The organism is Mucilaginibacter sp. R-33, from assembly GCF_049949235.1.
Classification (GTDB): Bacteria; Bacteroidota; Bacteroidia; order Sphingobacteriales; family Sphingobacteriaceae; genus Mucilaginibacter.
On sequence record NZ_CP188089.1, the window covers coordinates 1 to 57671 of the forward strand.

At 41.3% G+C, this 57671-nt stretch carries 51 protein-coding genes and 5 tRNA genes (1 of these 56 running past the window's edge); 36 read left to right on the top strand and 20 right to left on the bottom strand.

The genetic code is table 11. The features are described from left to right. A complete protein-coding gene (gene dnaA / locus ACP26M_RS00005; protein ID WP_090528828.1) occupies positions 1 to 1425 on the top strand; it encodes a chromosomal replication initiator protein DnaA in 1425 nt (474 codons plus the stop codon). 92 nt (positions 1426 to 1517) lie between these two features. Here dnaA and ACP26M_RS00010 read toward each other — a convergent pair whose 3' ends face one another. Continuing rightward, positions 1518 to 2402, bottom strand: coding sequence for a PhzF family phenazine biosynthesis protein (locus tag ACP26M_RS00010; RefSeq protein ID WP_426585033.1), 885 nt, complete (start codon positions 2400 to 2402; stop codon positions 1518 to 1520). A gap of 155 nt (positions 2403 to 2557) precedes the next feature. On the opposite strand from ACP26M_RS00010, the gene ACP26M_RS00015 reads away from it, so the two are divergent. Further along, positions 2558 to 3013 carry a nuclear transport factor 2 family protein gene (locus ACP26M_RS00015; protein ID WP_426585035.1) on the top strand — a complete coding sequence of 152 codons (456 nt, stop codon included), beginning with the start codon at positions 2558 to 2560 and terminating at the stop codon, positions 3011 to 3013. A 5-nt stretch (positions 3014 to 3018) separates the two neighbouring features. Here ACP26M_RS00015 and ACP26M_RS00020 read toward each other — a convergent pair whose 3' ends face one another. From ACP26M_RS00020 to ACP26M_RS00045, 6 genes are all read right to left on the bottom strand, one after another. Further along, the gene (locus tag ACP26M_RS00020; RefSeq protein WP_426585037.1) at positions 3019 to 3570 is read right to left on the bottom strand and encodes an NUDIX hydrolase; all 552 of its coding nucleotides are present in this window, start codon (positions 3568 to 3570) and stop codon (positions 3019 to 3021) included. Then, positions 3563 to 3967: a hypothetical protein gene (locus ACP26M_RS00025; RefSeq protein WP_426585039.1), complete on the bottom strand. Its 405-nt coding sequence runs from the start codon at positions 3965 to 3967 to the stop codon at positions 3563 to 3565. Before ACP26M_RS00025 ends, ACP26M_RS00020 begins: the two co-directional genes overlap by 8 nt. A gap of 25 nt (positions 3968 to 3992) precedes the next feature. After that, positions 3993 to 4781, bottom strand: a complete 789-nt coding sequence (locus ACP26M_RS00030) for a TPM domain-containing protein (RefSeq protein ID WP_426585041.1) — start codon at positions 4779 to 4781, stop codon at positions 3993 to 3995. A gap of 11 nt (positions 4782 to 4792) precedes the next feature. Then, positions 4793 to 5227 (bottom strand): TPM domain-containing protein, encoded by a 435-nt coding sequence (locus ACP26M_RS00035; protein WP_426585043.1) that lies wholly within the window; start codon positions 5225 to 5227, stop codon positions 4793 to 4795. A gap of 127 nt (positions 5228 to 5354) precedes the next feature. After that, positions 5355 to 5936, bottom strand: coding sequence for a LemA family protein (locus ACP26M_RS00040; RefSeq protein WP_090528807.1), 582 nt, complete (start codon positions 5934 to 5936; stop codon positions 5355 to 5357). A gap of 290 nt (positions 5937 to 6226) precedes the next feature. Next, positions 6227 to 6802, bottom strand: a complete 576-nt coding sequence (locus ACP26M_RS00045; protein WP_426585045.1) for an RNA polymerase sigma factor — start codon at positions 6800 to 6802, stop codon at positions 6227 to 6229. 508 nt (positions 6803 to 7310) lie between these two features. Here ACP26M_RS00045 and ACP26M_RS00050 point away from each other — a divergent pair. From ACP26M_RS00050 to ACP26M_RS00060, 3 genes are read left to right on the top strand one after another with little or no spacing between them, the layout of a single operon-like run. Next, on the top strand, positions 7311 to 8861 hold the full coding sequence (locus ACP26M_RS00050) for an NAD(P)/FAD-dependent oxidoreductase (protein WP_426585047.1): 1551 nt from the start codon (positions 7311 to 7313) through the stop codon (positions 8859 to 8861). Then, positions 8858 to 9340, top strand: coding sequence for a DinB family protein (locus ACP26M_RS00055; protein ID WP_426585049.1), 483 nt, complete (start codon positions 8858 to 8860; stop codon positions 9338 to 9340). The genes ACP26M_RS00050 and ACP26M_RS00055 overlap by 4 nt, the downstream gene beginning before the upstream one ends. Next, positions 9333 to 9698 (top strand): CoA-binding protein, encoded by a 366-nt coding sequence (locus ACP26M_RS00060; RefSeq protein ID WP_426585051.1) that lies wholly within the window; start codon positions 9333 to 9335, stop codon positions 9696 to 9698. The genes ACP26M_RS00055 and ACP26M_RS00060 overlap by 8 nt, the downstream gene beginning before the upstream one ends. Before the next feature lie 105 nt (positions 9699 to 9803). Here the strand turns inward: ACP26M_RS00060 and ACP26M_RS00065 are convergent, their stop codons facing one another. After that, positions 9804 to 11684 carry an ABC transporter ATP-binding protein gene (locus tag ACP26M_RS00065; RefSeq protein WP_426585053.1) on the bottom strand — a complete coding sequence of 627 codons (1881 nt, stop codon included), beginning with the start codon at positions 11682 to 11684 and terminating at the stop codon, positions 9804 to 9806. Positions 11685 to 11732: 48 nt separating this feature from the next. Between ACP26M_RS00065 and ACP26M_RS00070 the strand changes: the two genes are divergently transcribed. The 3 genes from ACP26M_RS00070 to ACP26M_RS00080 are packed head-to-tail and all read left to right on the top strand — an operon-like array spanning position 11733 to position 14989. After that, positions 11733 to 13049 carry a glycosyltransferase family 2 protein gene (locus ACP26M_RS00070; protein WP_426585055.1) on the top strand — a complete coding sequence of 439 codons (1317 nt, stop codon included), beginning with the start codon at positions 11733 to 11735 and terminating at the stop codon, positions 13047 to 13049. Beyond that, on the top strand, positions 13049 to 13702 hold the full coding sequence (locus tag ACP26M_RS00075) for a glycosyltransferase family A protein (RefSeq protein ID WP_426585057.1): 654 nt from the start codon (positions 13049 to 13051) through the stop codon (positions 13700 to 13702). The genes ACP26M_RS00070 and ACP26M_RS00075 overlap by 1 nt, the downstream gene beginning before the upstream one ends. A gap of 18 nt (positions 13703 to 13720) precedes the next feature. Continuing rightward, positions 13721 to 14989, top strand: coding sequence for a glycosyltransferase family 4 protein (locus ACP26M_RS00080; RefSeq protein WP_426585059.1), 1269 nt, complete (start codon positions 13721 to 13723; stop codon positions 14987 to 14989). Here ACP26M_RS00080 and ACP26M_RS00085 read toward each other — a convergent pair. Next, positions 14962 to 16023: a glycosyltransferase family 4 protein gene (locus ACP26M_RS00085; RefSeq protein WP_426585061.1), complete on the bottom strand. Its 1062-nt coding sequence runs from the start codon at positions 16021 to 16023 to the stop codon at positions 14962 to 14964. The two genes, ACP26M_RS00080 and ACP26M_RS00085, sit on opposite strands and share 28 nt — an antisense overlap. Further along, positions 16020 to 17012 carry a glycosyltransferase family 9 protein gene (locus ACP26M_RS00090; protein ID WP_426585063.1) on the bottom strand — a complete coding sequence of 331 codons (993 nt, stop codon included), beginning with the start codon at positions 17010 to 17012 and terminating at the stop codon, positions 16020 to 16022. Before ACP26M_RS00090 ends, ACP26M_RS00085 begins: the two co-directional genes overlap by 4 nt. 332 nt (positions 17013 to 17344) lie before the next feature. Between ACP26M_RS00090 and meaB the strand changes: the two genes are divergently transcribed. Beyond that, positions 17345 to 18229 (top strand): methylmalonyl Co-A mutase-associated GTPase MeaB, encoded by an 885-nt coding sequence (gene meaB, locus ACP26M_RS00095; RefSeq protein ID WP_426585065.1) that lies wholly within the window; start codon positions 17345 to 17347, stop codon positions 18227 to 18229. A 68-nt stretch (positions 18230 to 18297) separates the two neighbouring features. On the opposite strand, the gene ACP26M_RS00100 is transcribed toward meaB, so the two are convergent. Further along, positions 18298 to 19587 (bottom strand): aminopeptidase P N-terminal domain-containing protein, encoded by a 1290-nt coding sequence (locus ACP26M_RS00100; protein ID WP_426585067.1) that lies wholly within the window; start codon positions 19585 to 19587, stop codon positions 18298 to 18300. Between the two features lie 149 nt (positions 19588 to 19736). Between ACP26M_RS00100 and ACP26M_RS00105 the strand changes: the two genes are divergently transcribed. The 7 genes from ACP26M_RS00105 to ACP26M_RS00135 all read left to right on the top strand — a co-directional run bounded on the left by ACP26M_RS00105 (position 19737) and on the right by ACP26M_RS00135 (position 28452). After that, positions 19737 to 21101 (top strand): OmpA family protein, encoded by a 1365-nt coding sequence (locus tag ACP26M_RS00105; protein WP_426585069.1) that lies wholly within the window; start codon positions 19737 to 19739, stop codon positions 21099 to 21101. Between the two features lie 137 nt (positions 21102 to 21238). Then, positions 21239 to 21382: a DUF6728 family protein gene (locus ACP26M_RS00110; protein ID WP_162997005.1), complete on the top strand. Its 144-nt coding sequence runs from the start codon at positions 21239 to 21241 to the stop codon at positions 21380 to 21382. Next, a complete protein-coding gene (locus tag ACP26M_RS00115; protein ID WP_426585072.1) occupies positions 21379 to 21756 on the top strand; it encodes a RidA family protein in 378 nt (125 codons plus the stop codon). Before ACP26M_RS00110 ends, ACP26M_RS00115 begins: the two co-directional genes overlap by 4 nt. A gap of 418 nt (positions 21757 to 22174) precedes the next feature. Further along, positions 22175 to 24274 (top strand): ATP-dependent DNA helicase RecG, encoded by a 2100-nt coding sequence (gene recG / locus ACP26M_RS00120; RefSeq protein ID WP_426585074.1) that lies wholly within the window; start codon positions 22175 to 22177, stop codon positions 24272 to 24274. Between the two features lie 209 nt (positions 24275 to 24483). Then, positions 24484 to 25866: a M20/M25/M40 family metallo-hydrolase gene (locus ACP26M_RS00125; protein WP_426585076.1), complete on the top strand. Its 1383-nt coding sequence runs from the start codon at positions 24484 to 24486 to the stop codon at positions 25864 to 25866. A gap of 193 nt (positions 25867 to 26059) precedes the next feature. Beyond that, complete coding sequence (locus tag ACP26M_RS00130) at positions 26060 to 27382, top strand: MFS transporter (protein ID WP_426585078.1); 1323 nt, start codon at positions 26060 to 26062, stop codon at positions 27380 to 27382. A 260-nt stretch (positions 27383 to 27642) separates the two neighbouring features. Beyond that, complete coding sequence (locus ACP26M_RS00135) at positions 27643 to 28452, top strand: SDR family oxidoreductase (RefSeq protein ID WP_426585080.1); 810 nt, start codon at positions 27643 to 27645, stop codon at positions 28450 to 28452. A gap of 117 nt (positions 28453 to 28569) precedes the next feature. Here the strand turns inward: ACP26M_RS00135 and ACP26M_RS00140 are convergent, their stop codons facing one another. Then, positions 28570 to 29115 carry a hypothetical protein gene (locus ACP26M_RS00140; protein ID WP_426585082.1) on the bottom strand — a complete coding sequence of 182 codons (546 nt, stop codon included), beginning with the start codon at positions 29113 to 29115 and terminating at the stop codon, positions 28570 to 28572. An 88-nt stretch (positions 29116 to 29203) separates the two neighbouring features. Then, complete coding sequence (ettA, locus tag ACP26M_RS00145) at positions 29204 to 30886, bottom strand: energy-dependent translational throttle protein EttA (RefSeq protein ID WP_426585084.1); 1683 nt, start codon at positions 30884 to 30886, stop codon at positions 29204 to 29206. A 526-nt stretch (positions 30887 to 31412) separates the two neighbouring features. Here ettA and ACP26M_RS00150 point away from each other — a divergent pair. Beyond that, positions 31413 to 33947, top strand: coding sequence for an ATP-dependent Clp protease ATP-binding subunit (locus ACP26M_RS00150; RefSeq protein WP_129569047.1), 2535 nt, complete (start codon positions 31413 to 31415; stop codon positions 33945 to 33947). A gap of 210 nt (positions 33948 to 34157) precedes the next feature. On the opposite strand, the gene ACP26M_RS00155 is transcribed toward ACP26M_RS00150, so the two are convergent. Beyond that, on the bottom strand, positions 34158 to 35267 hold the full coding sequence (locus ACP26M_RS00155; protein ID WP_426585086.1) for a carboxypeptidase-like regulatory domain-containing protein: 1110 nt from the start codon (positions 35265 to 35267) through the stop codon (positions 34158 to 34160). Positions 35268 to 35411: 144 nt separating this feature from the next. Between ACP26M_RS00155 and ACP26M_RS00160 the strand changes: the two genes are divergently transcribed. Beyond that, positions 35412 to 35798 (top strand): hypothetical protein, encoded by a 387-nt coding sequence (locus ACP26M_RS00160; protein WP_426585088.1) that lies wholly within the window; start codon positions 35412 to 35414, stop codon positions 35796 to 35798. Positions 35799 to 35868: 70 nt separating this feature from the next. On the opposite strand, the gene ACP26M_RS00165 is transcribed toward ACP26M_RS00160, so the two are convergent. The 4 genes from ACP26M_RS00165 to ACP26M_RS00180 all read right to left on the bottom strand — a co-directional run bounded on the left by ACP26M_RS00165 (position 35869) and on the right by ACP26M_RS00180 (position 40940). Next, positions 35869 to 36681, bottom strand: coding sequence for an enoyl-ACP reductase FabI (locus ACP26M_RS00165; protein ID WP_129569045.1), 813 nt, complete (start codon positions 36679 to 36681; stop codon positions 35869 to 35871). 102 nt (positions 36682 to 36783) lie between these two features. Beyond that, on the bottom strand, positions 36784 to 38472 hold the full coding sequence (gene recN, locus ACP26M_RS00170) for a DNA repair protein RecN (RefSeq protein WP_426585091.1): 1689 nt from the start codon (positions 38470 to 38472) through the stop codon (positions 36784 to 36786). 87 nt (positions 38473 to 38559) lie between these two features. Further along, a complete protein-coding gene (locus ACP26M_RS00175; RefSeq protein ID WP_426585093.1) occupies positions 38560 to 40557 on the bottom strand; it encodes a M56 family metallopeptidase in 1998 nt (665 codons plus the stop codon). A gap of 5 nt (positions 40558 to 40562) precedes the next feature. Next, complete coding sequence (locus ACP26M_RS00180) at positions 40563 to 40940, bottom strand: BlaI/MecI/CopY family transcriptional regulator (protein ID WP_091165901.1); 378 nt, start codon at positions 40938 to 40940, stop codon at positions 40563 to 40565. Between the two features lie 331 nt (positions 40941 to 41271). Here ACP26M_RS00180 and murB point away from each other — a divergent pair, with 331 nt between their 5' ends. Beyond that, positions 41272 to 42318, top strand: a complete 1047-nt coding sequence (murB, locus tag ACP26M_RS00185) for a UDP-N-acetylmuramate dehydrogenase (RefSeq protein WP_426589783.1) — start codon at positions 41272 to 41274, stop codon at positions 42316 to 42318. Positions 42319 to 42581: 263 nt separating this feature from the next. Continuing rightward, positions 42582 to 43118: an RNA polymerase sigma factor gene (locus ACP26M_RS00190; protein ID WP_090528721.1), complete on the top strand. Its 537-nt coding sequence runs from the start codon at positions 42582 to 42584 to the stop codon at positions 43116 to 43118. 85 nt (positions 43119 to 43203) lie between these two features. Here the strand turns inward: ACP26M_RS00190 and ACP26M_RS00195 are convergent, their stop codons facing one another. Together ACP26M_RS00195 and ACP26M_RS00200 are read right to left on the bottom strand one after the other, a co-directional pair. Next, a complete protein-coding gene (locus ACP26M_RS00195) occupies positions 43204 to 43818 on the bottom strand; it encodes a helix-turn-helix domain-containing protein (protein ID WP_426585096.1) in 615 nt (204 codons plus the stop codon). A 90-nt stretch (positions 43819 to 43908) separates the two neighbouring features. Then, complete coding sequence (locus ACP26M_RS00200; protein WP_426585098.1) at positions 43909 to 45387, bottom strand: phytoene desaturase family protein; 1479 nt, start codon at positions 45385 to 45387, stop codon at positions 43909 to 43911. Positions 45388 to 45468: 81 nt separating this feature from the next. On the opposite strand from ACP26M_RS00200, the gene ACP26M_RS00205 reads away from it, so the two are divergent. The 16 genes from ACP26M_RS00205 to secE form a co-directional block, all read left to right on the top strand. Beyond that, on the top strand, positions 45469 to 46320 hold the full coding sequence (locus ACP26M_RS00205; protein ID WP_426585100.1) for a phytoene/squalene synthase family protein: 852 nt from the start codon (positions 45469 to 45471) through the stop codon (positions 46318 to 46320). Continuing rightward, positions 46320 to 46865 carry a hypothetical protein gene (locus ACP26M_RS00210; RefSeq protein ID WP_373612709.1) on the top strand — a complete coding sequence of 182 codons (546 nt, stop codon included), beginning with the start codon at positions 46320 to 46322 and terminating at the stop codon, positions 46863 to 46865. Before ACP26M_RS00205 ends, ACP26M_RS00210 begins: the two co-directional genes overlap by 1 nt. Beyond that, positions 46862 to 47542, top strand: coding sequence for a lycopene cyclase domain-containing protein (locus tag ACP26M_RS00215; RefSeq protein WP_426585103.1), 681 nt, complete (start codon positions 46862 to 46864; stop codon positions 47540 to 47542). The genes ACP26M_RS00210 and ACP26M_RS00215 overlap by 4 nt, the downstream gene beginning before the upstream one ends. Further along, on the top strand, positions 47539 to 47811 hold the full coding sequence (locus ACP26M_RS00220; protein ID WP_426585105.1) for a cytochrome b5 domain-containing protein: 273 nt from the start codon (positions 47539 to 47541) through the stop codon (positions 47809 to 47811). Before ACP26M_RS00215 ends, ACP26M_RS00220 begins: the two co-directional genes overlap by 4 nt. 580 nt (positions 47812 to 48391) lie before the next feature. Beyond that, positions 48392 to 51595, top strand: coding sequence for a SusC/RagA family TonB-linked outer membrane protein (locus ACP26M_RS00225; protein WP_426585107.1), 3204 nt, complete (start codon positions 48392 to 48394; stop codon positions 51593 to 51595). A gap of 14 nt (positions 51596 to 51609) precedes the next feature. After that, a complete protein-coding gene (locus ACP26M_RS00230) occupies positions 51610 to 53109 on the top strand; it encodes a SusD/RagB family nutrient-binding outer membrane lipoprotein (protein WP_426585109.1) in 1500 nt (499 codons plus the stop codon). Positions 53110 to 53725: 616 nt separating this feature from the next. Continuing rightward, a complete protein-coding gene (gene rpsU, locus ACP26M_RS00235) occupies positions 53726 to 53917 on the top strand; it encodes a 30S ribosomal protein S21 (protein ID WP_090528691.1) in 192 nt (63 codons plus the stop codon). Between the two features lie 91 nt (positions 53918 to 54008). Beyond that, positions 54009 to 54920 (top strand): tyrosine-type recombinase/integrase, encoded by a 912-nt coding sequence (locus tag ACP26M_RS00240; protein WP_426585112.1) that lies wholly within the window; start codon positions 54009 to 54011, stop codon positions 54918 to 54920. Positions 54921 to 54932: 12 nt separating this feature from the next. Further along, the gene (gene hpf / locus ACP26M_RS00245; RefSeq protein ID WP_426585114.1) at positions 54933 to 55280 is read left to right on the top strand and encodes a ribosome hibernation-promoting factor, HPF/YfiA family; all 348 of its coding nucleotides are present in this window, start codon (positions 54933 to 54935) and stop codon (positions 55278 to 55280) included. 239 nt (positions 55281 to 55519) lie between these two features. Next, a tRNA-Thr gene (locus ACP26M_RS00250) sits at positions 55520 to 55592 on the top strand. Between the two features lie 65 nt (positions 55593 to 55657). Beyond that, positions 55658 to 55738, top strand: a tRNA-Tyr gene (locus ACP26M_RS00255). Positions 55739 to 55882: 144 nt separating this feature from the next. Next, positions 55883 to 55955, top strand: a tRNA-Gly gene (locus ACP26M_RS00260). A gap of 96 nt (positions 55956 to 56051) precedes the next feature. Beyond that, positions 56052 to 56123, top strand: a tRNA-Thr gene (locus ACP26M_RS00265). Positions 56124 to 56181: 58 nt separating this feature from the next. Next, on the top strand, positions 56182 to 57369 hold the full coding sequence (gene tuf, locus ACP26M_RS00270; protein ID WP_090528682.1) for an elongation factor Tu: 1188 nt from the start codon (positions 56182 to 56184) through the stop codon (positions 57367 to 57369). Between the two features lie 83 nt (positions 57370 to 57452). Then, positions 57453 to 57523: transfer RNA gene (locus tag ACP26M_RS00275), tRNA-Trp, on the top strand. 18 nt (positions 57524 to 57541) lie between these two features. After that, positions 57542 to 57671, top strand: partial view of a preprotein translocase subunit SecE gene (secE, locus tag ACP26M_RS00280; RefSeq protein WP_090529653.1) — the 5' portion only. Its footprint extends 65 nt past the window's final position; 130 of the gene's 195 nt are visible here — the first part of the coding sequence; the start codon lies at positions 57542 to 57544; its stop codon lies beyond the right edge, outside the window.

Consider the following 57671-nt stretch of genomic DNA (forward strand, 5'->3'; position numbering starts at 1 on the left):
ATGGAAAAAACTTGTACGAACGTTTGGAATAGCTGCCTTCAGATCATCAAAGACAACATACCGGCCCAGAGTTTTAAAACCTGGTTTGAGCCGATAAAAGCTTTGAGAATGGAGGGAAGCGTATTAACCATACAAGTACCAAGTTTATTCTTTTACGAGTGGCTTGAAGAGCACTATGTAGGGTTACTGCGCAAGACAATAAAAAAACAATTGGGCGACGAAGGACGTTTAGAGTATAATATAGTTGTTGAGCAATCATCAAGTAAACCATACACAACTAATATGCCTTCAAACGGAAATGGCGCTGATTCAAAACATCAGAGTATGCCGATACCTATTTCAATTAACAAGGATATTAAAAACCCCTTTGTTATACCCGGGCTCAAAAAGTTGAACGTAGACCCTCAGCTTAACCGTAACTATACCTTCGAAAACTTTGTTGAAGGTGACTGCAACCGTTTGGCCCGCTCTGCCGGTTATGCCGTTGCCGCTAAACCCGGAGGTACTTCATTTAACCCTTTAATGATTTACGGCGGTGTAGGTTTGGGTAAAACCCACCTGGCACAAGCTATTGGTAACGAAATTAAGCGCACCCTGCCCGATAAACTGGTACTGTATGTATCATGCGAAAAATTTACGCAGCAATTTGTTGATGCCTTAAAGCACAACAACATTAACGACTTTGTGAACTTTTACCAGGCTATTGACGTGCTGATCATGGACGATGTGCACAACTTTGCCGGCAAAGAAAAAACACAGGATTTCTTCTTCCATATATTTAACCATCTGCACCAATCGGGCAAACAACTGATCATTACATCAGATAAAGCGCCTAAGGATCTGGCTGGTTTGGAAGAACGTCTGCTTTCGAGGTTTAAATGGGGCTTATCTGCCGATTTGCAGATCCCTGACCTGGAAACCCGTATGGCTATCCTGAAGAACAAAATTTACCAGGATGGTATCGATCTGTCAAACGATGTGATCGAATACGTTGCCCATAATATTGATAATAACGTACGTGAGCTGGAAGGCGCCATGGTGTCATTACTGGCACAATCAACCCTTAACCGCAAGGAGATTGACCTGAACTTGGCTAAACAAATGTTGAAAAACTTTGTGAAGAACTCATCTAAAGAAATTTCGATGGAGTATATCCAAAGTTTAGTGTGCGAGTACTTTGAAGTGCCTATTGAAATGGTAAAATCACAAACCCGTAAACGCGAAATTGTACAGGCCCGTCAAATATCGATGTACCTGGCCAAAGCACATACCAAAAGCTCATTGAAATCAATAGGTCATTTCTTTGGCGGTCGCGACCACTCAACCGTGATCTATGCCTGCCAAACTGTAGAAGATTTGATCGATACCGATAAGAAATTTAAAGGGTATGTTGCCGATATTCAGAAGAAATTGAAAATGTCGTAATAAACACGACATTTAACATACGAAGGCCTTGCATCTCATGCAGGGCTTTTTTTGTTTAACTATGCTATCCCTGAAAATTCATTGACGCGGTGTTATAAAAACAACGTGCCTTCCATTACAATTACTGACGAGCCACTTACCAGCACATTTTCGGCTGTTACCTTGATATGGATGGTAGATGGATGATTTACCAATACTCCCTGCAAAATTGTATAATCCTGGTTGGTGTTTATGTAACTGACCTGCTGCAAAAATCCGGCAAGGGGACCGGCAGCTGTTCCAGTGGCAGGATCTTCATCAATGCCATATGCGGGGTTAAAAAAGCGGGTTTCGGTTAGATAGTCACCCTCTGAAACATCGGTTGTGAATAAGTAAAACCCTTCAAAGCCGTAATTTTTTGAAATTTCTTTGAGCTTATCAGGGTTGGGTATAGCCTGATTAAGCAGCGCTCTGTTTTTTACAGGAACCATGGTGTGGGCTACTTCTGTTTTCATGATGGTAGGCTTCCAGTTATTTAATTCCAGATCGCTTGTTTCTAAGCCGAGTGCTGGCGCCACAATTTCCGGGCTAATAGTACCAAGGTTCTTCGCAGCCTGCTGTTTTACTGCTACCAGTATCAGGCCGTTTTCTTCACTGATCACAACGGGCAATTTTTCATTCTTCATAGTTACCCAATGCTCATCACCCTGACCGTTAAAAATATCCCATCCCTTAAGCAAAGCCAGGGATACAGCGCCCAGCAAATTATGACCGCCGCCACCAACCTCATAATTACCCGGAGTAAATGAACGTACCTTCAATAATTTTTCAGCATCAGAGTACCGTACAAAGGATGTTTCGGAATAGCCGAATTCGCGGGCTATGTTGTAGTATTGAGATAATTCCAGCTCGTCGTCACACCACACTACCGACAGCGGGTTGCCTTTATATGGTTGGTGGGTGAATACATCAAGTATGTAGTAAGGTAATTTTTTCATTTGATAGATTTTTGCTTGTGCAAAGTAGTGAAGGCTTTCAGGGTAAATGTCAGCCCAGTTTAAAAATGAAGAAGGACTGGATTAGTTTTTTTTCTCTTATCAGCAAATGATTAAATCAGCATATCAACTTGATTACAAATGAGGTATATTTAGTTATGAAAAAACTTATCCTCGCAGTATTTATTTTATTGTCGTTCCAATCCTTCGCCCAGCAAACGGAGCAGGATGCTATTAAGCAAACCATCAATACCATGTTTAATGCCATGCGTAAGGGCGATAGCACGATGCTTAGATCCACCTTTGCTAAAGGAATCGCTTTTCATAGCGTAGCCAATAAAAAAGATGGCTCAACAGCTTTGGAAATTGAAAACCCTGATGACTTTGTTAAAATGGTTGGCACGCCGCACAAAGGTATTTATGATGAACGAGTAACCTTTGCCGATATCAAAATTGATGGCCCGCTGGCCAGCGTTTGGGCGCCATATAAGTTTTATTTAGATGACAAATACAGCCATTGCGGGGTGGACGTTTTTCAGCTAATGAAAACCACAGATGGCTGGAAGATCATTTACATAGTTGATACAAGGCGCAAGGATAATTGCCCGGAGTGATTTTATTACGTCACCCCCAACTTCATCATTCCATAAAATAACCCGGCACAATGCATAGCCTGTTTTATTTCGTTGTTGAGCAATAATTGTTTTACCTCTTCAATAGTGTATTCTTCAACAATCAGGTCTTCCAGTTCGTCAAGGTGCTGGCCTTGTACTTTTTTGCCGCCTTTGGTTAAATAGGTAAATGTTTTATTGTTAGCTGTTGACGGGTTGCCGTATACGGTGCAGATCAATTCAAATTCGTCAAACTGGTAGCCGGTTTCTTCCAGCAATTCCCGACGTATGGCATGTACAGGTTCTTCGCCGGCATCAATCACACCGCCCGGAATTTCGAGCGAGATAACATCTGCGGCATGACGGTATTGTTTCACCATCAATACTTTATTGTCTTCGGTTATGGCTACCGCGTTAACCCAGTTTGAATACTCGAGTACATAATAATCTTCAACAATTTTACCGTTTGGCATTTCGCATCTGTCGATGCGGAGGGTAGCCCATGGGCCTTTATGGATGTATGATGATGAAAGTAGTTTCCAGGTGAGGTCTTTACTCATAGTTGTTTTGCAGAAATTGATAGATAGCGTTACGCTTGTTTATGTTTTCGAATGATGTACGATTGTGATTCTTCTCCAGCCGGTTAAATATAGAAATGACCTTTTGTAGACCGGCTAAGGTTTCGTCATTAGCTGCAAAAGGTTCATAATACATATATAACAATTGAGCTAAAGCATCCAGTTTTTCCGCCGAATAGTTTCTCTCGTTGAGTAAAATGTCAAAATCTTCGATGGTTAGTTTAAGTAGATCGTTCAATTTTAGATCATACTCATCCCGAAGCATTTGATCAGCATGTTGATCAAATGCTTCGGGGTTTACGGCGTTTTTGAAACCTGCCAGCCTTGATATCGAATATATGATCTTTTCGATCTCGCGTAAGATGTAGTCTTTTTGCATGGTTAGGATGTTGTACAGTGAGTGACTACCAGCTGCCGCTTGAACCGCCGCCGCCGCCGCTTCCGCCGCCAAAACCACCGAAGCCCCCTCCGCCAGAACCGCCGCCACCGGAAAAGCCTCCCCAGTCGCCACCGCCGCTCCGGCCTCCGCCGCCAAGCATATTACCAGCAAGGAACCACCAGAACGGGCTTGCACCCCCCCGGCGGCCGATGATCTGCCTGCCGCCGCCGCCCCCACGGTTGCGGAACACCAGGATCAGGATAACTACGATTATGACAATAACTATAAAACCCGCCGGACCGCCATTGCTTTGCTTTTGTTTTTTTGCCGCCTTATACTCGCCCTTCATAGCTTTGATGATGCTGTTGGTTCCTGCATCAAGTCCGCCATAGTAGTCGCCTTGTTTAAAGTGTGGTTTAAGGTCGTTTTGAATAATGTCCTGCGTAACAATATCTGGTAAGGCGCCTTCGGCGCCGTAGCCGGTTTGAATGCTCATTTTACGGTCGCCGATAGCTACAAGCACCAATACACCGTTGTTTTTATCTTTTTGTCCGATGCCCCATTTACGCAGGAGTTGAACTCCATAGTCGTTAATATCATAGTTGCCAACAGATTTTAAGATCACTACTGCAATTTGCGTTGAGGTAGAATCGTTAAAGGCAACTAATTTAGCCTCCAACTGCTGTTTATCAGCCTGACTTAAGGTATTGGTATAATCTGTAACAAGGGTATTTGAGCGCTGCGGGAAATCCTGAGCCGTTGCGGCAATCACGCAAAGTATAAACCCGAAGAACAGTATAAATTTTTTGAACATGTTTTTAGTTTTTAATCGCCATCCATAAAGGCAATGTCATCGGGAAGTTCGTTTTGATCGCCGTCCAGGTGAGGGAAGTACTTTTGCAGTTGCTCGCCGGCAATTTTCAGGCCTGTTACAATCCCCTCAACTATATCGCCATATTTAAAATGCTGTAGCATATCATCGCGGGTTGTGTCCCAAAAATTGGGTGGGACTACCTGATTAATGCCCGCATCGCCTATGATGGCAAATTTACGGTCGACAGTAGCTACGTATACGAGCACTCCATGCCTGAGCTTGGTTTTATGCATATTGAGCTGCTGGAAATATTTTGCAGCACGGTCGAGAACATCTTCGCTGCACCGCTTTTCGATGCAAACCCTGATCTCGCCCGACGAGCGGTGCTCAGCATCTTCAATAGCTTTGCGGATGCGCTGCTGTTCCTCTTCGTTAAATACAGCCATATATTTTTATGATTATTTTTGGGATTTCACCGATTGATTTTTGATTTCACCAATTACCAGGTATTTCGTTAACCTTCAAAAAATCGGTAAAATCAAAAAACAAAACAATCGGTGTAATTCCATCAAATTAATTAAACTCTACTTTAGGGGCTTTATCGGCGCCTGGTTCGGCAGTGAAATAACCCTTTTCGGAGAAACCGAACATTTTGGCAGTTATATTGGCCGGGAACGAACGGATCTTGCTGTTGTATTCCTGCACGGCGTCATTAAAATCTTTGCGCGATACATTGATCCTGTTTTCGGTGCCTTCCAATTGAATTTGCAGGTCGTGGAAGTTGGAGTTCGATTTCAGATCGGGATAGTTTTCGGTAATGGAAAGCAATTTGCCCAGGGCCGCGCTTAACTCACCCTGTGAAGCCTGGAATGCTTTTATTGATTCGGGTGTAAGCTTGTTGGGGTCAACTTGCACCGATGTTGCCTTTGAACGTGCCTCAACCACAGCTGTAAGGGTGCTTTTTTCAAAATTAGCTGCGCCTTTTACGGTATTAACTAAGTTAGGGATCAAGTCGCTTCGGCGCTGATAGTCGCTTTGTACTGCACCCCATTTGGCTTTAACAGTTTCATCCAATTTAACCATGCTGTTATAGCTGCATGAACTTAAGGACATAGCTGCAGCTATGATTAATATAACCGAGAATAACTTTTTCATTTGTTTTTCGTGTGTTTTTGTGACGTTTGGGGTTAGAGTGCAAATTACGTACCGTTGTTACAAAGGGCATGAGTTGCTGACAAGGTGTCAAGTTACGGCTTTTTGGTAAATTATAGAAGGATGTGAGGCCTAAGATGTGCGATATGAGAAATAATTAGATGGATTTGAGATATGAGGCGTGAGATATGGGAAATGATAATGTTCTGTTCTTTTGCCCCATAAAAGCAGAAAGCCCCATCAGGGGCTGCGTCTTTGTAAATGATTTGTATAAGGTTAATGGCGAGACCGGTTTATCCTGCCAGGCAATGTTCTTCGCGCATGGTTAGTTTGGCTACCATGTCTTTTAACAATGTACGGGCGCGGTGTAAGGTGGTACGCGATAATAGCTCGCTCATACCCAGGGATGAGCCTATTTCCTGGTGCGAGTAACCTTCAATGGCGTACATGTTAAAAACAGACCGATACGTTTTTGGTAGTTTTTGTACCAGTTTCATCAGGTCTTTAGCTTCAAGTCCATTATCATTATAGGAGCTGCTGATAGGTATAACGGCAGCTTCTTCCGCTGCAAAATCATCAACCAAAACTATTGGCTTTAATTTGCGATAACGTGATATGGCACAATGTACCATGATACGGCGGATCCATCCTTCCAAACTGCCTTCGCCCCGGTAGTTTTTCATGTTGCGGAACATTTTTATAAAACCTTCCTGTAATATATCCTGGGCTTCGTCTTTATCGGTTGCATAACGCATGCAAACTGCGAGCATACGTGGTGCTAATAACCTGTATAATTGTTCCTGGCTCTTCCTGTCGTTAGTCATGCAGCCATTCCATATAATGTGTAAGCGTTCGTCGGCGGTAGTCATTGTTTTATTATTTAAATACATGAGCTGCATGCCAATCTAAGTGCCATTTTGTAATTAATTGATTTTCAGTAAATTATTTTTTATAGGATTTTAAAACTGTTCGATAGCGTACGGTCATTGTGCAAAGCCGAACGGTTTTGAGCGTATTGAGCACTAACGGAATGGGGGTAATAATTGAAATTTAGCCGATAATATTTGTACAAAATGGGGGTTAACTTTTTTTTGGACAAAAAACGCCCAATTGTTTGATTGTTATATATATATGCAAATGTTAGCCCTGAATTCTGTTAACCCTGTTAACCCCCATTTGTTAGCAGCGTCAATCCAACCCAAAACTATATACCGCCTAAAGCTTAATAAGAAAAAGAGGCTAATCTTGATTATGATACAGCTTCCGGGTGAAAATGAGCTCAGGTAAAAATTGCTGATCAAAGTCTCCCCCTTTGGGGGAGATTTAGAGGGGGATTCTTAACTTTGCACCATCCGGGATAAAAACCCGGCATCAGTCATGACAAGAGAAACAGAGATAGTTTGCCCTCCCGGGCAACAGGAAGACGAAGTAGTTTTAAAGCAACTGGCGTCAGCAGCGCTGAAAATTCCCCTGAAAAATATTACGGCGTTAAAAATCTTAAAGCGTTCCATTGATGCGCGCGGCCGCCGGGTGGTTTACCGCATGCAGGTAAGGGTGTTTATGCAGGAGGCCTACCAACCCGAAATTTTTAATGTTAATTACCCCAACGTACAATTTGGTCGACCAGTAATCATCGTTGGTGCAGGCCCGGCCGGATTATTTGCCGCGCTGCAATGCATCGAACTTGGATTAAAACCAATTGTTATTGAACGGGGCAAGGATGTAAAACAACGCCGCCGCGATTTGGCTAATATCAACAAACAAGGCCTCGTTAACCCCGAATCAAATTATTGTTTTGGGGAAGGCGGCGCAGGTACTTATTCGGATGGTAAGCTGTATACCCGATCAACCAAGCGGGGAGACGTGAACCAGGTGCTTAAAATGTTTGTGGCCCATGGGGCGGCCGAAGATATCTTGATTGATGCCCGCCCCCACATCGGCACCAATAAACTGCCGCAAATCATTACTGCTATGCGCGAAACAGTGCTGAACGCTGGTGGAGAAATTATGTTTGATACTAAAGTAACCCAGTTGTTGGTTGATTTTGGGAAAATTAAAGGTGTGAAAACATCAGCGGGCGAAAAGATCATGGCTGACGCTGTGATCCTGGCTACGGGCCATTCAGCAAGGGATGTGTTTGAAATGCTGCACAGCCAGAATATCCTGATCGAGGCCAAACCTTTTGCTTTGGGGGTACGGATAGAACATCCGCAGGAAATAATTGACCGTGCACAATACCATTGTGAACATCGTGGCCCTGATCTGCCGCCATCATACTATAGCCTTGTCGAACAGGTTGATGACCGCGGTGTGTTTTCTTTTTGCATGTGCCCCGGCGGTATCATTGCGCCCTGCTCAACAGAAGCCGGCGAGATCGTAGTAAATGGCTGGAGTCCGTCAAAACGGAACAACCCTTTCGCCAATTCGGGTACGGTTGTACAGATTGACCTGGAAGATGTTGCGGGCAACGATAACAACCCCTTCAAGATGCTTAATTTTCAGAAGCAGGTTGAACAGGCTGCTTTTGTAGCCGGTGGCGGTAATCTTGTAGCACCCGGCCAGCGCATGGTTGATTTCGTACAGAACCGTTTATCAAACGATTTGCCTGTTAATTCATACCTGCCCGGTACTAAAAGCGTTGAACTGAAAGAAATTTTACCGGGGTGGATCAATGAGCGCTTACGTAAAGCGCTGCCGGTATTCGGTAAAAAAATGAAAGGCTATTATACCAATGAGGCCATTTTGGTTGGCGTTGAATCGCGTACATCATCTCCTGTGAAAATTCCGCGGGATAGGGAAACCTTGCAACATCCGCAGATCACAGGTTTATTTCCCTGCGGAGAGGGGGCGGGCTATGCGGGTGGTATAATTTCTGCTGCTATTGATGGGATTAATTGCGCAACTGCTGCTTTAAAAATATTATCATGACAACATCTCAAAAATTATTTAACCAGCTTGAAAGTGTTTTATCCGGCGAACCATGGTATGGCCCATCGGTTTATTACATTGTTGATAATATCAGTTTTGAAGCTGCCTATGAAAAGCCGGCCGGCTCAATACATAATATTGCCGCTATTATTTTGCACATGACCGGATGGACGGAAGAAGTAATAGACCGCATGAATGGCATGGACGCACAGTTGCCGGTTCGTGGTGACTGGCCTGAACCCGGCCTGCCCGACGAACAAAAGTGGAAATGGATTGTTGAAGATATAAAGCTGGTGAATGTAAACCTGGCAGGTTTTATCCAAAACTTTCCGGAAGAAAGATGGGGCGAAATTGTCGCCGGTAAACCGGGAGCTGATGAGAATGGCGAAACTTACGAGTATCAGGTAGCGGGTTTGATACAGCACCATATTTATCATTCCGCGCAAATTGCTTTACTAAACAGGATGATCAATGGCTAATAAAAAAACATTAATATTAGGGGCAACGCCCGATACCAGCAGGTATGCCAATTTTGCGGCTACCCGTTTGGTTGAAAGTGGACATACCATTGTTAATGTTGGCATAAAAACAGGAGAGGTTGCCGGTGTGCCTATCGAAAAGCCCGAAACCATACACCGCGATATTGATACTATAACGCTGTACATTGGCCCGCAGAATCAGCCTCCGCTGTATGATTATATATTGAACACAAAGCCTAAAAGGATCATATTTAACCCTGGTACTGAAAACAGCGAACTGAGACGCAAGGCCAATGAAAAAGGTATTGAAACAGCATATGCCTGTACGTTGGTAATGTTATCGATAGGACAGTATTAAGCTCGAAGTCTAAGTCGATAGTTCAAAGTCGGATGTCTGTCAGACATGATCAGATTAATACTTTGAACTTGTAGGGCTTAGGACTTATGACTTTGGACTCTCAACTCACTCTCCGCTGTTAAAGGCCTGCATATCTATCAGTTTCCTGTACAAACCATTGTTTTGCAATAATTCCAAATGCGAGCCACGTTCAACAATGCAGCCATTTTCAAGAACGAGAATGATATCTGCATTTTGTATGGTGCTTAAACGGTGGGCTATTATAAGCGAGGTCCGGTTCTGCATTAGGTTGTTCAATGCTTCCTGTACCAGTTTTTCGGATTCGGTATCCAATGCAGAGGTAGCTTCGTCTAATAGCATGATTGGCGGGTTGTTGAGCACCGCGCGCGCAATACAGATCCGCTGGCGCTGGCCGCCGGACAATTTTGTGCCGCGGTCGCCGGTATTGGTTTGATAGCCATTTGGCGTTTCCATAATAAAATTATGAGCGTTGGCTATTCGCGCAGCCGCTTCAACCTCTGCCTGCGTTACACCTGTTTTACCAAAAGCGATATTGTTAAAAATGGTATCATTAAATAAAATGGACTCCTGGTTAACTATACCCATTAAAGCTCTTAATGATTCCATGGTAACGGTTTGGATATTTTTACCATCGATAGAGATCGTACCAGATTGAGGCTCACTGAACCGGGGCAGCAGATCCATCAAAGTTGATTTTCCTCCGCCGGATGGCCCGACCAGGGCTACTGTTTTTCCTTTCGGAATTTCGAAGTTAATGTTTTTAAGTACATATTTTTCAGTTTCAATCAATGGCTTTCCGGTATCAGCGGATTGCTTAACATCGGGTTTAACTGCATAAGCAAATGATACATTTTCAAATGTAACCTTGTCTTCAAAGCCGGTAAGTTCTGTGGCATCAGGAGCGTTAACAATTAGTGGTTTCTCATCTATCAGCGCCAGTACGCGTTCGCCTGCTGCTATGCCGGAGTGAATGTTACTAAAAGAATCTGAAATTGCTTTAGCCGGACGCATAACCTGCGAAAAAAGGGCAATATAAACGATAAAATCCGAGGCGGCTAAAGTGCCGGTACCGCTTATAATTAGCGAGCCACCATATAACACGATGCCGGCAACCATTAAAACGCCTAAGAATTCGGATACAGGCGAGGCCATTTGCTGCCTCTTGGCCATTGATCGGGTAATTCTTGAATATTCCTTGTTTTCGTGATCGAAACGGTTTTTTATAAATGAAACAGCATTAAATGCTTTTATGATCTTAATACCCGATAATGCTTCATCAAGATTACTGATCATGTTGCTATAGGTTTGTTGTGATTCGGCGGCCTGTTCTTTAAGCCGTTTAACTATCCTCGATATTATAAACGCCGAAACAGGAATTATCAGCATGGAAAACAAGGTTAGTTTAACGGATATTACAAACAGCATTATCAGGTAGGCTATCAATTGAAAAGGTTCTTTGAAAGCAACCTGTAAAGTACCGGTAACCGAAAACTGCACCACCTGTACATCTGCCGAAATTTTTGAAAGGATATCGCCCTTGCGTTCATTACTAAAATAACCAAGGTGCAGGTTCATTACATTGTTAAATACAGTACGGCGAAGGTTAAGCAATGTATAAATACGCAGGTTTTCCATTATGCGCTGCGATAAATACCTGAATAAATTACTCAGTAAAACTGATGTAACGATTGCTATGCAAACAAACTTTAAAGCGCCAAGCGGGCCATAATGTTGATTAGCTGTATGAGCGAAAAATTCAAAGTCCTTAATAGGGTCCCACCAGTTTTTGGGTTTAACAATTACGGCATTTGCAGCGTGTTTATCAAAAATTGTAGTAAGTAAGGGTGCAAGCAACGCTATATTGAGCGTATTAAATATTACCGAAAACAACGTGCATATAAAATAAGGGAACGCGAATTTCCCTATAGGACGGGCAAAGGACAGAAGCCTGAAATAAATCTTCATTAAATAATTTTAAAAGTGCAAAGCTAATAGTAATTAAGTAATTAAAAGGTGCGAAAATATAGAACAGATCCGGTATCCCGGGTAAGCCTTAACGAGGGTATAGAAAATGTGCCATTTAAGAAACTACCTAATTTTATTATACCTTTATCAAAGATCATGCTTAACTATATCAGGCATATCAACGTTAAAAAAATGAATAATAATATAGCATTACTGGTAGGACTTAAGAATAATTTAGACTACAGTAAAAACTTCTATGCTACTACCCGCGCGCTTTACCCTGATGTTGAAATTGTTTTTACAAGTTACAATAGTACCGACGGAACCCATTTATGGTTAGATAGTTTGAATGACAGCAATGTTAGATATTATTATTCGACTGAAGAAAAAACATTTTCGGATACCTATAACAAGTGTATCGAAATAGCTACAAAAAAATACGTTGCGTTATTACATAACGATATTATAATTGCCCCCAATTTTATTGAAGCCCTGGAGAAAAGTATATCAGAACAAAATATTACCAAATTTACCACTGTTGAACCTCCCATTTTTGCTGATGATGAGAGGCCTGGCAAACTTGTAAAAGATTTTGGAGTTGATATGAATACCTTTGATATTGCCGGGTTTTACAAGTACGCTACTGATATTCAAAACAAAAATCAGCCCGATATTAAAAACGATGCTACAACTTTTTTTTTCTGTATGCTGAGGGACACACTGTTGGATATCGGTGGATTTGATCCTTTATACAATCCGATGTTTTGTGAGGATGATGATATGATTATAAGGCTTGGTTTGCTCGGCCTTACAGGGTATGTAACAGTTAATGCATTGTGTTATCACTTTGTTAGTAAAACATCCAGATTTTCGGAGGAGTATCAAAATCGTACCATGCAGATTGAACGCAACTCCAACCGTAATTTTTTCAGGAAGTGGGGTTTCAAAAATTCATCGGCAGTAAAAATAAAATACGACGTCGGGTTTGTAGTAAAGAATGGAAGCACAGAGTTGCTTGAAAAAATAGAACCACTTTGTGCTACTGTTTATGTAGATGGTGATTTCGACGAATATATTGATCGGGAGCAACGGAATACCCTGTTTAATTTAAATAATAAGATAAAATCATACCATCAAAAAAAAGAAAATGATATCCTTGTTTTTTTTGATGGTAAGAAATTTAGTGCGCGCTCGCTGGAGATCCTGGCAAATCTGAGCGGTATAATTACACGCAAACGACAAAAACGAACGGCGATAGTTTACAAGATATTAGGATTAGGTAATATGATATTTAAAAAGAATATTTTCCGGATCAGGATATCTAACTTTGCGACTTATGAACACCTGCTCATTAAAAGAAAATAATGTTTTTCAGTTTTTACAAAAATAAAATAAGCATATCGTACGGCATAACCGTTTGTAACGAATATGAGCAATTAAACGAGTTGCTGGCTCATTTGCTTAAAAACATTGATAAAAATGATGAGGTAATAATATTGCAGGACATTACTACGGAGGATGAAAAAACTACTGCGGTAATTGAACAATATAAGCATCGTGTATTACATTTAAAGGCGAAGCTTAACAGCAATTTTGCATCGTTTAAAAATAACCTGGTGCGAAATGCATCCAGCGACTACCTGTTTCAGATAGATGCCGATGAAATCCCTAAGAAGACGCTTATCAAACGTATAAAAAAACGTTTGTATCAGAAGCCAGATTGCGATTGCTTCCTGGTACCGAGGGTTAATATTGTTGAAGGGCTTACAGAGGCGCATATACAAAAATGGAACTGGACGGTTGATGATTTAAACCGCGTTAATTTTCCGGACTACCAGTTTAGGATCCTTAAACTAAACGGGCATATCAAATGGAAAAATAAGGTACATGAAGAGCTGTATGGTTTTGAAAAAAGCTGCTATTTGCCGCGAAAAAATGAGAAATATTGCCTGATGCACATTAAAAACCTTGACCGACAGGAAGCTCAGAACAATTTTTATGATACCTTGCAATCCTGACCAAACACAATTATTTTAGTGAAACGTATAGCTTTTATTGTTCAACGGTATGGCATCGAGGTTAATGGCGGTGCCGAGTATCATTGCCGTTTAGTTGCTGAAAAACTTAATGACCGTTTTAATGTTGAGGTGCTTACTACCTGTGCTAAAGATTATATGTCATGGGCAAACGAGTATGCTGCCGGAACCGAATTTATAAATGGTGTTAAAGTGATGCGTTTTAGCGTTCAACACCCAAGAGATTTAGAAAGATTTAAACTTGCAGGACGCAGGTTACGGAAAAGAAAGCAACGAAGATATCAAAAGTTGCTCAGCTACTTCGGGCAACTGAAAAACTTTGAAAAACTAACCAAAGTTAAATCCCGGGCCGAAAACGAATTAGCGTGGATAAAGGAACAGGGACCTTATGTGCCTGACCTCATTACGTTTCTGAAAACAAATCAGGAAAATTATGATGCCTTTATCTTTTTTACCTATTTGTATTATCCTACTGCTATAGGTATTTCAGTGGCCCCTCATAAATCTATACTGATACCTACCGCTCACGACGAGCCACCGATATATCTTGAATTTTTCAGAAGCTTTTTTAAACGGCCTAAGGCTATTCTTTACAATACTGAAAGTGAAAAGCGCTTTGTTAACAAACTTTTTGATAATGAGGATATCTATTCAGACATAGTTGGGGTTGGAATTGATGTGCCGGCACTTCAACCCAGTCCAGGTGCCGATGCCCTGATACAACAGGCCGGCAATTATATTATTTATATCGGACGTATAGAGGTTGCTAAGGCTTGTGATGAACTTATCAGCAACTTTATAAAGTTTAAGGCCGGCACTGATAATGATATAAAGCTTGTATTTGTAGGCAGGGCATTTATGCCGGTTACAGAGCATCCCTCAATAATTTATACCGGTTTTGTTGATGAAGACACTAAATTTAACCTGCTCAAAAATGCCAGGGCGTTGATAATCCCCTCAATATTTGAAAGCTTATCATTAGTAACGCTCGAAAGCATGGCGCATGGTATCCCCGTTATAGCCAATGAAAAATGTGAGGTTATTAAAGATCATATTAATAAAAGCGGGGCCGGCTTTCTTTATATTAACCAGGAAACTTTTACAGCGGCAATTCAAACAGCTTTCAGTAATAATACAAATGTTGCAAACCTGAGCGAAAAAGCCAAAACGTACGTAACCGAAAATTACACCTGGGTAAAGGTATTGGAGAAATTTGATGCAGCTTTTGATTATGTAACCGGCTATTCTTCGTCAAGCATTTCACAGTAAAGCTGCAGATATTGCCTTGCTGTTTCATTCCAGTTAAATTTCTGCGCATGCGCTTTGACTTTCTCTGATGGGTTATGTTGCCGGAAATGCTGCATACCCTCATTAAACGCTTTTTGCATTTCCCCGCCATCAAAGCTGGAAAAATAATAAGCACAATCGCCTGCAATTTCAGGCAACGAAGTATGGGTTGAAACAAAAACAGGCTTACCGTGGTGCATAGCCTCTATCACCGGTAAGCCAAATCCTTCGGCTATTGACGGGAAAACGAAAGCTTCGCAATTTTTATAATACCATGCTTTATCATTATCTGATATTGTTCCTATTATTTTTACCCTACTTTCCACACCATATTTTTTTGCTTCTGCCATAACTTCGTTTTCGTATGGGGTTTTTATCCCGGCAATAACGAGTTCAAAGTTATTATTGGCTAACAAAGCTGGTAAAACATGAAAATTCTTCTTTGCAGATACAATGCCTATAGTAAACAGGAAGTTGCGTTTAGGGTGATATACCGGTAAGTGGCCGTGAAGCGGTTCAAGTTTGTCGGCACCGTTGTAAATCACCGTCAATCTATTAGCTACCTCCGGAAAATAAGTGATAACATCCCTGGCTGCGAATTTGGAGATGGTTACTATACGATGGCATTTATTAATACGTTCACCTAACTTTTTCAGGTAATGATTTAGTTTTTTTTCGCCAATATTTTCGTGAACCTGGTTGATATCATGTATAGTCATGATTTTCTTGTACTTACTACGTACTTTTTTAGGTTTCAGCCTTGAAAACTGGTCGGTAAAATGAAATAACTTAATATTGTCATTATTTACGAAAAAGAACTTATGATATTTTTGACGATAAACCCGCTTTACGTCGTCGTTGTCAAAATCAGTTGTAGCATCGTATAAAAAGTAACTCAATTCAAAATCTTTGTTTTCTTTTATCAGTGCTTTCCCGAGGCTTCTTCCAAAATAAAATAAGCCCGTGTTAGGATACTGCATTGAGTCAAACGTTATCAGTACACGTGGTTTATTCATATCCATGTTTTAACTTTCTCTGACACCATAAACGGGGTTATTGTGTCTAAATTGTTTGTGCCGCTTTCCATATAGCTGGCTTTTTTGCCAACGGGAGCCCACCGGCCCGGATGTATGGGTCTTAATGAAGGGAATAACCCAAGGGTATTAATCCCTGTTAAAGCAGCAATATGCAGCGGACCGGTACCTGAAGCAATAAGGCCGTCGGCTTTACTTATAAAAGCTATCAATTGCCCCAGCGACATTTTTCCGGTCATATCCTTTACTGTTGAGGGGAGTGTTTTTAACCAGGTGGCAAGCAAAGCTTTTTCGTTTTCAGACCCTGTTATAATAATGTTGAATTTGTCGGCGGGCAACGTATGTATAAGTTCCGTAAAATTATCCAATCCCCATTCCATGCCGCTGCCGTGCGATTTAGGATGGATAATCAAGTTAAACTTATCACTTACAAGCATAGCACTTAATGCAGGCGTAAGCTCAACTTTATTATGAAAGCTATTATGGGATATGATTTCTGATAAGGGTGGGACATGCTCAAGTCCCAGCGGCTTAAGCAAAACCAGGTTAAGCTGCGCCTCGTGCAGATCAGATTTTTTGCGGCTTAATTTTACCAGCTTGTTACAAGTATACCAATGAAATACCCTGTTTGTTGTTCCTATCCGGAGCTTAATACCTGCCTGCTTTGCTATCTTAGCAATATGTTTATTAGGCAGTACATGTATTACAGCATCAATATTTTGCTTTTGCAGATATTCAATTTGATGAGGTTTGGAGAGCTTTTTTAACTCGTCGTAATTAATAAATGAATTTATTGAACTCATTGTGTTGATTACGGGCTGTGTATAGGTACGACCTAAAAAAGACACTATAGTACCAGGGAACAATTGCTTAATGTATGCTGCTACGGGTAATGTAAGTACAACATCGCCAATGGCATCAACCCTGCTTATTAAGATGTGCGGTGTTTTTATATGATTGATATCGGCCATTGCTTTGAAGAATTATACGGGCAGATTAATAAAATGCTACACATTAATTTGCAATGATAAGATTAAATCTGTTACAGGGTTAATGTAATTTTATTTCAATGTCATATTTAATCTGTATCTTTTATGGAAGGTGGCTTATAGATATTTTATTTATTTGGCCAATAGTTTATAGTTTTAAATTATTGACTTTTGCGTAAATATTAGTTATGTATGTTAATTATATAATGCGTATGATAGGCAGTAAATACGCCAATTGCCGCACAGCACGGTTTAAATATTCTTATAAGTCTTTGTTACATAATGAATAGATTTGAGCTTTATTATCACTTGCTTTGAACTTGCATCAAAATATCATTGGTCAATTAAACTTTCGTGTAATTGCACGTGCTTTAACTGTTGTCGAAAATGATCTTGACGGCAGCAGTGAACTGCTTAAAACCCTTAAATTTGATAAAAAATGCCCGGTTATTGGCATCACCGGGCCACCCGGAGCCGGCAAAAGCACGCTTGTGAACGGTATTATTGATATACTTCTAAAAGGTGCAAAAAAAATAGCTGTACTTGCTATTGATCCGACTTCTCCGTTTAATTTTGGCTCCCTGCTTGGCGATAGGATCAGAATGGCCTCCCATTTTAATCATCCCGATGTTTTTATCCGATCATTAGCCACACGGGGTTCTTTAGGCGGCTTGTCAGCAAAAATTATTGAGATGACTGATGTGTTAAGGGCCTCAGGGTTCGATTATGTGCTGATTGAAACAGTAGGCGTAGGTCAGTCTGAAATTGAAATTACCGGCCTTGCCGATATTACGCTGGTTGTATTGGTGCCAGAGGCAGGCGACGAGATTCAGCATATTAAATCGGGCTTGATGGAAATTGCTGATGCTTTTATTATCAATAAAGCTGATCGGGAAGGGGCCGATGTTTTTGCCAATAACTTAAAAAAGATTATTGGACACAGCGTTGACGAGCAGCCGCCTATTTTTAAAACTATAGCCTCTAAAAACCAGGGGCTCGGGGATATAGCCGCCTTTATACAACACACCAATTTAAAACAAAATAACAGGCGTAAATTACTGCTGACCGAAAAAGTATACAAACTTATTCAGCAAAAAATGATGACTGGAATCGATAAAAAAAAGCTTCAGCTTGATATAACTGAAGCTTTGGAATCCGGAAATTTTAACCTGTATAGTTTTGTGGATACTTATGTATAGTTATTTGATAGCTTAATGTAAAGAAAATACAGATTGAGCTTTTTTGTTTATATAAATTAATGTGAATTTTAGCTGTTCATAATTTCTTCAATGTGTTCTGCTTCAACCGGGATGCTGCCCATTAAATCTATATTACCGGTGCCGGTGATGAGGATATTGTTTTCGAGGCGGATACCCAACCCCTCCGCGGCAATGTAAATGCCTGGTTCGCACGTTAGTATATTCCCTGCTTCAAAAGGTTTATACCTGCTGGCATAGTCATGAACATCCAAGCCCAGGTGATGCGAGGTGCCATGCATGAAGTATTTTTTATACAGAGGTGTGTTTTTATCCTGTTTTTCAACATCATGCCTGTCAAGCAAGCCCAGATCGATCAGCTCTCCCGTCATGATTTTACCAACTTCCTCCTGGTATTCATTCCATACTGTGCCTGCCACAATGAGTTTGGTAGCCTCCCGCATCACTTTTAAAACGGCATTATAAACCTGGCGCTGCCGCTCAGTGAAACGGCCGCTAACAGGTATTGACCGGGTCATATCAGCGTTATAATTGCCATATTCGGCACCGAAATCAAGTAGTATTACATCGCCTTTGTTACATACCTGGTTATTATCGTTGTAATGCAGCACAATAGCGTTGGCACCTGAAGCAATAATGGGATTGTAAGCATGGCCCGTAGCACGCTGCCTGATGAATTCATGAATGATCTCAGCTTCAATTTCATACTCGGTTACACCGGGTTTGGTATATTTTAAAACACGTACAAAAGCATCTCGCGTAATATCACAGGCTTTTTGCGTGAGCTCTATTTCAATATCTGACTTTATTACCCTGAGATCGCGTAAAATTGGCGCCGAACGGGTATAAGTATGAAGTGGGTACTTTAATTTAAGAGCTTCATACATGCGGTAATCCCGATATGGAACGGTATGAGCGTACCTGTCATTTTCATTAGTATTGATGTAGATATTTTCGCTATAGTTAATAATGCTATGAAGTATGGTATCATATTCATTCAGCCAAAAAATACTTTCAATGCCCGATGCTTCGCGTGCTTCCTCTTTAGTGTATTTGTGGCCCTCCCAAATAGCTATATGTTCGTTGGTTTGTCTTAAAAAAAGTACTTCTCTGTATGCTTTATTAGGACAATCGGGGTACAAAACCAGGATGCTTTGTTCCTGATCGATGCCCGTTAGGTAAAAAAAATCCGGGTTTTGCTTAAACATAAATGCCTGATCACCACTGCGCGGGAATTCGTCACTGGCGTGAAAAATAGCGATCGAATTGGGTTTTGTTCTTGAAACGAAATTTTTTCTATTATTTGTAAATAAGCTATTTTTTATCGGCAGATATTTCATATTTATCGGTTGAATATTTTATTAAATCATTTTTTTTTAGTTATTTGTGTAACTATTACAATTTTTGGAACAATGTTTGGTCATGGATTCAAACATAATTACTAAATTTGAAAAAAAATCACAATTAAAATCGTTTAATCTTAAAAACTATGAATTATTCTACATTAAAGAAAACAGTCGCATTGTCATTTGCTTCTTTGATGGTTGCAGGTTTGGCGAACGCGCAAACCGACTCAACCAAAACAACGGCAACTACAACGTCATCTGAAACCTCAACCGCTAAGGTATTTGGTGGTTTGGGCCAGTACAGGAAATTTAGCATTGGTGTAAATGGTGGTGTTACTTCACAATCATTAGCAACCGGTGGTTCAAGCGATTTCCAAAAGAAAAAACTTAGCCTTGGTTATGGTATTTCATTGAAAGAGCAATTAGCACATTCTTTTGCTTTACAATTAGACCTGAACGGCGGTAAAATTAAAGGCGAAAATGATGGTACCGGCGGTACTTACCGTAATGGTTATGTTAACTACGATACCAAATTCTGGCAGGGAAGCTTAAGCGCGGTTGTTAACGTTGCTACTATCGATTTCATCCGTCGTAAAAATGCTGTTAACTTCTACTTTAAAGCCGGTTTTGGTTTAGCAGCGTATGACCCAACTATTACAAGGATTAATAATGGAACTCAAGTAACCAGTCACTTCAAAAATGACGGTACCAGTGGTACTCATTACGTAAAAGAATTGGTTATCCCTGTTGGTGCGGGTGTTAAATTCAGGTTAAGCGATGCTGTTGCCCTGGATTTAGGTTATACTCAAAACTATGTTGATGGTGATAATTTAGATGGTTTCAAAAGATACTATCCAACTAAAGACCACTACTCATACGGTTACGCTGGTTTAGAATTTACTTTAGGTTCAAAATCGAAACCAGTATTAGAGTGGGTTAACCCGGTTGCTATGATGTATGACGAGCTGTATGATGCAGCTTTACGTCAGGAAGTTGAAGCTTTAAAAGGCCGTGTTGCTAACGTTGAAACTGCTGTTAACGACCTGAAAAAAGATTCTGACGGTGACGGTGTTGCTGATCAGTTTGACAAATGCCCAGGTACTGCTGCAGGTAGCGTAGTTGATGGCTCTGGTTGCGTTATTGTATTCCCTAAAGATACCACCGCTGCTGCTCCAGCTGCTACTGCTTACTCAAACATCCAGTTTGAATTTGACAGCTCAGTATTACGTACTTCATCTTACCCAGTGTTAGATGCTACTTCAGCTGATTTACGTTCATCTGGTTCAGCTGTTGAAGTTGACGGTTTCGCTTCATCTGAAGGTACTGCTGCTCACAACTTATCATTATCTAAAGACCGTGCTAACTCAGTAAAAACTTACTTAGTTAACTCTGGTGTTGATGCTAAGAAAGTGAAAGTAAAAGGTTACGGTGAAACTAACCCAATTGCTGACAACTCAACTGAAGAAGGCCGCGTACTTAACCGTCGTGTTCAATTCAAAAAGAAATAATATCTGATTAAATATTATTTGCGAAGGCTCCGGATAACCCGGAGCCTTCTTTTTTTTATAAGGTTTTGTGCTTAATAGTTATACCTTATATAATAGGTATGGGTTTACAGCGGCAAAATTTTACGTAAGTTTGTGTAATGTATTTCTTCAGGAAAAAAGATCCGAACCGCCCCGATAATTTTAATTTAAGGGTGATGCATTTTATAAATGCGCTGGCTATTATTATGTTCCTGGCCGGGATTATCTGGAAACTGGTACAGGTATTTATACTTAAAAAATGAAAACAATCATCAATACCAACAATGCACCTGCCCCTATTGGGCCATATAGCCAAGCTACCTTAGCCGGCGGTTTTTTATTTGTTTCGGGTCAGATCCCTATTGATCCGCTAAGTGGCGAACTCATCAGCAGTGACATCAAGGCAGAGGCTACACAGGTAATGGAAAACATCAAAGCTATTTTAACCGAAGCTGGCTTAGGTTTCAATAACATAGTAAAAACCAGTATCTTCTTAACCGATCTGCAAAATTTTGTACAGGTTAATGAAGTTTACGGAACCTATTTTACTGCCGATTTTCCGGCCCGCGAAACTATCCAGGTATCCGCTTTACCAAAAGGGGTAAACGTTGAGATCTCGGTTATTGCGGTTAAGTAGATTTTTCGATTTCGGATTTTGTCTGAACCGGGATTATACGGATTTAGGGGTTCACTGAATTTTTTGAATTCTGCTAATTCCTAAATTCTGTAATTTCTGATTCAGACCAATGCGTTAGGGATAGGAGTGGATACCGGCTTGAGCCTAAGGTCTGCAGGCGTATGAGCGGATAGTCCGGCCGCAGGAACGCCCAAAATTAAAGATTGGCGGTTAGAGGTTAGAGATTAGGTTTGCATATGAAACTCGATAAGCAGATTTTAAGAACGCTCCATTTACCTTGCATCCTGGCCCAACCAACGATTGTCTCGTTATATTATAGATTAGTCGATAGGTTATTTATAGCCATCTGTTAATTTAAGGAAACCACATAAACTACATTTACTCTACCGCTATAAAGAAAGGTTAAAACAGTTAATCAATGAATCCTTTTCAAACGCCACTTGTATACTTAAAAGGTGTAGGCCAGTCGAGGGCCGAGGTTTTGAAAAAGGAACTTGAACTGCACACCTTTGAGGATCTGCTGCGCCATTTCCCGTTCAGGTATATTGACCGTACCCGCTTTTATAAGGTAAGGGAGATACGTGAAGAACTGCCTTATGTGCAGGTGCTGGCGCGTATTATCAACAAAGAAATTGTTGGTGAAAAACAAAGCCGCCGCCTGGTGGTAAAGGCTAAGGACGATACTGGTATTATTGAGCTGGTATGGTTTAAAGGCATTAACTGGATAGAGAAAACCATTATTCCCGGTAAGGTTTATATATTGTTCGGGAAGCCCGGCTTTTTTAACATGATGCCACAGATGGCGCATCCCGAAATAGAGTTATATATGCCGGGTGCTCAAAAACAGGGCAACCTATCCTTACAACCTGTTTACAACTCAACAGAAAAGCTCAAACAATTTTCGCTGGATAGCAAAGGCATTCAAAAGCTTACAGCGGTTCTGCTTGATTTGCATGCTAAAGATATCCGTGAAAATATTCCTTTATATATCATCAACCAGTTTAAGCTGCTCAACCGGGCTGACGCTTACCGTAATATCCATTTCCCGGGAGATGCAACCTCGCTTAATGAGGCAGTATATCGGTTAAAGTTTGAGGAGTTGTTTTTTCTTCAGCTTAAGTTGCTTAAGAATAAGCTCCTGCATACGCAAAAATTTAAAGGCAATGTGTTTGATAAAGTTGGTCATTATTTTAATGAGTTTTATCATAACAAGCTGCCTTTTACGCTAACCGATCCGCAAAAGCGGGTGTTGAAGGAAATACGGCAGGATACCCAGCGTGGCATACAAATGAACCGCTTGCTGCAGGGCGATGTTGGTAGTGGCAAAACCGTAGTGGCGCTGATGAGTATACTGATTGCTATTGACAACGGTTTCCAAACCTGCATTATGGCACCTACCGAAATATTGGCTACGCAGCATTACCAGACCATTAAAGGCCTGGTGGGTGATGATTTTATTGAAGTAGCCTTGTTAACCGGTTCAACCAAACAGAAGGAGCGGAAAATTTTGCATCAAAAGCTTGAGGATGGTGACCTGAAAATATTGGTAGGCACCCATGCGCTTATTGAGGATAAGGTGCAGTTTAAGAACCTGGGTTTTGTAGTGATTGACGAACAGCACCGATTTGGGGTTGAGCAACGCTCGAAACTATGGCGTAAAAATATTGTCCCGCCGCATATATTGGTGATGACGGCGACCCCAATACCCCGCACGCTGGCCATGACACTATATGGCGATTTGGATGTTTCTGTGATTGACCAACTCCCGGCAGGGCGTAAACCTATTAAAACGGTTCATTTTTATGAAAACCAACGCCTGAGGATGTTCGGTTTTATGAAGCAGGAGATAGCATTAGGCAGACAGGTTTATGTAGTATATCCGCTGATACAGGAAAGCGAAAAGCTCGACCTGAAAAACCTGGAAGATGGTATTGAAGCCATGTCGCGGGAGTTTCCGAAACCTGAATATCAGCTAAGTATTGTACACGGTAAAATGAAACCTGCCGATAAGGATTTTGAAATGCAGCGGTTTATCAAACATGAAACGCAGATCATGGTAGCTACCACGGTGATCGAAGTAGGTGTGAACGTGCCCAATGCCTCGGTTATGGTCATTGAAAATGCTGAGCGCTTTGGTTTGTCGCAATTGCACCAATTGCGGGGAAGGGTGGGACGCGGGGCCGAGCAATCCTATTGCATTTTGATGAGCAGCCATAAATTGAGCCATGACGGCAAAATCCGCCTGGATACCATGGTGAAAACCAACAACGGCTTTGAAATTTCCGAGATTGACCTGCAGTTGCGCGGGCCGGGTAATATTGAAGGGACACAACAAAGTGGTGTGCTCGACTTGAAGCTGGCCAACCTGGCAACCGACCAGGAGTTACTTTTCAAAGTACGTAAATGCGTGGAAACCATTTTTGAAAAAGACCCTCAACTGGCCCATCCCGAAAACGAGATCTTGCACCATGCTTTTGAAGAAAAAAATGCTGGGCTGAGCTGGGATAAGATATCGTAAGCCAGGAATACTACAGAATAATCCCGCGTCATTGCGAGGAACGAAGCAATCCCCGATGTGCAGAGTAGATATGCAGGTTTGCCCTGTAAAGTTTGGGATTGCTTCGTACCTCGCAATGAGGTCTTTTTTAATTTAGTATAATGCCCGTAGCCCTTCCTCCTTTAGCTGTCAAATAGTACATTTGTTAAAACTGATCTTACTATTTATATATGAAGAAATTTTCCTTATTATTTTCTGCTGCCGCGTTGCTTTGTACGCAGGTAAAAGCGCAAGATTCCTTAGTTATTCGCAAAATGTATGATGAAGCTCTGGTTAACGGTCAGTGTTATGAAAACCTGCATTACCTGTGTAAAAATATAGGTCAGCGCCTCAGCGGTTCTGGCAATGCTCAAAAGGCTGTCGACTGGAGTAAAAAACTGATGGACGGCTACGGCTTTGACAAAGTTTACCTGCAGGAAGTAATGGTGCCACATTGGGTTCGCGGAGCGAAAGAAGAAGCGGCTATTATTGATGGTAAAAGCCGCATTCCGGTGCCAATTGTTGCCCTGGGCATGAGCATAGCTACGCCCAAAACCGGCATCACTGCTGATGTTATAGAAGTTAAAAGTATCAAAGAACTTGAAGGTCTTGGCGAAAGTATAGTGAAAGGAAAGATCGTGTTCTTTAACCGTGCGTTTGATCCTCGTTTTATTGAAACGGGTATGGCCTATGGCACTGCCGGCGATCAGCGTTTTATGGGTCCGGCGGTTGCAGCTAAACTTGGCGCTGCTGGTGTAATTGTACGTTCACTTACCGAGATCATTGATGATTATCCACACACCGGCGCTACGCTTGCTGCCCCCGGCAGTAAAATGATTCCGGCCGCGGCTATCTCTACAAAAGCCGCGAATAAGCTGAGTGCCATGCTTAAAATGAGGAAATTTCCTGCCGCTAAATTTTACTTTAAACAAAACTGTGAGTTATTGGCCGATGTAAAATCATATAACGTTATAGGCGAAATTACCGGCTCTGAAAATCCTAATAAATTCATTACCGTTGGTGGCCATCTTGATTCATGGGACCTGGCCGACGGTGCTCATGACGATGGTACAGGTGTAATGCAGTCGGTTGAAGTATTGCGTATTTTTAAAGCAGTAGGATACAAACCCAAAAACTCGGTACGCGCGGTACTTTTCATGAACGAAGAGAACGGCCATAAAGGCGGCACTAAATATGCCGAGCTGGCTGCTCAAAATAAAGAGCAACACATTGCCGCTATTGAAACAGACGAAGGCGGTTTTACTCCACGTGGATTTAGCTTTGCCGACGTATCAAAAGACTTTATTAAAAAAGTGAATGATAACTTCAAATCAATCCTGGAGCCATACGATGTCGACAAGTTAACCATCGGAGGGGCAGGTACGGATATTGAGCCGTTGAAAGAAACGATACCGGGAGTAGTATTGATTGGCTTCCGCCCGGATTCACAACGATATTTCGATTTACACCATACCGCGAAAGACGTTTTTGAAAACGTAAACAAACGTGAGCTCGAGCTTGGTGCGGCAGGTATGGCTGCATTTATTTATTTGATAGATCAGCATGGGTTGTAAGCCCTTGCTCTACTTCTCGTCATTGCGAGGCACGAAGCAATCCCCTATAAGCAGGTTAGCTCTGTATAGCTTGAGATTGCTTCGTGCCTCGCAATGACGTTATAAAAAAACTGTTATGAGAAAAATGATTTTTAATCTCTAAAAATCCTTAAATCGTATCTACCTTTGCGGCGCATCTAAAAATTAATAAATAGTGACCGAAGAAGGCGATAGTAAACCCCGGAAAATAGACTCCTTTGCAGCATTGCGTTATAAAGATTTCAGATCTTACATAGGCATGCGTTTTTGTTTCACCTTTGCATATTCTATGCAGGCCGTGGTACTCGGCTTTTATATCTACAGCATTACCCATAGTAAAATAGCCCTTGGCCTCATTGGCTTATGCGAGGCTATTCCGGCTATTGGCATCGCACTTTATGGCGGTTATATAGCTGATAAATCTGAAAAGCGTAAAATGCTTTTGCTGATCTTTAGCGGCGTATTGCTTACATCACTGGTAATGTTTACTGCTACCCTTAAAAGCATGAGTGGCATTATTCATACAGGTTGGATTGTGCCCATTATGTATGCTATGATATTTTGCAATGGCGTAGCCCGTGCCTTTTATGGCCCGGCAACATTCACCATTTATGCCAACAGTATTCCGAAAGAGTTGTATCCAAACGGCAGTACCTGGAGTAGCAGTAGCTGGCAGGTGGCATCTATTTTGGGTCCGGCGGCTGGTGGCTTGATATATGGTTACGCGGACAAAGTGATACCGGGCTTAACAGGTATTACCGCCACTTTTAGCTGTATCTTGTTTTTGCTATTGGTATCGCTGGTGTTGGTATACATGCTCAGGCAATATCCGGCGCAATATGTTCCTAAAGAAAGTATCTGGAAAAGCCTTTCTGAAGGGATCCATTTTGTATTTGGAAATAAGATGATGATCGGCGCCATGAGCCTTGACCTGTTCTCAGTGTTTTTTGGTGGTGCTGTGGCTTTACTGCCGGTTTTTGCCAACGAAATATTAAAAGTAGGCGCCGAAGGATTGGGTATCATGAGGGCCATGTCATCATTAGGTGCAGTATTGACCATGCTGGTGATGACGCGTTTTTCGCCAATGGGAAAGCCATGGCGTAACCTGCTTATTGCAGTGACCGGTTTCGGCTTGTCTATCATATGCTTCGGTTTATCTACTAATTTTTATTTGTCGCTGTTGTTTATATTTACCGAAGGTGCTTTTGACAGTATCAGTGTGATCATCCGTGGTACCCTGATGCAGCTTTTAACGCCCGATCATATGCGTGGCCGGGTATCGGCAGTGAACCAGATGTTCATTGGTTCATCTAACGAGATAGGCGCTTTTGAATCGGGTACTGCCGCGCAGTTGCTGGGTACTGTTCCGTCGGTATTATTTGGCGGTAGCATGACTATGATTATTGTAGGTATTACTTATCTGAAAACTAAGAAACTGATCCCGCTATCCCTGCAACAGATCCACGCGCCGGGTGAGGAGGGAATAAAGGAAGGATAGATCCCCCAACCGTCATGCTGAACTTGTTTCAGCATCCCATAAGCAAGGTCGGCGATTGCTTAGCAAGGCGGGTGCTGAAACAAGTTTAGCATGACGATATGTGTTTTAATCTCCTTCTCCCATCATGAATTTTTCATGTAGTTAACATTATTTTTAACCTATCCCCTTGTTTTGCTGCATGATAAATTCACATCTTTACGTTGCCAAAAAACGGCGCAATCAAACCAATAAACAATAAAACAAACTCACCCTTACAAACAATGAAAAAGGTAATATTAGTAACAGGAGCATCTTCTGGTATTGGCTTAGCCTGTGCTAACGCCCTGCATGCCGCCGGACATACAGTTTACGGCTCATCGCGTGATTTAAGCCGCATGACATCAGTTGCATTTAAACCTGTTCAACTTGATGTTACCGACGATGCTTCGGTAAAGGTTGCTATCGACACTATTATTAAAGCCGAAGGAAAAATTGATGTGTTGGTGAACAACGCGGGTAACGGCGTAACCGGTCCGGCTTATGCCATGCCGGTTGAGAGTGCTAAACAGCAGTTTGAAGTGAATTTTTTCGGTGTGATCCGTGTTAGTTCGGCAGTATTACCGGGTATGATCGAAAAAGGGCAGGGGCTTATTGTAAACATCAGCTCATTGGCTGGCTTGTTCGGGTTGCCATATCAAGGTATGTATAGCGCTTCAAAATATGCTATCGAAGGCTACTCACAAAGTTTAAGGATGGAACTGCGCAATACAGGCGTTAAAGTAACGCTGCTTAACCCGGGTGACTTTAAATCGGATTTTAGCCAGAACCGCGCTAAGGTTAAATTTCCGATCAAAAATGATAAGCTTGAAACTGAGTACAATGCAGCTGTGGCCGCTATGGAAAAAGACGAAAGCATTGCCCCAAGTCCTGAATCATTAGCTAAAAAACTGGTTTCGATAGTGGCTTCATCGAGTCCTAAGCACCGTTACCTGGTTGGTCAGGTTGGCCAAACCATTGTGCCTACGCTTAAAGCTATATTGCCGGGCGGTTTGTTTGAGAAGTTGATGAATGACCATTACGGGATAAAGTAGTCCTGATAATATAAAAAAATGCCATCCTGATCGGGCATTTTTCATTCAGATAAGATTTTGCTTTCGATAACGTCAAAGCCGAAAAGGAGGGATGTAAAAAAAAGATCATTTTGTTCATCATTGCTCTGACAGGCCTGTGTTAATGTCTTGCTGATAAACAATATCGAAGCCCCAATAACCTTTTTTTATTGACAATGAAACGCTTTTATATTTCGTAACAGGTGCATCCCATGGATAAAATAGCTGCTTATCTAATCCCTTATAATTGATCACAACATTGGGCGAAAGCTTTCCTTGTCCAACCTGTGCCGATATCACGCCGAAAGTTTGTTGCGAGGTTTTGTTATCGGCACAATAATAGTTTGTTGCCATAAAAATATACAGCGGAAGTCCTGCCGAGGCGTAGCCATAGAGCACAGAAAGCCATAACGCATTAGATACAGAGTAGCGTTTCCAGAATAAAGGGATGTGTATTGTAAAGCTGATTATAGTAAATGCCGTCCATATTTCTAAGCAAGCAGACAGAGGTATAAACGTAAGTCTGAACAAACCGATTTCAGGAACTAACGCACACAATCCGGCAAAGAAGGCAAGAAATATAAAAAATCGGGTTCTTCGAGATAGTTTAGGTACAATTGGAGGCCCGTAGTAGTTTCTGATCATTTAAACAGAATATTAGCCATTTGCATATTTTGGGCAGCTTGTTTTTTAAAAATCTCCCCCAGTTTTGGAGGAGATTTGGAGGGGCCTATTACGCCGTCAACTTTTTATATTTAATCCTTTTCGGAGCAACATCTCCCAATCGCTTCTTCCTGTTTTCTTCGTAATCAGAATAGTTTCCTTCAAAAAAGTAAACCTGCGAGTTGCCTTCAAAGGCAAGGATATGGGTGCAGATACGGTCGAGGAACCAGCGGTCGTGGCTGATGACTACCGCACAGCCGCCAAAGTTTTCGAGTGCTTCTTCCAAGGCACGTAGCGTATTTACGTCGATATCGTTGGTAGGCTCATCCAGCAGCAATACATTCGATCCTTTTTTAAGGGTGATGGATAAGTGAACACGGTTACGTTCACCGCCCGATAGTACACCCACTTTTTTCTGCTGATCGGCACCGTTAAAGTTAAACTTGGATACGTATGCCCTTGAATTTAACGGACGGTTACCTACCATAATAGTTTCCAAACCGCCGGTTACGTTTTCCCAAACAGATTTGTTAGGGTCGAGATCGTCATGCATCTGGTCTACATAACCCAAGGCTACGGTTTCGCCCACACGGAAGGTACCGGCATCCGGCTGATCTTGTCCGGTGATTAATCGGAACAGCGTTGTTTTGCCAGCACCGTTGGGGCCAATAATACCAACAATCCCGGCCGGAGGCAATGAGAAGCTCAGGTTATCAAACAATAATTTGTCGCCGTATGATTTGCTTACGTTATTGGCCTCGATCACCACGTTACCCAAACGCGGGCCCGGCGGAATGAACAGCTCCAGTTTTTCTTCGCGTTCTTTGGTTTCCTCGGATGCAAGTTTTTCGTAATTGCCTAAACGGGCTTTTGACTTGGCGTGGCGACCTTTCGGGCCCATGCGCACCCACTCCAGCTCGCGTTCCAGGGTCTTCTGACGTTTGCTCTCGCTCTTTTCTTCCTGTGCCAAACGTTTGGCTTTTTGATCAAGCCATGAGGAGTAATTTCCTTTCCATGGGATTCCTTCTCCACGGTCAAGCTCCAGGATCCAGCCGGCAACGTTATCAAGGAAGTACCTGTCGTGCGTTATCGCGATAACTGTTCCTTTATATTGTTGTAAATGTTGTTCCAGCCAATCAATAGATTCGGCATCCAAGTGGTTGGTGGGCTCATCAAGCAATAAAACATCAGGTTCTTTAAGCAGTAGGCGGCATAAAGCTACGCGACGGCGCTCGCCTCCTGATAGTACTGAAATTTTGGTATCAGGCTCCGGGCAACGGAGGGCATCCATAGCGCGTTCCAGTTTGCTATCCAGTTCCCAGGCGTTTACTGCATCAATTTTATCCTGTAGTTCGCCCTGGCGGTTCATAAGTTTCTCCATGGCATCGGCATCCTCATAATATTCAGGAAGACCGAATTTTTCGTTGATCTCTTCGTACTCCTTTAATAAGGCCGTAGTTTCAGAAACACCTTCCTCAACTATTTCGCGTACGGTTTTTTCAGGATCAAGTTCGGGTTCCTGGCTTAAGTAACCTACGGTATAGCCCGGCGAAAACACCACCTCGCCTATATTGGTTTTATCAATACCTGCAATGATCTTGAGCAGTGACGATTTACCGGAACCATTTAAGCCGATAACGCCAATTTTAGCGCCGTAAAAAAACGACAGGTATATGTTTTTTAATACTGTTTTTTGCGGGGGATAAACTTTGCTCACCCCGGCCATTGAAAAAATTATCTTTTCGTCTGCCATTATAATTGATCGATAAATAGAAATTCAAATATGGCTAAAATAGATGAAAAGGAGGCTTCAGATTAAATGATTAGGATTAGTAATTTTAAACTGATTTTTGAGTTATAATGTTAATTTAAATTTAATTGAACCTTAAGCAAAGAAGCACAACCATCACCGCGGGTTTCCCGTATATAAAGTTATATGACGATATCTGCTGGCTAATGCCTAATTGTCATGTTTATGACGAAATGCCTTAAATGGTGGAAATGTTATTAAATATTTGAAATTTGTTTAAACTTTTTTAAGATATTTATATCAAACAGGTAAGTTTCGTTCGTATATTGTAAAAAAAATGCTTGTTAGCGGGCTTTTCAGATAAAAACTGCCGATTGATACCAAACTTTGATACATTGCGTATCATAACAATGTCTGTTTCTGCAAAGCATTAAATGTTGGCAATATTGTTGATGAAAGTAAAACAGGCGTCGTAATTTGTAAAATCATAATTTATACATTAGGGCGTTCAATAATTAGAAAGGTATATATGGAAGCTAAATTTTCGCCGAGGGTAAAAGATGTTATTCAATATAGCAGGGAAGAGGCATTACGTCTTGGGCATGACTATATAGGTACTGAACATCTTTTGCTTGGGCTTATCCGCGATGGGGATGGTGTAGCAATTAAATTGCTGAAGGGATTGAACGTTGATACCGCAAAACTTCGCCGCGCCGTTGAGGATGCAGTAAAGGGAACTATTGGAACAAACGTACATATCGGCAGCATCCCGTTAACAAAACAGGCCGAGAAGGTATTGAAGATAACTTATCTGGAAGCCAAAATATTTAAAAGCGATGTAATTGGTACAGAGCACCTGCTGTTGTCCATCCTTCGCGATGAGGACAACATCGCCTCACAAATACTGGTACAGTTTAATGTAAACTACGAGGTATTTAAGGGTGAAGTTGAATCACATAAAAACGATGTTACTGACGAAATGCCGGGATCACCTACAGGTGGCGACGATGACTTTAAAGAAGAAGAGTCATTTAGCCAGCCTAAAAAAGTATCTGACATTAAATCAAAAACACCGGTGCTTGATAACTTTGGCCGCGATTTAACCCGCGCCGCCGAAGATGGCAAGCTTGACCCTATTGTTGGTCGTGAAAAAGAGATCGAAAGGGTGTCGCAAATTCTATCGCGCCGTAAAAAGAACAACCCTATATTAATAGGTGAACCGGGTGTAGGTAAATCGGCCATTGCCGAAGGTCTTGCATTGCGCATTGTTCAGCGCAAAGTATCACGTGTATTGTTCAACAAGCGTGTAGTTACACTTGATTTAGCCTCATTGGTTGCCGGTACCAAATACCGTGGCCAGTTTGAAGAGCGTATGAAAGCGGTAATGAACGAACTGGAAAAATCACCTGATGTAATTTTATTTATTGACGAGATCCATACTATAGTAGGTGCTGGTGGTGCTTCAGGTTCGCTTGATGCATCGAACATGTTTAAACCGGCTTTGGCGAGGGGAGAGATACAATGCATTGGCGCAACCACTTTAGATGAATACCGCCAGTACATTGAAAAAGATGGTGCTTTGGACCGTCGTTTCCAAAAAGTAATGGTTGAGCCGGCTACGCCGACTGAAACTATCGAGATCCTGAACCGCATTAAGGATAAATATGAAGAGCACCACGGTGTTACTTATACCCCAGAAGCTATCAATGCTTGCGTTAACTTAACCACCCGTTACATCACCGACAGGTTTTTACCGGACAAGGCTATCGACGCGCTTGATGAAGCAGGTTCACGTGTTCACTTAACCAATATCCATGTGCCTCAAAACATTTTAGATATTGAGCAAAAGATCGAACAGATCAAGATCGAGAAAAATAAAGTTGTCCGCAGTCAGAAATACGAAGAAGCTGCCCAATTGCGTGATACTGAAAAGAATTTGTTAGTTGAGCTTGACCAGGCAAAAGCTGTTTGGGAAGCCGAAACAAAATCAAAACGTTACACTGTAACCGAAGATAATGTTGCTGAGGTAGTATCTATGATGACCGGCATCCCTGTACAACGTGTAGGCCAGGCCGACAGCCAGAAGCTGTTGCATATGAGCGATACTGTTGCCAGCAAGATCATTGGTCAGGATGAAGCTATCAAAAAGCTTACCCGCGCTATACAACGTACCCGTGCCGGTTTGAAAGATCCTAAAAAACCTATTGGTTCATTCATCTTCCTGGGCCCTACAGGTGTTGGTAAAACCGAACTTGCTAAAGAGCTTGCCCGTTTTATGTTCGACACTGAAGATGCCCTGATCCAGATTGACATGAGCGAGTACATGGAGAAATTCGCGGTATCTCGTTTAGTAGGTGCGCCTCCGGGTTATGTAGGTTATGAAGAAGGTGGACAGTTAACTGAAAAAGTACGCCGTAAACCTTATGCCGTAGTGTTATTGGATGAGATCGAAAAAGCTCACCCTGATGTATTCAATATCCTGTTACAGGTGTTGGATGAAGGTCAGTTGACCGATTCATTAGGCCGCAAGGTTGATTTCAGGAATACGATCATCATCATGACATCAAATATCGGTGCCCGCCAGTTGAAAGACTTTGGCCAGGGTGTAGGTTTCAGCACCAACGCTAAAACTTTACAGGCCGAAAGCCATTCACGTGGTGTTATTGAGAATGCATTGAAACGTGCATTTGCTCCTGAGTTCCTGAACCGTATTGATGATGTTATCGTATTTAACTCATTAGGTAAAGAAGAGATCTTCAAGATCATCGATATCGAGCTTGCTTATCTGTTTAGCCGTGTAAATGGCTTAGGTTTCAAAATTGAGCTTACCGATGCTGCAAAAGATTTCATTGCCGATAAAGGTTATGACTCGCAATTTGGTGCGAGGCCGCTTAAACGTGCCATCCAGAAATACCTGGAAGACCCAATTGCCGAAGAGATCCTTAAAGGTGAATTAGCCGAAGGTGACGTAATGGTAGTTGATTTTGATACCGAAACCAAGGAGATCAAAATTACCGACAGGAAAGGTGAAAGCAAAAAGCCAGAGCAGGAAGAGCAAAAGTAATTTTGCAGTACTGTGAGTAATATTAAAACCCCGTTTCTTTTGGAACGGGGTTTTTGTTTAAGGAGAGGTTTTAAATTGAAAAAAATGTCATTGCGAGGAGCGAGATGGGACAGAGCGCGGGGTGCAACGCGGCAATCGCATACTGTACAGAGCGGCTCTGCTCCTGTGCCATTGCCGCGCTATGCTCGCAACGGCATAATTTTGTCAGACTTACTTTTTATCTACCACCGGCTCATAATCAACCGGTAACATTTCGGCAACACGACTTATGCCCCAGTCACCTTCATAGATTACGGAATGAGGATTAGCTACAATACCATTGTTGTCAAAAAAGGCATATGGCTCATCGAAAGAAATAATAGTTGTGGCATTGTTAGGCATATTAAAAGCCTGTACGGTATTATCCGAAGGGGTTCGGCCTTTTTTAGTATACATAACATACAGGCAATCGGTAAATCCTATAGCAAATAAGCCGTCCTGGTCTGTTAGCTTGAAAAAGTCGGCCCTGTCTAAGGGTTTATTGACAAGACTTTGCAGGTATTTATTATTGAGGCCACCGTGGTAATTTGAATTGGGTTTACGGATCAGGCGCATCACAACAAAGTTTTCTTGTGTGAGACTATCTTTTATAGCCGACCGATAGAAATGCATATATGAACCAAGGTACGCTAATTGTCGTTCTTTACGCCATTTACGCTTTTGTTTTTCGGTTCCCTTCAGGTCTTCGAAGTTGGAGATTCCCTCATAATACAACATAGCTTTTGCCGGGTTGTAATTGAAGTTGGTCAATTTGTATCGGATCTTATAACCCAGTGCCTTGTTTTCAATCTCCAAAAAATCGTGAGAAGTAGCTTTTAAGATTCGGGTAGCTTCATCATAATCGAAGTCAAGCACATCTGAGTTCAGGATTTTACATTTGGCGGCATTGTCTGAATAGCCTAAAAATTGCTGCCTGAAAATGGCATAGTATTTTTCACGGTTAGGATCAGGCCTGATCTTAACCTCATTTAGCTGAAAGGTTTTGGGGATAATGCTAATGGTACCGAAATTGACGTCGGCACTGCCCGTTTGCAAACTATAGGTGTAGGTTTCATAACCTACTATAGATATAATAAAATCATATTTGCCGGGCTTTACATTACTTAAAGTAAAAGTTCCGTCATCGGCCGTTTTATTGCCTACCTGGGCGTTGTTTAAAAATACACTTGCGTTGGGCACAGGTTTGGTATCGGTCATATTAATCACTTTGCCGGTAATTTTTATTTGGGCAAGGCAATATGTTGGTATCAGTAACAATAAAAGCAAAAAGGACTTATGCATAGCCAAAGTTAAACTAAGGTATTAGTTAATCAAAAGTGGCGAAAAAACATCAGGAAATAAGGTTCGAAATAAAATAATTTAAAAAACGTTTAAACCTTTGAACAATTTTTTGTTCAAACAGTTATATAACTAACGCAATACTTTATGAAAAAAATCTTGACTTTAATTTGCTGCACTATAGTACTTGCTGCAACATCGTGTAAAAAGGAATATGTAACTACCAGCCCGAGCGCTACCACTATTTTTGATACCACTCCAAATTTTGCGCTCGACAATAGTATTAACGGCTATACCACGACTTTAAATGTACCCGAAATTACTGACTACTATAATAATCACGGTGCTGTTTTGGTGTATTTGGAAGATAATGGTACCTATGAACAGCTACCGGACGTATATGGGGGGATAAGTTACAGGTTTGTATATCAAACAGGCAAGCTATACATTGATGCTCAAAATTCGGATGGAAGCGTACCCACAGGAGCAGGGATTCCCGGGCCATTAAAAGTGAAAATAGTATTGGTGCCGTAATCCAATCTAACTCAAAACAAAAAGGAGCCTTGCAAACGCAACGCTCCTTTTTGTTTAAGACCATTTGAAATTATTTCCCCATCTGGTCAATAACCGCCTGGGTTACGCCAGTGTAGGAAAAACCACCGTCATGGAAAAGATTTTGCATAGTAACCATTTTGGTTAAATCGCTAAACATGGTAACGCAGTAATCAGCGCACTGATCGGCATCGGCGTTACCCAGCGGGCTCATTTTTTCGGCAAACTCAATAAAGCCGTCGAAGCCTTTTACTCCCGAACCTGCGGTTGTACGGGTTGGCGACTGAGAGATGGTATTAACACGTACTTTTTTAGCCATGCCGTACTCATAACCAAAGTTACGAGCAATGCTTTCCAATACCGCTTTGTTATCTGCCATGTCATTATAACCAGGGAAGTAACGTTGAGCTGCGATGTAGCTTAATGCCAATACTGATCCCCATTCATTAATGGCATCATGTTTCATGGCAGCCTGCAAAATGCGGTGAAGACTTAATGCTGATATATCGAAACCTTTGTGGGTAAATTCGTAGTTGTTTTCAAAATAAGGGATGTTTTTGCGTACGTTAACGCTCATGCCTATTGAGTGCAGGATGAAGTCAACCTTGCCGCCAAAATGCTCCATGGTTTTGGTGAACAGGTTATTGATATCATCGCCATTGGTAACATCGGCACCAATAACCGGCGCGTTGCATTCTTCGGCCAGTTTATTGAGTTCGCCCATGCGTAAAGCAATAGGGGCATTTGATAATACAATTTCAGCACCTTCCTGTACGGCACGTTGTGCTACCTTCCAGGCTATTGATTGCTCATTTAGCGCACCGAAAATGATGCCTTTTTTACCTTTTAATAAATTATAAGCCATTTGTTAAGTTTTTATAATTGAAGCAAAGTTATAATTTTATTTCAGTTGCTGATTGGCTGTTTAAACTAACGGCCGTTATTGCCTGCTGCAAACTCAAAACTGCTAACTGAAGAGTAACTCTCTCGCATTTTGCAAAGCACTTTCGCCCGGCTTGTCCCCGCTTAGCATTTTGGCTATCTCCAATACGCGTTCATCGTTGTCCAATTGCTTGATCCGGGTAAAGGTAGCGGCTTCGCTATCATCTTTATAAACAAAATAATGGCTTTGTCCTTTGCTGGCGATTTGCGGCAGGTGGGTAATGGTGATTACCTGTAGGTTTTGCGCTAATCGCTCCATTATCTGCCCAACCTTATTGGCTACCTCGCCGGATACACCGGTGTCAATCTCATCAAAAATAATAGTAGGCAAGGCAGTGTATTGCGCCACAATAGATTTAATGCTCAGCATCAACCTCGAAAGCTCTCCACCGGATGCCACCTTGCTCATCTCAGCCAAAGCATGTCCCTTATTAGCCGAAAATAAAAATTTAATGTTATCAATCCCCGTAGCAGTAAGTAAGGGAGATTGCTCAGTAGCCCCCCCTTTAGGGGGCGGGGGGGGCGTTTGCTCAATGCTTAACATCGAGTTTCCCATCCCCATCTCGGCCAGTGTTGCCAATATTTGTTTCTCAATATCCGGGATAGCTTTTTTGCGGTTGACTGATAACTGTGTCGCCAGCTTTTCAAGTTCGGCTTTATCGGCGGCAATTTGTTTTTGCAGTTTTTCGATAGCTTCGTCACCAAAAAGGGCTTGCTGCACTTTGTCTGATAATTCTTCCTGAATCTGCAATAGCTCGGCGATGGTATTTACCCGATGCTTTTTTTGCAGATTGTAGATCATGCTTAACCGGTTGTTCACCTCTTCGGCACGGGCTTCATCAATAAAAGTATGCTGTTCAATGGCATCAATTTCAGCAGCAATATCTTTCAATTCTATGATAGTGCTATTGATGCGCTGGTGCAATTCAGCCACAGCCGGGTTGTATTTTTCTATAGAACCCAAAGCCTGTCCGGCTTCTTTTAGCTGAGTCAACGCTGCGGCTTCGCCATCCTGTAAAAGATAGTTTGCGCCTAAAAGGTTGCGCTTAATTTCTTCGGCATTGTTGAGGGTGTTTAGTTCCAGTTCTAAATGTTCCTGCTCATCAGCAACTAAAGCGCCTTTTTCCAGTTCATCAAACTGAAACTGGAAATAATCAAGATCGGCTTTGGCTTTATCATTTTCGGCTATGAGCTGGTTCAGCTTGCTTAACGACTTTTTATATGCTTTGAATTTGGTTTGATAATCAAATAGCAAATCTGAATGACGTGCGACGGAGTCAACCACTAACAGTTGAAAATCTGGATCATTGATCTCCAGCGTAGCATGCTGGGAATGGATGTCGATCAGCTTTTCGCCCAGTTGCTTCAATGCTGTGAGGTTAACCGGCGTATCGTTTACAAAAGCACGGGATTTACCATCGGCAGAAATTTCACGGCGTAATACCGTTTCGGTTTCATAATCCAGATCGTTATCCTCAAAAAAATCGGCTAAATGAAAGCCACTGATTTTGAAAGTGCCCTCAATAACGCATTTTTTTTGCTGGTTAAAAAAGTACTTGCTTTCGGCCCGCTGTCCTAAAATAAGTGAAAGGGCACCCAATATGATCGATTTACCTGCGCCGGTTTCGCCGGTTAATATGTTCAGACCGCTATCAAAACCTATCTCCAGGTTGTCGATAAGCGCATAGTTATTAATGGTTAGCTTTTGAAGCATAAAAAAAGTGTCCTCATTTTATTGAGGACACTAAATTACAAATTAAGGTTCTTTAAAAAAGATTTTTAATGCTAATTGCTAATTTATTTAGTCAGCTGTATCGGCTTTGATCTCCTCTTTATCGTCGTTGTCAAACTTATAATCAAAGTCTTTATCCATTTTATCGCGGTACAGTTTCATTTTTTGCTTAAAGGCCGGGCTTTTCATATAGTCCCGCAGTTTTTTGCTGGCTTCTTTAAGCCGTTGTTGTGCCGCTCTAATTTCAGGGCTATCCTGGAAGCTGCGCATTTGCCGGCCAATGTCCCTCATATCCTCCTGTAGTTTTTTCATGTCGGGATTGTTGTAAGCCATCCTGATGCTATCGCCCATGGCCTGCATACGGTTTCTTTTTGCAATAAATTCCGGCGAGTCATAGCGGCTGCGGATTTTTTGGCCCAGGTTTTTCAACTGCTCTGTTTGCGCCTTCACATCAGCCGGGATCTTGCTTTGCAGCTCGTCCTGGTACTTTTTGTAATTAGGATCTCTGTCGTCATTATAGCTATTATAGCCGCGGTTATGCGGAATGCCATACTTTTTCTCCAGCTCTTCGTTCATTTTTTTAAACTCAGGACTGCTGTAATAAGCACCGATCTTGCGGCCTATCTCACCCATCTGTTCACTGGTTTTTTTAGATTCGGAAGTTTCGCCATATTCCTTTTGAAAATCTTCGCCCATTTTTTGCATTTCCAGCTTCATTTTTTCCATGCCTTCAGTATTATAATAGGCCTGCAGGGCTTTGCTTTTAGCTTCAAGCATTTCCTGTTGCTTTTTGAAATCATTGCTGTTGTAGTATTTACCAATCAGCTCGCCTTGTTTGTTTACTTCGGCGCTGAGTTTTTCAAGCTCAGCATCGTTAAAACCGTCGTAGTTAAAAGAATCATGGCGTTGTTTGGCTCTAACTATTTCGGCCTGGGTCTTCTTTTTATAGGTTATAGGTTTTTTAGTTTTAGGAGCCACCTTGCGTATGGTATCTTCCACAAATAGAGCATGTAAGGCGGCAGGCGCAGCAACTTTTTTAACTGTGAGCTTGCCATCTTTTATGGTGGGGTTTAGCCAGGCAATGCTGCTAACGCCGGCAGCCATTATGGCAATGGCCACAAGCAGGTGGCGGATATTGCCTATAGGTTTCTTTGTTTTCATGATGCGTTCAATTCTGTTTAATAAATGATATTTTTTGCCATTAGCAGCCAGGGCCAGCTGTAAATGCTGCTGCCTGGTTTGCTCAAGCTTCAAAAGCGCGTGTGCATAGATCAAGGGTTGCTGTGTTGTTTGCACAACAAGGTCATCGCAGCTGTTTTCGCGCTCCTGGTTAATGATTCGATTAATTAATTGGGCAAAGGGATTAAAGAATAACAGTATGGAAATAAATTGCTGCATCAGGTTCAGCAGGTAATCGTTACGTTTAATGTGCGATAGCTCGTGCAGTAAAATTGCTTCAACCTCGGTAGCCGATAAGTATGTAGTAAGGGTTATCGGCAACAAAATAATGGGGCTTAAAAAGCCTATCATACAAGGGGCATCAACCATACGGCTAAAGTTTACCCACACATTTTTAGTAATGCCCAGCTTTTGGCAAAGCTCATCGGCAAAGTCCTGCAGCCTGTCGGCAGGTACCATGGTACGTTTTATCAGGCTGATCCTTTGCCAGCTTAAGCTAACTTTAAGCAGGTTAAATACCAAACCAGCAAAATAAAGGGCTGATATATAAGGCAGATAGCCTTTTATAACGTATTCGTAATAATTGTTTTGCGGTTTGAATGCTACTTCATGCAGCGGAAGGTAGAAACGTGGTAATAAAGATGGTGCATTGGCGGATGTAAAATTGATCCACTCGTGCAGCCTGAACTGATGGATAAACGTGTATATAAACCAGGCGCTTATGGCAAGGATGGCGCCCATGGCCAAATTGTGCTTTTTAATGGCCGATAACTGCGGCCTGCAAATAAACACTAACCTTAAGGCAAACCATACTAACAAACCCTGCCATAACGATTGCAGAATAGTTACGCCCAACACCTGGCTTATATTATAGAATAAATTTTCCATCACGTTTATTTTTTATCCTGATCAAATTGATTCAAAAAATTTTTAATAGCATCAATCTCGTCTTTTGATGCGCGGTGTTGGCCAAGCGCCTGGATCACCAAATCGGAAGTGGAGCCTTTAAATACAGTAGACAAGATTTTATCCAGAGCGTTGCTTTGCGCCTGCTCCATTGTGAATAAAGCTTTGTAAACATGTGTTTTTGAAGTGGTGTCGCGCTCAACCATTCCCTTATCATGCATAATCTGCATGAGTTTTAAGGTGGTGGTGTAACCGGCATCCTTGTTTTTAGCAAGCTCCTCGTGAACTTCACGTACGGTGCACTGGCCCTTTTTCCAGATCACCTGTAAAATTTCGAGTTCGCTTTCTGTTGGTTTAATTTCCATCTGTCTATCTTTATTACGAATTTCTTCGTACAAATATCTACGATAGATTTCGTATTTGCAAGAGGTTTGTGATTTTTTTAACAAATTTTAACGGTTGGGGAAGAGGTGAGTGGTTGATTGGGTTGATTAGGTGGGTGGTTGGTTATTTTTTTCTGAACTCGAATTAAACAAATTTTGAGAATTTCTCGAATTTGCCGGGCATTCTGTTAATTCTTTAATTCTACAAATTCGAGTTCAGACAAAATCCACCAAATCCCGGTTCAGACAAAATCACTATCTTTTGGTTACTTTTGTACTCAATAGATTCGGAAAATAAAAACTCCGAAATCGAATATCTCAAATCCGACATCAAAAAAACATGCTGCAAATACAAGAAAACGTATCCCTCAAAAATTTTAACACCTTCGGTATTGATACCAGCGCCCGTTATTTTGTAGAGATAGCCCATGAAACCGAACTAACAGAACTGTTTGCCGACCCGCAGTGGCAGCAAACAGAGCGACTAATACTCGGTGGCGGCAGCAATATGCTTATGGTTGATGATTTTGACGGACTGGTTGTGCGCATGAACATCCGTGGTATTGAGCACCGCATCAGCCACAATGATGTTTATGTAGAAGCAGGTGGCGGAGAGGTATGGAACGATTTGGTGAATTGTTGTGTTGATCACGGTTATGCTGGTGTCGAAAACCTGAGCCTGATCCCGGGTTCGGTAGGGGCATCGCCTATACAAAATATTGGCGCCTATGGCGTTGAGCTTAAAGATGTATTTCACAGTTGCCGCGCTTTTGAAATAGCGACAGGAACATTCAGAACTTTCAGCAAAGAGGATTGTAAATTTGGTTACCGCGAAAGCATTTTTAAAGCCGAACTGAAAGAACAGTATATTATAGTATCGGTAAAGTTCCACTTATCGCTGGTGGCAAGCATTAACACCAGGTATGGGGCCATTGAGCAAGAATTACAAAACAGGGGTATCTCAAACCCTACTATTAAAGATGTATCGCAGGTGGTGGCGCATATCCGGGTATCCAAACTCCCCGATCCGTCAACTATAGGAAACGCGGGCAGCTTCTTTAAAAACCCGGTGATCAGTGCCGAAGAATTTGCTGTAGTGCAAGCTAAATTTCCTGATGTGGTAAACTATCCTGCTGCTGATGGCGGCGTAAAACTGGCTGCCGGATGGCTCATTGAACAATGTGGATGGAAAGGAAAAACCGTGGGTCACACAGGAACATGGAAGAACCAGGCCCTGGTTTTAGTGAACCATGGAGGCGCCACAGGGCAGGAAGTGTATAACTTTTCGTCGCAAATCATAGACAGTGTGTACACTAAATTTGGCGTTACACTACAACGGGAGGTTAATATTATTAGTTAAATAACTTTATTTAAAGTGAATTTTCATTTTTAATAAAATTTCTTCTGAATAACATTCCTGTTACAAATGTTCCCTAAATAAGTTTGATTTTCTGGTGTAAAAATTCATAACATTCTGTTTTTCAGTATTGTATTTATTGTCAATGTGTGAACAGTACACAATGGGTAAGTTTCAATACCGATGTTTAAATGTGGACTTTTTACTACACACTTTGGCTTAATGGCATCATGCTTGCCTAATTGTTAACACAAAACTTTAACAAAATGACAAAGATTGAGTTTAACACCCTTGTACTACGTCAGGCGACTTCTTTAAGATCATACGCTTTACATTTCACGCACGACGCAGACGATGCTAACGACCTTGTCCAGGATACAATGTTGAAGGCCATAACTTACTATAACAAGTTTAAGGAAGGCACCAATTTAAAAGGATGGTTATATACCATCATGAAAAACACATTCATCAACAACTATCGCCGTTTTGTTAAAATGAGCACTTTCGTTACCAAAAGTGATGAAATATCATCACCAAACCTGGTATTTAGTTCAACCAAAAATCAGGGCGAAGCCAAATTTGTTATGGATGATATTAAAAAAGCTTTAGACAGGCTGCCCGAAGATTATTATGTACCCTTCACCATGTACTTTGAAGGTCATAAATACCATGAAATTGCCGATCACCTGGACATTCCGATCGGTACGGTAAAAACCCGCATACACGTAGCACGCAAGCTGCTCAAGAAAAACCTTAAGGCATATGATAACGGAATCGCCAAACCCGTTTACGCAGAGAATTAATGTTCAATTAAACTCCATCATATATATAAATAGGAAACCCGCCCATGAGGCGGGTTTCTTGTTTTAGCCCAGGTTATTAACGGGCTTATGTTATCTTAAAAAAAGGTACAGCTGGCTGATAAAATATTTGCCGGGTGTTATATACCAGTACGCTGTTGAAAACGATATAAATAAAGTTTATAGCATAAAACAACGGTATACTCAATAAGATAAGTTCACCCGCGCCAAGGTTCAATATAGATGAGGGAATATGAAAAAAATCGTGATTAAAAAGAACAATAGCTGTTAAAACGATAGCTAAACACCATGATATTTGAAAATTGATAAGCCGTTTACAAGGTTTATCTATATCTTTTATTTTTTTCCTCTTGGATAACCACAAGGCCAGTGGCAATGCTATTCCTAACATCGGGAATATAATGAAGCTTAGGGCTGATAAATTGAATTGTAGTAAAAAGTTTCTGCTATCATAATTCAAAATTCCTGCGGGCTCGAAAGGTAATTCTGTTAAATCTTCAGGGGTAATATTTAGCGCGGTTGCCAGTCTTTTAAGTGTATCGCCCCTTGCATCTGTTTCATCGTTTTCTATTCGTTGCACGGTTCTTAAACTTAGTTGGGCTTGTTCAGCCAATTCTTCCTGGCTTAATCCTTTACGGTTGCGCAATTCCTTAATCTTTTTTCCGGGGTTATAGGTTTTCATATTGATATATTTTGCTGAACAAAAGTATAACTCCCTAAAGATATTAACTGCCGACTTGTTTACGTCATGTTTACGACATCGCTGTTATTGCTAATACGCCAACTTCTTCATTGCCTCCTTCGCTACCACCTGCCCCGAGATAATTGCCGGCGGCACGCCAGGCCCCGGCACGGTAAGCTGCCCGGTATACAGCAGGTTGTTGATATGTTTTGGCCGTATGGCGGGTTTAAAAAAAGCGGTTTGGGCAAGTGTATTTGCCAACCCGTAAGCATTGCCTTTAAACGAATGATAATCGGCTGTAAAATCATTAAGCGCATAGCTTCGTTTCACCATGATCGAACCTCTGATATCGTGCCCGGTAATCTGAGCAAACCTATCCATCATCAGGGTGAAATATTTTTCGCGGATGGTTTCGTCATCATTTAAGCCCGGCGCTATCGGCATCAGGAAAAACAGGTTCTCGCCGCCCTGGGGGGCAACCGTGCTATCCGTTTTTGAACTACAGCAAACATAAAACAACGGACTGGAGGGCCATTGGGGCGCAGTATAGATCTCTTTGGCATGCAATTCAAAGTCTTCGTCGAAGAATAGGTTATGGTGCTGTATGTTCGGCACTTTTTTATTAGTGCCAATATAGAACAATAAGCTCGATGGCGACATCGTACGGCTATTCCAGTATTTAGTAGTGTAGTTACGATAGGGTTTTTCAATTAAATGCTGGTCAACGTGTTGATAATCTGCCCCTGCAATTACCATATCGGCGGTGAATACGCCGTTATTGGTTTGGATTTTATCAACCTGTTTATCCTGTATATTGATTTTTGTAACCTCTGTATTGAGCCTGATCTCAACTCCCAGTTCGATGGCCAGGCTTACCATAGCTTTTACTATTTCGTTCATGCCACCCATAGGGTACCAGGTGCCCAGGGCAAGGTCCGCATAGTTCATCATGCTATACATGGCCGGGGTATTTTGCGGGGTGGCTCCTAAAAATAACACGGGGAACTCCAGTAGTTTAATTAGTTTGGGGTTTTTAAAATATTTGCGTACATGGCTGCTCATACTGGTAAGCAGCTGCATGCTGAAGCTTTTTTTGATCAGGTTAAAGTCGATAAATTCGGTGATGGAATGGGAGGGGCGGAAAACGTACTCACCCATGCCTACTTTATATTTATATGCCGCCTGGTTTAAAAAATTGCGTAATGCTTTACTGCTACCAGGTTCGGCTTGTTCAAACAGGGTTTCAAGCTCAACCATATCCGCGGGGACATCAAATATTTCGTTTTTGCTGTAATAAACACGGTAGCCGGGATCAAGCCTTTTTAGCCGATAATAATCGGAAGTTTTTTTGCCGAACAGTGCAAAAAAGTTTTCAAATACATCGGGCATCCAGTACCAGCTTGGCCCCATATCAAACCTGAAACCATCCTGCTCCCAGGCCCTGGCACGGCCGCCGGGCTGGTCATTTTTTTCCAATATGGTAACTTTATAGCCTTCTTTAGCCAAAACACAGGCCGCCGATAAACCAGCAAAGCCCGAACCAATAACAATAATACGCTTGCTGCTCATGTTTAATGTGAAGCCTAAGATAAGCAAATTGTTTTAGGCCTATAAAAAACAATACCGCTTTGAATTTGTACTTTTGAAAAAATGACCACGCGAGTGCCGATGATGAGCCTGTACGATGAAACTTGTTTTGAATGCAGTAAACTGATAACAAAAAAATATAGCACTTCCTTTAGCCTGGGCATTAAAACTTTTGATAAAAGTTTTCGTTATCCCATTTATGCCATCTACGGCTTTGTACGCTACGCCGATGAAATTGTGGATACCTTTCATGGGTACAACCAGCAGCGGCTGATTAGCAGGTTTGAGGAGGATACTTTCAAGGCCATCAGAGAAGGGATCAGCACTAACCCTGTAATTCATTCTTTTCAACAGGTAGTTAACCGGTTTGAGATCGATCATGAATTGATCAGGGCTTTCCTGCGATCAATGGAAATGGATCTGGATAACAAAGCCTATGATAAGGACAGCTATCAAACTTATATCTATGGTTCGGCAGAGGTTATCGGCATGATGTGCATGCGTGTTTTTACCAATGATGATACCCTTTACCAGGCTCTTGTACCCAAGGCACGAAGCCTGGGTGCCGCTTTCCAAAAGATCAATTTTTTACGGGATGTTAAGGCAGATTATACAGAACGCGGGCGCACATACTTTCCGGGGATCGATTTCAATAATTTTACCGAGCGGGATAAGCTTGCCATTGAGGCGGAAATTAAACACGATTTTGACGAAGCATTTGAGGGAATAAAATGCCTGCCGGCTGGCACCAGGCTTGGGGTTTATATTGCCTATATTTACTACCTGCAGTTGTTTAAAAAAATAAGTTACACCCCTGCAAACGTAATACTAAAAAAACGTATCAGGGTTTCTGATGCGCGTAAAATGAGTTTGTACATCAAAGCTGTTCTGCAGCAAAAGTTAAATGTTATTTAATGTTAAAGAAGATCTTTTTTATAGCCAGTATATTGGTAGTTGTATTCGGGTTGCGAATGGCTAAAGCCGAGGAACCCAATCTGAAAGTGCTGCGTAAGCAAATGCTCATTGCTATTGATAAAAGCAAAACCACCGATTCGTTGTATAATAATCTTAATGGTATCAAAGAAAAGAGTGGTATTGTCAATGGTTTCATAGGCGGCCTGCTTGCCTTAAAAGCGAAACATGCCTGGAACCCATATTTAAAATTGAAATATCTTAACAGATCGGAAAAGGTATTTAAGCAGGCATTAATTGACGATCCGCATAATATCGAGATCAGGTTCATGCGCTTTTCTGTTGAACATAACGTGCCTTCCATTTTAGGTTTTAATAAAGACCTCGCGGCGGATACCGACGATATCATAGCCCAACTGGGTAAAAAGAATTATGGCTCGGCCGATAAGGAATTGACCATCCAGATTATCAAATTCCTTCTTCATTCCAAAAGATGTACTCCCGCCCAAAGCCAGGCACTCAATAAACACTTAACCGAACTTACGTGAGATACACCTATTTACTCATCAACCTGCTAACGGTATTTTTTCCCGTTGTGCTTTCGTTTGATAAAAGGGTGCAGTTTTACAAAACCTGGAAATTTATATGGCCCGGCATGGCCATTACCGGTTTGTTTTTTTTGTTTTGGGACGTGCTTTTTACCATCAGAGGTGTTTGGTCGTTCAATTCGGCATACATCATTGGCGTTAAGTTTTTTGGTTTGCCTTTAGAGGAAATACTATTCTTTTTAACGGTACCGTTTGCCTGTATATTTATTTACGCCTGCCTTAATCACTATGTTAAATGGCTGATGCCTTTCAGGCTTACCGGTATTATAAGCAGTATGGTAATATTACTGAGTATCCTGATGCTGATATTTTATCACGACCGGCTTTATACCGCGGTTACGTTTGGCTTATTGCTACTGCTTGTGGTGTTGATTCAATACGTTTTTAAGGCCGATTGGGTTAATCGTTATTACCTGGCTTATATTGTAGCACTTTTACCATTTTATATAGTAAACGGCATATTAACCTCTGTCCCAATAGTGTTGTACAACAATGCCGAAAACCTGGGAAAGCGGGTTGGCACTATCCCATTTGAGGATCATTTTTACCTGATGGCTTTACTGCTCATGAACATCGGGTTCTTTGAATATTTTAAACAACGGAGGTTAAGCCGATGAGTGAGTTGCCAACATACACCAAATCACAGCTGGCCTTACGTAATGGTCAGGATAAACCCCGGATCTGGGTTGCCTATAAAGGTGATATTTATGATGTAACTGAAAGCCGATTATGGCGAAACGGGAAACATTATGAGCACTGGGCCGGACAGGATTTGACAGATGAACTTGCCGACGCACCACATACCGAAACCGTATTTGAGAGATTTGTAAAGGTAGGTCGCCTCATAGCCCCGCCCCCCTGCATTGGAGGGGAAGAGAAGAATTGATGCGTATTTTCAACAGAATACTGATAAACCATTATTGAATAGCTTCTGAAATGTAGTGCCCTTTTTCTGTCACTCCCGTGTCATTTAATGCTGTGATTGATGAGCCATATTGTGTGATAAATCATGTAAATATATTGTTACGTGGCTGTTTATCGCTAAAAAGTATGGAAAAATTAAGGTTTTCCCTTCCTGCCATACCTTTTTCAACAGGCTATGCATGGTACTATTTATCGTTGTAAAAAGAGGTTTTAAGGACCGGCAAGTTGTAGTTTTTCTTTTGGATTTCTCGTGACAGTTAATTTTATTGTGTTTTGATTTACAAGAGCTTATAAAACAAGTTAGGAAGATGCCTCGCGCATTTTCCTAACTTATAATTAACAATATTAACTGACTTATTACCGGCCGGATCTAACGGCCATATGGTATTAACGACAGCAAAGGTAATTTCTTGTTGATAATTTCCTAAAACCTTCACTGTGGTTAAAAAAATTCATGTAAAAGAAATATTACATTTATTATTTGTTTTATTTTATCATTGGCTATTAAGTTTGCTTCCTTAACTATTAGCTAAATTTTTTCTATGAAAAAACGACTACTACTAATTTTGTGCAGTTTCGTATTTGCTGTAACACAGCTTTTTGCGCAAAATCACACTGTTACCGGTACGGTAACAGCCAGGGAGGACGGCCTTCCCCTGCCGGGTGTATCCGTGAAAATAAAAGGGACAACTACCGGTACCCAAACTACCGTCGACGGTAAATTTTCACTCAGCGTTCCAAACAACGCGGTTCTATCATTTAGTTTTATCGGTTATGCTACCCAAGATGTACCTGTAGGCGCTTCAGCAAACCTAAAAGTGGTTTTGGAAGCATCAGCCCGCGGCCTTAACGAGGTAATCGTAACCGCGTTAGGTATCTCAAGGCAGCAAAAATCACTGGGCTACGCTGCTCAGCAGGTAAAAGGCGACGACCTTACAGTAACCAAGCAATCTGACCTTAACACCGCCCTTGCAGGTAAAATTGCAGGCGTACAGGTTTTAGGCGGTTCGGGTGCAAAATTTGGTACGTCAACTATCCGCATCCGTGGTATCAACTCGTTATCGGGAGCAAATCCAATTTATATTGTTAACGGTGTCGTTACCGATCCTAATGCAATTAATAATGATGATATCGAATCATTGACAGTACTTAAAGGTCCTGCTGCTACGGCGCTTTACGGCCAGAGGGCATCTGAAGGCGCCGTTGTTGTGACACTGAAGAAGGGCGTTGATAAAGGTATTGGAGTGTCATTAAACCAATCAACAACTTTTGAAAAAGTTTATCAATTACCTGAGTACCAAAATGAATATGGTGGTGGAACAAGCACCAAATGGGATACTTATACTTATGATCCTGATAATGGTTCTCCTGCATCATTTGCCAAGTTTAACGGCGTAAAAATTTATGATTACGGAGTTGACGAAAGCTGGGGACCTAAAATGGATGGTACCCTGTACGCTCCATGGTATTTTTGGGATCCGTCAAATCCCGATTTTGGTAAGTTAAAGCCGTTTGTTCCGCAGCCAAATAACGTACGTGATTTTTATCGTACAGGCGTAACCTACAATACCAATGCAGCGTTTTCAAAAGCTGCTGATAATTACAACTTCAGGGTATCATACACGAACATAGATCGTACAGGGATTACTCCAAATAGTAATCAAAAACGTAACAATGTTGGTTTAAATGGCGAGCTTAAGTTAACCAAGAAATTAACAGTAAGCGCTAACTTCAATTTTTCCCAAATCAATTCAAACAACATACCTCAGGAAGGTTACGGTACACAAACTGCAGGTTCATTTAGCCAGTGGTTCCACAGAGATGTTGAAATTAACAAACTTAAAAATTATAAAAGGGCCGATGGTACTTACACTTCATGGAACATTACCAGTCCGGACGACTTAACGCCACATTACTGGGATAACCCGTACACTGAGTCTTATGTGAATACCTCACAGTCAAATAATAATCGTGTGTTTGGTAACTTAACCGCTACTTATCAGTTTACTAAAGATCTCTCTTTGTCGTTAATTGCCAGAGAAGACTTATTAAACCGCGACGATAACTCACGCGTAGGTTCAGGTACTATTAATACCGATTCATATTCTCAGAGCCAGTATACTTACAAAGAGAATAACTATGTTGCTAACTTAGCATATAGCCACAATTTTAAAGACCTTTCTGTAAAAGCGGGCTTATATGCCGAAACACGTCAGGATCGCTACCTTTATACTTCAGGTAATACAAATGGCGGTCTTTCTATCCCTGACTTGTATACCCTTACAAACTCGTTGAATGCCCCTACATCATTTAGCTACAAAGCGTTATCAAGGGTAAACAGCTATTACGGTTTTACTTCATTTGGATATAAAGATTTTTTATATCTTGATTTCAACGCGCGTAACGATATTTCATCAACTTTACCAATAAATAACAACTCATATTGGTACGGTGGTTTGTCAGGTTCATTTGTATTTACCGAACTGATGCCCAAAAATGATATCCTTACATTTGGTAAATTAAGGCTTTCTGCTGCGAAATTAGGTTCAGACGCACCTATTTATTCAATTTATCAAACGTATAATTTAACTACTACGCCATACGGGCCAACTAAAGCAGGTAACGCGGCAATTCAAACTGTGCCCAATACGTTACCTAATCCCGGCCTGAAACCATCGCTCTCTACATCATATGAAATTGGTACCGAGTTGCATTTCATCAAAGACCGGGTAAGGTTTGATTTCAACTACTATACGCGTACTCAAAAAGACCAGATCCTGCCACTTCCTGTAAATGGGACTTCTGGCTACTCTACAGCCGTAATTAACGCTGGTCAGATCAAGAACAATGGTATCGAGATAACTCTTGGTGGTACACCAATTAAATCGAAAGAATTTACCTGGAATGCTGATTTCAATATTTCATTTAACAGAAATAAAGTTATATCACTGTACCCCGGTCTTAACAACCTGAAAGTTACTCCTGATGGTTTAGGTGGCTATACCGCCTCGGGTGGTAACCAGGCTGCGGGTACCCAAAGCTTTGGCTTTGTTGGTTCACCAAGCTTTGGCATTAACGGCATCGTAGGTAAATCTTATGGTCAAATCATAGGCTCAGGTTTTACCCGCGATAAAAATGGTAACATAGTAGTTGGTGATGACGGCTTACCTATTGTAAACAATACTGTTAATTTAGGAAGCATGCTGCCAAGTTACACTGGTGGTTTTACCAACTCTTTTAACTATAAGAATTTTATACTCGCGTTCTCTCTTGATTTCCAAAAGGGCGGCAAATTTGTATCGGTTACGCAGCAAAACCTGAACGGTTCTGGCTTAGGGATCGAAACTGTAGGCAACAATGCTAAAGGCAATCCAAAGCGTAACGATGTTGCCGATGGCGGCGGTGTTTTAGTAGCAGGCGTTCATGAAGATGGCTCACCTAATACTACCTATGTTGATACCCGTACATTGTATGAGCAGTCATACAGCCAAATCTGGGAAAAATGGACCTATGATGCTTCTTATATAAAATTAAGGGAGGTTAGCGTAGGTTATTCATTCCCCAAGAAGATGTTGGGCAAGCTACCGTTCCAAACGGCTTATTTTGGCATAACTTCTCAAAACCCGTGGATGATCTATTCTAAACTTAAAGGTGTAGATCCGTCTCAATTGCAAACTTCTTTCTATGAAGGTGGTCAGTTACCAAACACAAGGAATTTAGGGTTTAATATCAAGTTGACGTTCTAATTAGCGCACAAATCATGAAAAGATTATCTAATATTAGTAAATATATAGTTGGGGTGGGTATGATTATCCTTGCCTCATGTAAAACCGGGGGCGACGTGAATGTTAACCCTAATCAATCGCCAGTTGCGCTGCCAGGTTTTTTATTGTCCAGTGCCATTCAATACCTTGGCGGTGTAAATGGGGGAGGTGCTACAACGAACATTAACTCGTTTACAGGCGAATTATATTCACAATACCTGGCAGAAACCTTTTATACCAATGAATCATTATTTTCATTAAAGCAATATGATTATCAGGGTTATTATACAGGTCCGCTAAAAGATTTAAAAACAATTATTGAAGTTAATACCGATCCTTCTAAAAAGGATCAGGAGATTGTTAAAAGATATGGATCTACTAATAATCAAATAGCTACAGCCAGGATTCTTACTGCCTTTATCTATTTGACAATTACTGATAGATGGGGCGATATACCCTACTCACAAGCTTTGAATGGTAAGGCTAATTTTTCGCCGGCTTTTGACGCTCAAAAAGATGTGTATACAGCTTTAATGAAAGAGCTTGACGAAGCGCAGGCACAGTTTGATGGTGGTGCATCTTTCCCGGCTCAGCAAGATATATTATTTGGAGGTAATGTTACCAAATGGAAACATTGGGCCAATTCATTGCATGCAATTATGGCTTTAAGGCTTTCGAAAGTTGATCCGACTACCGGCAAAAATGAGTATGCTAAAGCCGTTGCTGGTGGTTTAATGAACTCAAACAGTGATAATGCTGTGTATGCGTATCTGGCAGCTCAAACTAACGAAAATCCATACTACAATAACTACCGTAACCGTTACGATTACGCGGTAAGTAGTTTAGTTGTTAATACTCTAACTAATCTTCATGATCCGAGGTTGACTGTTTACGCGGCACCGACTGCCTCAGGTACTTATGTAGGTTTACCCTATGGTACATATGGTGATGCTTTAGGCGATTACAATCAGGGTACACGTTCTAAACCGGGTAACGTATCATTAATAGGTATAGCTGTTTCTGGTCAAGCTTCGCCAACTGTTTGGACATCATATGCCCAAATTATGTTTACACAGGCCGAAGCCGCTCATCTTGGCTGGATAGCTGGTGGCGATGGAGTTGCTGCAGACTACTATAAAAAAGGTATAGCTGCGTCGCTGGAGCAAAATGGCGTTAGCCTTACCAATGAAACTGCTTATCTTGCACAGGCATCGGTTCAATTTTCGGCTGCAACAGCTATGGATCAAATCATGACCCAAAAATGGATTGCAGGTTTCTTAGGTAACGGTTGGGAGTCATGGGCAGAATATCGCCGTACTGGCTTGCCTAAATTACTTGATCCGGTTCCGGGTTCATTAAGCCCAGGCCAGAAAATTCCACGTAGGCAACAATATCCACAAACAGAAAGTGATCTTAACACTGCGAATTACAATGCTGTAATTGCCCGTCAAGGTCCGGATGCGCTTAATACAAGGGTTTATTGGGATAAACAATAATTATTGCTTATAGGTTATGAGAACAACAAAGGCTGCCATTGGCGGCCTTTGTTGTTTATGGAGGATTTATCTATATCAATACCCAGGTTTCAAATTCAATTATTCTTTCACCTGAATTGGTGATCAACGCTATTTTATGCTCGTTTATAATGTCAACTTTAAGTATAGTGGGAAGACCATTAAATCTTATCTCATTGCGGTGGTACAAAGTAACATTGTTAAATCTTATAATCTTAGGTTCAAAAATATTCTCTTCCCAATTTATAGGGTAGTTAATATGAAAGTCGAATGTTTGAGTTTCTGGATATTCGATAACCTTTAAAACTGTTGCGTCATGAAGAAAGTAGTCGTTGAAATTTATTCTATTTAGATTGATATTACAATATATTTATTACAAATGTCCTATTAAAAGAATGTGAGGGTAAAGTTTGTTAAGAAAGTTAGATAAGTAGTTTTTATATTAAAAGATATAGTACTTTAATTCATCATACCATCGGTGCAATCATACTTCAATCGTTGTAATCTTCAAATTAAAAAATAATTCCCGCTCTCTATTTGATATTCAAAACATTGTGGTTATCTTTGCCCTCCCTTGAAAGGAGGTATTTTAGGAATTATGATCATTATTAACGTAAAAGACGGCGAATCATTAGACAAAGCATTGAAACGCTTCAAAAAGAAATTCGAAAAAACAGGTGTTTTAAGAGAACTACGCAGTCGTCAGGCTTTTGAAAAAAAATCTGTAACCCGTCGTCATGTTGTTAAACATGCTATCTATAAACAGACTTTAAACCAGGAAACTGTTTAATTCTTTTTTGTTGAAAAGAATTAATTAATTTCTTGACACTATATTAAAACTATTTGTACATTCATCATCCCGGATGTATAAATAGTTTTTTATGTTTTTAGAGCGTTTTATCCAGTACATCAAGTACGAAAAGCGGTATTCAGTGCATACTGTTTCCGCATATCAGTCTGATCTGGATCAGTTTATGCGCTTTTTAAACAATCCCGGCGGTGCCGATCCCGCACCTGAGCCGGTTATTACCCATCCATCGCAGGTAAGCTACCATGACATCCGTAACTGGATGGTTGAGCTTATTGATCAAAAACTTACCGGCCGTTCGGTTAATCGTAAAATGGCCACGCTACGCAAATACTTCAAATTTTTATTGCAGGAAGGTATTGTTGAAACCAACCCGGTATCGAGGGTACGGTCGCAAAAGGTTGCTAAAACGTTGCCCGTAGTGGTTGAAGATACGCGCCTCACAAAAATGTTAGATAGTGATGACATTTTTACAAATGATTTTCCGGGCCTGCGCGATAAGCTTGTTATTGAGCTGTTGTTTGGCACCGGCATGCGCCTTGCCGAACTGTTAGGTATTAAGCAACAGGATATTAGCTTTGAGGGGGGAGTGGTAAAGGTACTGGGTAAGCGTAACAAAGAGCGCATTATCCCTATTAATAATGAGCTGAAGGCCCTGCTGCCCGAATATCTGGAGGTAAAGAAAAATCAAAATTTTGATAACAATTCCTTCGCATTAATCGTTACAAATAAAGGAGCCGATGCTTATCCGAAATTGATTTATTTAATAGTGCAAAAATATCTGTCTAACATATCAACCCAAAATAAACGGAGCCCACATGTGCTCAGGCACACCTTTGCAACCACTATGCTAAATAACGGGGCCGATTTAAATTCAATTAAAGAACTTTTGGGACACGCTAACCTGAGCGCGACCCAAATTTATACGCACAATTCAGTTGAACGACTAAAATCTATTTATAAACTCGCCCATCCAAAGGCTTAAAAAGGAGGAAACATGAAAATTACAGTGCAGTCAATTCATTTCACCGCAGACAAGAAACTTTTAGATTTTATTCAGAAAAAAGCTGATAAGCTTGATACGTTTTATGACCATATTATTAGCGGTGAAGTTTACTTAAAGCTTGAGAATGTGGAAGATGAATGTAATAAGATAACGGAGATCAAATTATTGCTGCCCGGAAATCAGATATTTGCAAAAGAGAAATGTAAGAGTTTTGAGGAAGCTACCGACCTGGCTGTTGAAAGCCTGAGGAAGCAAATTGAAAAGCATAAACAAAAGAAAGCCCTTGCTGATGCTACAGCCAAAAAAGCTGTTTTAACAGCAGCAGAGGAGGGTTTTTAATAGTATAAAAGGCTTATTTTAAGCCAAAATCGGCAGGTTTTTAGCCTGCCGATTTTTTTTGATAAAAAATTTTGACGTGGCGTTATTTTTTGTAGATTTGCAGTCCCTTTCGGGGAGGTATTTAACGCCTCAAAAAAAAGTTAAAATAGTTCTTTAAAATATCAAAAAGCTTATTACTTTTGCGCTCCGTTATCGAAAGCCACGTAAGGTTTAGGTAATGAAAGGCAAGATAAATATAAGCCTCCTTAGCTCAGCTGGTAGAGCAACTGACTTGTAATCAGTAGGTCATTGGTTCGATCCCGATAGGAGGCTCAGTTTTTTTCGGATTGAGGTATTTAGCTTCAATTTTGGATATCGCAAATCCGGAAACAACTACCGGGGGGATACCAGAGCGGTCAAATGGGACGGACTGTAAATCCGTTGCTTCGGCTACGAAGGTTCGAATCCTTCTCCCCCCACTTATTAAGTAAGCAGTTTGTAATTCGCGGTTAGCATAAAGTTAACGGGATTGTAAACTGCTGACTTGATTAAAAGGGTTTGAGGAATGGGTGTCATGGGCGGTTGAGCTGCTAATTGAAAACTGCAAACCGAAAACTGAATAAGCGGAAGTAGCTCAGTTGGTAGAGCGATAGCCTTCCAAGCTATAGGTCGCGAGTTCGAACCTCGTCTTCCGCTCGATTGGTTCATTAGTCGGTTAGTTCACTTGTTCATTAGTGGCAGCTGCAAAGACCAATGAACTAATAAACGAGTGAACCAATGAACAAAAAATAAGCCGACGTAGCTCAGGGGTAGAGCACTTCCTTGGTAAGGAAGAGGTCATGGGTTCAAATCCCATTGTTGGCTCAGTGTTATAAAACATACATTAAAGTTAAAATTAACCTACAAAAATAATTTATAGATCATGGCAAAAGAAAAGTTTGACCGCAGTAAGCCGCACTTAAACATCGGTACAATCGGTCACGTTGACCACGGTAAAACAACCCTTACCGCAGCTATCACTAAAGTTTTGGCTGATGCAGGTTTATCAGAAGCTCGTTCATTTGATTCAATTGACTCGGCTCCTGAAGAAAAAGAACGTGGTATCACCATCAATACAGCCCACGTTGAATATTCAACAGCTAACCGTCACTATGCACACGTTGACTGTCCAGGTCACGCGGATTATGTGAAAAACATGGTTACAGGTGCTGCTCAAATGGACGGTGCAATCATCGTTGTTGCTGCAACTGACGGTCCGATGCCACAAACACGTGAGCACATCTTGTTAGCTCGTCAGGTAGGTGTACCTGCACTTGTTGTTTTCATGAACAAAGTTGACATGGTTGATGATCCGGAATTATTAGAGTTAGTAGAAATGGAAGTTCGTGAATTATTATCGTTCTACGAATTCCCAGGTGATGATATTCCAGTTATCCAGGGTTCTGCATTAGGTGGTCTTAACGGCGATCCTACCTGGGTTGGTAAAATCATGGAGTTGATGGATGCTGTAGATAGCTACATCCCAATCCCTCCACGTTTAACAGATCTTCCTTTCTTGATGCCTGTTGAAGACGTGTTCTCAATCACTGGTCGTGGTACTGTTGCTACCGGTCGTATTGAGCGTGGTGTAATCAACTCTGGTGAGCCTGTTGACATCCTGGGTATGGGTGCTGAGAACTTGAAATCAACCGTAACTGGTGTTGAGATGTTCCGCAAAATCCTTGACCGTGGTGAAGCTGGTGACAACGTAGGTTTATTGTTACGTGGTATTGAGAAAACTGATATCCGTCGTGGTATGGTTATCTGCAAACCAGGTTCAGTAACTCCTCACACCGATTTTAAAGCAGAAGTTTACGTATTATCAAAAGCAGAAGGTGGCCGTCACACTCCATTCTTCAACAAATACCGCCCGCAATTCTATTTCCGTACTACCGACGTTACTGGTGAAATTTCATTGGAACCAGGTGTAGAAATGGTTATGCCAGGTGATAACGTTACAATCACTGTAAAGTTGATCAACGCTATCGCGATGGAAAAAGGCTTACGTTTCGCTATCCGTGAAGGTGGCAGAACAGTAGGTGCTGGTCAGGTAACTGAAATCTTGAAATAATAATATTTCAATAAAAAGGTTAATTTGAAAACATAAGTTTAGCCTTCAACGGCAAACTTATGTTTTCTTATTATAAATAACACACGGGAATAGTTCAACGGTAGAATAGAGGTCTCCAAAACCTTTGATCAGGGTTCGAATCCTTGTTCCCGTGCTTAAGCACAATATAAAAATGGCAGGCGTAGCTGAATATATTAAAGAGTCATACATCGAGTTAACCGAAAAGGTTACCTGGCCTACATGGCGCGAGCTTCAAAGCAGCGCTGTTTTGGTATTGGTTGCCGCTATAATTATTGCGCTGG

Coding starts and splice junctions, on each gene's coding strand:
- dnaA (WP_090528828.1), top strand. CDS start 1: ATGGAAAAAACTTGTACGAACGTTTGGAATAGCTGCCTTCAGATCATC.
- ACP26M_RS00010 (WP_426585033.1), bottom strand. CDS start 2,402: ATGAAAAAATTACCTTACTACATACTTGATGTATTCACCCACCAACCA.
- ACP26M_RS00015 (WP_426585035.1), top strand. CDS start 2,558: ATGAAAAAACTTATCCTCGCAGTATTTATTTTATTGTCGTTCCAATCC.
- ACP26M_RS00020 (WP_426585037.1), bottom strand. CDS start 3,570: ATGAGTAAAGACCTCACCTGGAAACTACTTTCATCATCATACATCCAT.
- ACP26M_RS00025 (WP_426585039.1), bottom strand. CDS start 3,967: ATGCAAAAAGACTACATCTTACGCGAGATCGAAAAGATCATATATTCG.
- ACP26M_RS00030 (WP_426585041.1), bottom strand. CDS start 4,781: ATGTTCAAAAAATTTATACTGTTCTTCGGGTTTATACTTTGCGTGATT.
- ACP26M_RS00035 (WP_426585043.1), bottom strand. CDS start 5,227: ATGGCTGTATTTAACGAAGAGGAACAGCAGCGCATCCGCAAAGCTATT.
- ACP26M_RS00040 (WP_090528807.1), bottom strand. CDS start 5,936: ATGAAAAAGTTATTCTCGGTTATATTAATCATAGCTGCAGCTATGTCC.
- ACP26M_RS00045 (WP_426585045.1), bottom strand. CDS start 6,802: ATGACTACCGCCGACGAACGCTTACACATTATATGGAATGGCTGCATG.
- ACP26M_RS00050 (WP_426585047.1), top strand. CDS start 7,311: ATGACAAGAGAAACAGAGATAGTTTGCCCTCCCGGGCAACAGGAAGAC.
- ACP26M_RS00055 (WP_426585049.1), top strand. CDS start 8,858: ATGACAACATCTCAAAAATTATTTAACCAGCTTGAAAGTGTTTTATCC.
- ACP26M_RS00060 (WP_426585051.1), top strand. CDS start 9,333: ATGGCTAATAAAAAAACATTAATATTAGGGGCAACGCCCGATACCAGC.
- ACP26M_RS00065 (WP_426585053.1), bottom strand. CDS start 11,684: ATGAAGATTTATTTCAGGCTTCTGTCCTTTGCCCGTCCTATAGGGAAA.
- ACP26M_RS00075 (WP_426585057.1), top strand. CDS start 13,049: ATGTTTTTCAGTTTTTACAAAAATAAAATAAGCATATCGTACGGCATA.
- ACP26M_RS00085 (WP_426585061.1), bottom strand. CDS start 16,023: ATGAATAAACCACGTGTACTGATAACGTTTGACTCAATGCAGTATCCT.
- ACP26M_RS00090 (WP_426585063.1), bottom strand. CDS start 17,012: ATGGCCGATATCAATCATATAAAAACACCGCACATCTTAATAAGCAGG.
- ACP26M_RS00100 (WP_426585067.1), bottom strand. CDS start 19,587: ATGAAATATCTGCCGATAAAAAATAGCTTATTTACAAATAATAGAAAA.
- ACP26M_RS00105 (WP_426585069.1), top strand. CDS start 19,737: ATGAATTATTCTACATTAAAGAAAACAGTCGCATTGTCATTTGCTTCT.
- ACP26M_RS00110 (WP_162997005.1), top strand. CDS start 21,239: ATGTATTTCTTCAGGAAAAAAGATCCGAACCGCCCCGATAATTTTAAT.
- ACP26M_RS00115 (WP_426585072.1), top strand. CDS start 21,379: ATGAAAACAATCATCAATACCAACAATGCACCTGCCCCTATTGGGCCA.
- recG (WP_426585074.1), top strand. CDS start 22,175: ATGAATCCTTTTCAAACGCCACTTGTATACTTAAAAGGTGTAGGCCAG.
- ACP26M_RS00125 (WP_426585076.1), top strand. CDS start 24,484: ATGAAGAAATTTTCCTTATTATTTTCTGCTGCCGCGTTGCTTTGTACG.
- ACP26M_RS00135 (WP_426585080.1), top strand. CDS start 27,643: ATGAAAAAGGTAATATTAGTAACAGGAGCATCTTCTGGTATTGGCTTA.
- ACP26M_RS00140 (WP_426585082.1), bottom strand. CDS start 29,115: ATGATCAGAAACTACTACGGGCCTCCAATTGTACCTAAACTATCTCGA.
- ettA (WP_426585084.1), bottom strand. CDS start 30,886: ATGGCAGACGAAAAGATAATTTTTTCAATGGCCGGGGTGAGCAAAGTT.
- ACP26M_RS00150 (WP_129569047.1), top strand. CDS start 31,413: ATGGAAGCTAAATTTTCGCCGAGGGTAAAAGATGTTATTCAATATAGC.
- ACP26M_RS00155 (WP_426585086.1), bottom strand. CDS start 35,267: ATGCATAAGTCCTTTTTGCTTTTATTGTTACTGATACCAACATATTGC.
- ACP26M_RS00160 (WP_426585088.1), top strand. CDS start 35,412: ATGAAAAAAATCTTGACTTTAATTTGCTGCACTATAGTACTTGCTGCA.
- ACP26M_RS00165 (WP_129569045.1), bottom strand. CDS start 36,681: ATGGCTTATAATTTATTAAAAGGTAAAAAAGGCATCATTTTCGGTGCG.
- recN (WP_426585091.1), bottom strand. CDS start 38,472: ATGCTTCAAAAGCTAACCATTAATAACTATGCGCTTATCGACAACCTG.
- ACP26M_RS00175 (WP_426585093.1), bottom strand. CDS start 40,557: ATGGAAAATTTATTCTATAATATAAGCCAGGTGTTGGGCGTAACTATT.
- ACP26M_RS00180 (WP_091165901.1), bottom strand. CDS start 40,940: ATGGAAATTAAACCAACAGAAAGCGAACTCGAAATTTTACAGGTGATC.
- ACP26M_RS00190 (WP_090528721.1), top strand. CDS start 42,582: ATGACAAAGATTGAGTTTAACACCCTTGTACTACGTCAGGCGACTTCT.
- ACP26M_RS00195 (WP_426585096.1), bottom strand. CDS start 43,818: ATGAAAACCTATAACCCCGGAAAAAAGATTAAGGAATTGCGCAACCGT.
- ACP26M_RS00200 (WP_426585098.1), bottom strand. CDS start 45,387: ATGAGCAGCAAGCGTATTATTGTTATTGGTTCGGGCTTTGCTGGTTTA.
- ACP26M_RS00205 (WP_426585100.1), top strand. CDS start 45,469: ATGACCACGCGAGTGCCGATGATGAGCCTGTACGATGAAACTTGTTTT.
- ACP26M_RS00210 (WP_373612709.1), top strand. CDS start 46,320: ATGTTAAAGAAGATCTTTTTTATAGCCAGTATATTGGTAGTTGTATTC.
- ACP26M_RS00220 (WP_426585105.1), top strand. CDS start 47,539: ATGAGTGAGTTGCCAACATACACCAAATCACAGCTGGCCTTACGTAAT.
- ACP26M_RS00225 (WP_426585107.1), top strand. CDS start 48,392: ATGAAAAAACGACTACTACTAATTTTGTGCAGTTTCGTATTTGCTGTA.
- ACP26M_RS00230 (WP_426585109.1), top strand. CDS start 51,610: ATGAAAAGATTATCTAATATTAGTAAATATATAGTTGGGGTGGGTATG.
- rpsU (WP_090528691.1), top strand. CDS start 53,726: ATGATCATTATTAACGTAAAAGACGGCGAATCATTAGACAAAGCATTG.
- ACP26M_RS00240 (WP_426585112.1), top strand. CDS start 54,009: ATGTTTTTAGAGCGTTTTATCCAGTACATCAAGTACGAAAAGCGGTAT.
- hpf (WP_426585114.1), top strand. CDS start 54,933: ATGAAAATTACAGTGCAGTCAATTCATTTCACCGCAGACAAGAAACTT.
- tuf (WP_090528682.1), top strand. CDS start 56,182: ATGGCAAAAGAAAAGTTTGACCGCAGTAAGCCGCACTTAAACATCGGT.